Consider the following 47,861-nt stretch of genomic DNA (forward strand, 5'->3'; position numbering starts at 1 on the left):
TTTAACCATTGAGCGTGGCCAGATTGTCTCGTTAATGGGGCCGAGTGGGGCGGGTAAATCTACCCTGCTGGCATTGGTAGCTGGTTTTATTAACCCAGACCAAGGCGATATAAGCGTAGAAGGCGAATCCATTGTTCACAAAGCGCCTTATCAGCGTCCATTCTCCATGTTGTTTCAGGAGCATAATTTGTTTGCGCATCTGTCTGTGCGTGACAACATCAGCCTGGGATTGCATCCGGGCTTAAAGCTTACCGCAGACCAAAAGCATCAGGTTGAGCAAGCCGCGAAGCAGGTTGGGGTTGCACAGTACCTCGACCGATTGCCAGAGCATCTCTCTGGTGGTCAACGCCAACGTGTTGCGTTAGCCCGTTGTTTTGTCCAGCCTCATCCGGTGTGGCTGCTGGATGAACCTTTCTCTGCGCTCGATCCTGTGCTGCGTGAAGAGATGCTTAGCTTAGTGAAAAGGTTGGCTGCAGAGCGGAGAATTACCGTACTTATGGTGACCCATCATCTCAATGATGCAAAAGCCATAGCAAGTCACTTTGCGTTTGTTGCGGGTGGGAAAATAGAGGCGGCAGGTGAGATAGGTCAGCTCTGCGTGACACATTCAAGTGAGGCTTTACAAGCCTTCGTTCGGGCCGCTGGGTAAGCTCTATTGGGTTAGAAAAACAAAAGGTTGATGTAAACATCAACCTTTTTCTTTTGTCTCGATCGATTAGTGACTTTAGCTTTGTGGCTTCACTACCATCACGTTGACGGGAGAATACTCCACCACCTTGCTGGCTACTGAGCCGAGCATCACTTTATTGATTTTCGAACGCTTGTGGCTTGGCATGATGATCAGGTCAATCCCTAAACGCTTAGCGTGTTCAATAATGGTCGTGTACGGCTTACCTTCTGCCACGTGGATACTATAGGTGACGTCTTCCTTGATGTTGTCTTCCGCAAACGTCGTTAACTGCTTTTCGACATCTTGCTTCATTTTAAGAGCTGCATCTTTCGGGAAGTAAGTCGCGACCATCGACATATGAATACCAGGTACAACGGTGAGCAGGTGGATCACCGCATTCGCTTGCTTCGCTTGCCAAACCGCCAGTTCAACCGCACGGTCTGAGAAGCCCTGATCATTAAGATCAACCGGAACAAGAATTTGTTTATACATTCAGTTTCTCTCACTCAGCCTCCAGTCTCCTGGAGGCAAATCGGTTATGCGCTCAACTGTTCTTTGCGCGCACGACGTTTCTGGTTCATAGCTAGTGCCAGCAGAATCAATAAGCAAGGCACAAACACCCACTCTTTCATTGGACGATCAGCATCTTGGATGACCGATTTAATTTCCCAGTCAAAGTCGATACCTGACGACTCGGCAGGGCTACCAAACTCGACCATATCAACGATCATTTTTCCGTCGTTTTCCATCAGCATCAAACCCATCGATGAAATGCGTTCTTCTGCTGTTTTAGCATTGTCGTCAAATGGTAGTTGTACGGTTTTCTCTACATACTCACCTTCAAGGTTTTGACCAGCAACGCGCAGTTCGAGCGATTGTCCCACATCCAGCCCATCGACAATTTGAGCGACTTCAACCCCTGGAGAAAGTTCTTTGGCTGGGAAAACCATGTCCCACCAGAATCCAGGACGGAAGAAGGAGAACGTTAATACTAATAATAGAACCGTTTCCCACCACTTGTTGCGAGTAAACCACCAACCTTGAGTGGCTGCGGAAAATATCAGCATCGCAATGATCGAAGATAGGATGGTCAGGGCTAAATGCCACCATGTGTCGATACCCATCAACAGTAACTGGGTATTGAAGACGAACATGAATGGCAAAATCGCGGTACGGATATCATAGGTAAAGCCCTGAATACCGGTACGAATCGGATCCGATTTCGCAATGGCGGCTGCAGCAAAAGCGGCTAAACCCACTGGAGGAGTATCGTCGGCCAAGATACCGAAGTAGAACACGAACAGGTGTACGGCAATTAGTGGGATGATAAGGCCGTGTGCTGCACCCAGTGTGACAATCACTGGTGCCATCAGTGTTGATACGACGATGTAGTTTGCTGTGGTTGGTAGACCCATCCCTAGAATCAAACTGATTACCGCGGTAAATAGCAACATAAGGAACACACTACCGCCAGAAATGAACTCGACAAAGTCAGTCATAACCAGCCCGATACCAGTCAGTGTAACCACACCGACCACCGTACCAGCGGCAGCCGTCGCTACACCGATACCAATCATGTTTCGCGCACCAGAAACTAAGCTTTCTAAGAGGTCGACAAAACCTTCTTTGGTTTGTTTTCCAATCTCACCTTGTTTTGATAACAAGGCAATCAAAGGGCGTTGTGTTAACAGGATAAATATCATGAACACCGTTGCCCAGAATGCTGATAAACCTGGAGAGAATCGCTCGACAGTCAGACACCAAACCAGTACCACAATTGGCAGTAGGAAATGCAGACCAGATTTGACGGTAGGGCCAGGGTCAGGTACTTCGGTCAATTCTTCATCGATATTAATCGCGCCATCTTTGGTATGGTTAGCGGATACTTTTACCAGAGCAATGTAGGCAATAAGCAGGGCGATCATCACGATGGTTGTCGCGGCATCACCAAAGACATCTTTCGTCCAGCCTACACCGTAGTAGACCAAGGCACTGATGATACATAGCCCTAAAATCGTTCCGGTGAACGACAACATACTGTGCAGCATGGTTGGGTTATGACGACGAGGTAGACCTGTCATACCTGCTTTACAGGCTTCCAGGTGAACGATGTAAATCAATGCAATGTACGAGATAAGCGCTGGCAGTATTGCCGCTTTGATGACTTCAACGTATGAGATCCCGACGTATTCCACCATCAAGAATGCAGCGGCACCCATGATTGGTGGTGTTAACTGGCCGTTGGTTGATGCAGCTACTTCCACCGCACCCGCTTTAGTTCCCGGGAAACCTACGCGTTTCATCAATGGGATAGTAAATGTACCGGTAGTTACTACGTTCGCAATCGAAGAGCCTGATACAAGGCCTGAAAGACCTGACGCCACAACGGCTGCTTTTGCTGGACCGCCTCTCATATGACCGAGCAGTGAGAAGGCTACTTTAATGAAGTAGGCACCAGCGCCTGCACGTTCTAACATTGCGCCAAATAGCACGAACAAGAAGACGAAAGAGGTTGAAACACCCAGAGCAACACCAAACACACCTTCAGTCGTTAGCCATAAGTGAGACATCGCTTTATTTAAGCTCGCGCCTTTATGAGCAATAACGTCTGGCATGTATGGACCCGCGAAGGTATACGTGAGGAATACGGCTGCCACTAACATGAGTGGGGGACCAAGCGCTCGTCGCGTGGCTTCCAGTAGAAGCACCATACCGATTACCGAAACGACAATATCGACGGTTGTTGGTGCTCCGGAGCGTCCGGCGAGTTCAGTGTAAAAAAGATAAATATAAGCGGCTGAAAAGCTACCAGCAAGCGCGAGAATCCAGTCCAAAATCGGGATATGATCGCGTGGAGAGTGTTTCAGTGCTGGGTAAGCGGTGAAAGCCAGGAAGATCGCAAATGTTAAATGAATTGCACGAGCTTCAGTGTCATTAAGTACGCCAAAATTAAAAATAAATGGTAATGGTGATGCATACCATAACTGAAATAGTGACCAACACAGTGGGACAAACCAGAGGATTCGTCCTTGTATGCCAGATGGGCTACGTGCCCCTGTGTCTGCCTGAGCCACCATATCTTGCACATCTTGTGACGGGGCTTTGTTCGTCGCCATGTACTTTTCCTTATTATTGATGGTTCTGCCTGCTTTATATGTCGAAAGCTTACTTCGCCTATATCAGTGTAGTGAACAGGGCGAAGTTTGAGTATTCCGCTGCCTGAAATCTAAATGAGGCTTGTTAGAAGTTCTTAATGAGCGGCGTTAAAGTATTTTCTTGGCTTGAGTGTGAGGTTTAGAAAAACCGACCAGTACCCAGATGATTTCCAGATGCGGTATTACCGCTTGCTTCATGGAGAAGTGATTCCGCCGTAAAACTGACAAATGTCGCGTGACCTACCATAACTTTAGATTGTGACTGGCTATCAAAAGACCAGAACAAACCAGTCATGTTCAACCTGGCATCTTGGAATTGTCTTAGGTATTAAACCAAGTATGCAGGCACAACAGTGACAACCAGCATACTTTATTGGGCAGAAACGACTTGTCTCTGCCCTGGTTTGGAGTTTGTGGGGGCTATTTTAGCAGTCCCACTTCCTTGTAGTATTTAACCGCACCTGGATGAAGCGGAATTGAAAGACCGGCTTTCACCATGTCTTCTTTTTTCAGGTTCGCAAAGGCTGGGTGCAGACGTTTGAATGTGTCGAAGTTTTCAAATACTGCTTTTGCCACATTGTATGCCACGTCATCAGAAACTTCTGTTGACGTCACCATTGTTGCTGCTACACCAAAGCTGTTTACGTCTTGATCTGTACCACGATACATTCCTGCTGGCACAGTGCTGTAGGCGTAGTAAGGGTTCGCTGAAACAATTTTATCGATTTCAGGACCCGTTGCAGAAACTAGCTTCGCATCACATGAAGTGGTTGCTTCTTTGATCGAGCCGTTTGGGTGACCAACCATGTAGATGAATGCGTCAATTTTGTTGTCGCAAAGTGCTTGAGAACGCTCAGAACCTTTAAGCTCTGAAGCTAGTTGGAAGCTGTCTGTTGTCCAACCCATTGCGTCCATCACAACACCCATGGTTGCGCGGTCACCAGAACCTGGGTTACCGATGTTGACACGTTTACCTTTCAGGTCTTTAACGTTTTCGATGCCAGAATCTGCTCGAGCGATAATGTTGAAAGGTTCAGTATGTAGAGAGAACATTGCACGCAGCTTTTTGTACGGGCCTTGTTCTGCAAACTTACTCGTACCGTTGTAGCCATGGTATTGCCAATCTGACTGTACGATACCGAAGTCCAACTCGTTAGCACGGATAGTGTTAACGTTGTAAATCGAACCACCAGTCGACTCAACTGAACAACGAATGTTGTGTTCTTTACGGCCTTTGTTTACCAATTTACAGATAGCACCGCCAGTAGGGTAGTAAACACCTGTCACCGAGCCTGTACCGATAGTAATAAACTCTTGAGCGTTAACCGCGCCTACACCCATAACGGCTGCAGCGATAGCGCCTACTTTGAGTAGTTTGTTAAATGCCATGAAATTCCCTTCCTTATATTTCATTATTTACCCGGAAATAACCATCAATCACTTCTGGAGTTTCCTGTTTGGAAACGGCATCTTTTCCAATCCAATTGTTTGAAAAAGCGAACAAATCATAACAAAAAATTGGCAGAAAATTATCCGACTGTTAAAAGTTATAGCGGATATGTCTGAAGTTTACGTTAATCACTGGTGATTAAGCTGTTATTTTGCCCTTTTATAACAGTAGTTTACGATTGAATATGGGGGAAGGAAGGAAAAATTAATTGCGTGATGAAGATCACAAAAGTTTAGGTTAAAAAATGACCTTGAAACGCAGGGGAGGAAGAAAATGGTGAGCTACAAAACAGGATTTATCTCATAGCTCACAAGCAGTTAGGTGAAGTCAACGACGTGCAGTTAACCCGTGTATTCGAACAGTTCACATACGGATTTAAACAGCTGCTCTGTAGAGACAGGTAATGTTGGAGTAATAAAGATAGTGTCATCTCCAGCAACAACACCTAGGATGCCTTCAGACTTACCCAGAGAGTCCAGCATGCGAGCGATAAGTTGCGCGGCGCCTGGACCGGTGTGGATAACAACTAACGCTGCATTGTGATCGATATCCAGTACCAACTCACGTAAAGAGCTGCTGGTCGTTGGTACGCCGAGTTCTGCCGGAAGGCAGTAAACCATTTCCATTTTTGCATTACGTGTACGAACAGCACCAAACTTAGTCAGCATGCGAGAAACTTTAGATTGGTTAATGCTTTCAAAACCTTGATGTTTTAGAGCATCAACGATCTCGCCCTGTGAGCCAAAGCTTTCTTCCTTTAATAGGGCTTTAAAAGCTCGGACTAAGTTATCTTGTTTTTCAGTATTGCGCATTGTCATTATGAGTCTCTTAATTACGGATCAGCAATTTTGCATATTTTCGCATATATATTCAGACAGTTCCAAAAAGACCCCGGATAATGCTAGTCACATCACTGTAAATTATAAACAGAATGATATCCCATTTACTAAATAGTCAAACATCTGTTTTATTTACAGTAACCTATTGTCATTTCAAATGAATAAAAGAATAATCCAACCTCTTGTGTAGCACGGAAATGCTGATTTGCGCGAGGTCGCAAAGCTGACGTTAATTGATTGTAATCAAGTTGTGATTCCGATAGCTTTACTTAGTTGGTTAAAAACTACCCTACAAATACATTTATAAAAAATACTCTCAAGGAGAACTACATGAAAGTAGCCGTTATTGGTGCCGCTGGCGGTATCGGTCAAGCCCTTGCCCTTTTACTAAAGAACCGTCTTCCTGCAGGTTCTGATTTAGCCCTATATGATATTGCCCCTGTAACTCCGGGCGTTGCCGCTGATCTTAGCCACATTCCAACACCAGTATCGATCAAAGGATACGCTGGTGAGGATCCAACGCCTGCACTGGAAGGCGCAGATGTGGTTCTAATTTCTGCAGGTGTTGCACGTAAGCCGGGTATGGATCGTGCGGATCTATTTAACGTTAATGCTGGTATCGTTAAGGCACTGGCAGAGAAAATCGCGGTAGTTTGTCCTAAAGCATGTGTTGGTATTATCACTAACCCAGTGAATACAACTGTACCAATCGCGGCAGAAGTACTGAAGAAAGCTGGCGTTTACGATAAGCGCAGACTATTCGGTGTTACGACACTTGACGTTATCCGTTCAGAAACGTTTGTTGCTGAGCTGAAAGACAAAGATCCAAGTGATATTCGTGTACCAGTTATCGGTGGTCACTCTGGTGTGACTATTCTTCCTCTGCTTTCTCAGGTAGAAGGCGTTGAGTTTACTGCTGAAGAGGTTGAAGCTCTGACTAAGCGTATCCAGAACGCGGGTACTGAAGTTGTAGAAGCAAAAGCGGGTGGCGGTAGTGCAACGCTATCTATGGGTCAAGCAGCGTGTCGCTTTGGTCTGTCTCTAGTACGTGCTCTTCAGGGTGAAGAAGGCGTTGTTGAGTGTGCTTACGTTGAAGGTGACGGTGAGCACGCACCATACTTTGCTCAGCCAGTGAAGCTAGGTAAAGAAGGTGTTGAGGAAGTTCTAAGCTACGGTGCACTAAGCGACTACGAAAAGTCAGCACTAGATAGCATGCTTGAAACACTAAATGGTGACATCAACATTGGTGTTGAGTTCGCTAAGTAATTTTAAGCGTTCATACCCTTTATATGAAAGCCGATCTTAAGATCGGCTTTTTTGATCCTTCTATTCTGCCTGACGTAAAAGAGTGTGCGGCCAACAATGTCAAACAGGAGTAGGGTATGGAAGCAAGTCGAATCCGTAAAGGCATGGTTGTAGAGTGCCAACAAGGTGTAGGTACCATTCTCGTTGTTGATCGTGAAGCTGAAACCGTTTTACTGGCTAAACAGGGAAGCGACCAGCAAATCGCCGTCACGTTTGACGAGATAGAAGATGACCCGCAGCTACACGGTGGGAGCGACCGCTATTATTAGTGGAGCAAACCGTCACTGGAATGAATAAAAGGAAGAGCATGCTCTTCCTTTTTATTTTCAGCCTTAAACCACCAACTTTTGTTGATGGCAATTATTTATCGTCTTGCTGGTCCAGCTAACTGCCGCTATCGAGTGCGTTTTACCGCCACATGAGCCAGGGTAATCAGCGCGTCTTTATACTCTGATTCTGGCAGTACAGATAGCTCTGCTATCGCCTTGTCGGCTTCATCAAGGGCTTTTTGAGTTGTGTACTCCAAAGAACCAGCTTCTTGCATAACTGCAAGGATATCCTCAAGACGATCCATTCCGTTGGCTTTCTCAATGGCTTCGCGGATCATCTGAGCATTTTCAGGGGTAGTGTTGCGCATCGCATGAAGTAGAGGAAGGGTTGGTTTACCTTCTGCTAAATCATCGCCCACATTTTTACCCATGTCTTCACCGTCTGATGTGTAATCCATGACGTCATCAATAAGCTGGAATGCCGTACCTAAATACTTACCGTAATTCTGTAGTGCGATTTCAACGTTTTCAGGCGCATCATTCAGGATGGCGCCAATTTGTGTCGCAGACTCAAATAAGCGTGCCGTCTTAGAATAGATGACTTGCATGTAGCTCTCTTCTGTCGTGTCAGGATCGTTGCAGTTCATTAACTGCTGTACTTCACCTTCGGCGATCACGTTTACGGCGTTGCTCATTAACTGAAGGATCTTCATGGATCCCAGCTCGGTCATCATCTGGAATGAGCGAGTGTAGATAAAATCCCCAACTAGCACGCTTGCGGCATTGCCAAAGGCGGCATTAGCCGTCGCTTTGCCACGGCGCATATCTGACTCGTCTACCACATCATCGTGCAACAGCGTTGCTGTATGGATGAATTCAATAAACGCAGCTGCCATAGTATGACCGCTGCCTTGATATCCAAGAGCACGAGCCGACAGTATCGCCAATAGCGGTCTTAGGCGTTTGCCTCCACCACTAACGATATAAAACCCGAGCTGGTTGATTAAAGAGACATCAGAATTTAATTGGGCTTGAATTGTTTCATTCACTTTTGCCATGTCACTGGCAGTAAGCGTTTGGATAGCTTTAAAATCCATTGTATATCCGGCTGAAGTTAGACCCTGCAAGGCTTATTCGATTTATATAATTGTCGAATAATACACTAAAAAACGTTGATTAATACATTACTAAAGGGCATGATTGCCGCACTTTTCTTTGGCGATTAGCTTTTCGCCAATTTTTTCAAAATATGGCTTGTCATAGGGACGTCTCTTCTGTAGAATCTGCGCCCTATTGATGATTAGTTTAGCGCACACCCTCACGAAAGGCTGTGCGGAAAAAGCGGAGTAAAATATGTACGCTGTTTTCCAATCTGGTGGTAAACAACACCGTGTAAGCGAAGGTCAAACTCTTCGTTTAGAGAAATTAGACGTTGAAACTGGTGCAACTGTAGAATTTGATAAAGTTCTTCTTGTTGCTAACGGCGAAGACATCAAAGTTGGTGCTCCTCTTGTAGAGGGCGGCAAAATTGTTGCTGAAGTTGTACAACACGGTCGTGGCGATAAAGTTAAAATCGTTAAGTTCCGTCGTCGTAAGCACTCTCGTAAGCAACAGGGTCACCGTCAGTGGTTCACTGAAGTGAAGATCACTGGTATCAACGCTTAATCTATTAGGAGAGTTTAACAATGGCACACAAAAAAGCTGGTGGTTCTACTCGTAACGGCCGCGATTCAGAAAGCAAACGTCTAGGTGTTAAGCGTTTCGGTGGTGAATCTGTTCTTGCAGGTAACATCATCGTGCGTCAACGTGGTACTAAGTTCCACGCTGGTAACAACGTAGGTATCGGTAAAGACCACACTCTATTCGCTCTTACTGAAGGTAAAGTGAAGTTCGAAGTGAAAGGTCCTAAGAACCGTAAGTTTGTTAGCATCGAAGCTGAGTAATTAGTTTTTAACTTAATTACTTAATAGCTTTAAGCTGAATTCAAAAGCCCTGCCGAATCGGCGGGGTTTTTTATTTGTAGCAGTCGACATATCCAAGTTTCTCGGTTAATCCAGAGCGATTTGAATCTGGGAGCTTAGATCTGTCATCTGCTAAAATTGTCAGATGACAAAGTAGATTTAATCCACGCACGAAGTAGTCGGAGTAAAAGATGAAGTTCGTAGATGAAGCTGTAGTAAAAGTTCAGGCAGGCGACGGCGGTAGCGGCGTTGTTAGTTTCTGGCGTGAAAAATTCATCACTAAAGGTGGTCCTGATGGCGGTGATGGTGGTGACGGCGGCGATGTATATATCCAAGCTGACGAAAACCTCAACACCCTAATCGATTACCGTTTCCAACGCTTTTACGAAGCAGAGCGTGGAGAAAATGGCCGCGGTGGTAACTGTACCGGTAAACGTGGTAAAGACACGGTACTACGTGTTCCTGTTGGTACTCGTGCGGTAGATATTCATACCAACGAAATCGTTGCAGAAGTTGCTGAACACGGCAAAAAAGTGATGGTTGCGAAGGGCGGTTGGCACGGTCTAGGTAACACGCGATTTAAGTCTTCTGTAAATCGAGCGCCTCGTCAGAGAACGCTGGGTACCAAAGGTGAAGTTCGTGAAGTTCGTCTAGAGCTATTGCTGCTTGCTGACGTTGGTATGCTTGGCTTACCAAATGCCGGTAAATCAACCTTTATTCGCGCAGTCTCTGCGGCAAAACCAAAGGTAGCGGACTACCCATTTACGACGCTTATCCCAAGCTTAGGTGTGGTTAGTGTTGTACCTGAGAAAAGCTTTGTCGTTGCCGATATCCCTGGTCTGATTGAAGGTGCTGCGGATGGTGCAGGTTTAGGTATTCGATTCCTGAAACACCTAGAACGTTGCCGCGTTTTACTGCACATGATCGATATCATGCCGATTGATCAGTCTGATCCTGTACAAAATGCACTAACGATCATTGATGAGTTGGAACAGTACAGTGAAAAGCTAGCTGATAAGCCTCGTTGGTTGGTGTTCAACAAAGTTGATCTGATGCCGGAAGAAGAAGCGAATGAAAAGATTCAAGAGATCTTAGACGCGTTAGGTTGGGAAGACGAGTACTTTAAGATCTCGGCAATCAACCGCTCTGGTACGAAAGAACTTTGTTACAAGCTGGCTGACTTTATGGAAAACCTACCTCGTGAAGAGGAAGAAGTGGCTGAAGAAGATAAAGTTAACTTCATGTGGGATGATTACCATAAAGATGCAATGGCAGGTAAAGACGTCATTACTGAAGATGATGACGACTGGGATGATTGGGACGATGAAGAAGATGACGGCCACGTTGTCTACGTTCGTGACTAATTTTATCATCCGGTAATCATTACCAAGAAAATTTAATCAAGCCGCAATACCTATTGCGGCTTTTTTTGTATCTAATCATATTTAGACGGTGTGATTTACGGCACAATAATATCAATGCCAGCATCCATGGTTAGAAAGTTGCTGGGATTCGTATCATTTAGACCCTAAAAGGATTTAGACGTATCTATGGCATTGGAAACTATACCTACCGCAGAGGTATCGGTATCAAATCAAAGGGCGATCTCTCGTCTTGTTGCCCAAGCGGGACAGATGTTACTCGCTCATGGCGCTGAAAGTACCTTAGTGAGCGATATTATGCGCCGTATTGGCCTGGCTTGTGGTGTACATGAAGTCGCAGTAGCACTCTCTGCGAATGCACTTGTTGTCACCACTCTTATGGATGGGCATTGTATTACAACGACACGAAGTTGTGCCGATCGTGGTATTAATATGCGTGTCGTTACGCAAATTCAGCGTATTTGTATCATGATGGAACGAGGATTACTCGATGCCGCCATGGCACAGAAAAAGCTCGATCATATCAGTCCTGAACGCTATAACCGTTGGCTGGTGGTCTTTATGATTGGATTGTCATGTGCGGCATTCAGTCATTTAGCTGGTGGGGATATAAGCATATTTTTTATGACCTTTTTAGCCTCTGCAGGAGGTATGATTGTTCGTCAGGAAATTGGTCACCGTCACTTCAACCCTTTACTCAATTTTGCAGCGACGGCATTCGTCACCACCTTAATTTCCGCACAAGCGGAGATCTACCAGATTGGTAACCTGCCAACGATTGCGATGGCATCGTCGGTGTTGATGTTAGTGCCTGGCTTTCCACTGATTAATTCGGTAGCAGACATGCTAAAAGGGCATATCAATATGGGCATTGCCCGCTTTGTGATGGCGAGTTTATTAACGCTTGCTACCTGTCTAGGTATTGTTGCAGCGATGAGTGTGACCGGGATTTGGGGATGGAGCATCAGATGAGTATTGTTGATTTGCTGATTGGCCTATTAAACGACATGTTTTTTGCCGCTATTCCTGCGGTGGGGTTTGCATTGGTCTTCAATGTGCCACATAAAGCATTAATCTACTGTGCGGTAGGCGGTGCGATTGGTCATGGTAGCCGCTATTTAATGATGCAGTTTGGGATTCCTATTGAGTGGGCAACCTTCTTCGCGGCGACCTTAGTTGGGATGATTGGTGTGTATTGGTCTCGTCGATTTTTGGCCCACCCGAAAGTATTCACGGTTGCTGCTCTGATCCCTATGGTTCCTGGTGTGTTTGCCTACAAAGCCATGATAGCGATGGTTGAGATAAACCATTTAGGTTACTCACCAGAGCTGCTTGAGACCTGCATGGAAAATTTTCTAAAAGCCATGTTTATTATTGCAGGTTTAGCTATTGGCCTTGCTGTTCCGGGGCTGTTATTCTACCGCCGCAGACCGATAGTATAAGGACCCGACATGATCATTAGCATGATTGCCGCGATGGCAGACAATCGTATCATTGGTAAAGATAATCAAATGCCGTGGCACTTGCCGGCTGACTTCGTATGGTTTAAGCGTTGCACCATGGGTAAGCCTGTCGTCATGGGGCGCAAAACGTATGAGTCTATCGGGCGTCCATTACCTGGCCGTCTCAATATCGTTATCAGTCGTGATGAATCTCTAAGCATCGAAGGAGTGACGACAGTGACGTCCATTGAGCAAGCACTAGAGGTTGCGGGTGATGTGGAAGAAGTGATGATCATTGGTGGTGGGGCAATTTACGCAGCTTGTCTGCCGATGGCAACTAAGTTGTATGTGACTCATATTGAGGCAGCCATCGAAGGGGATACCCAGTTCCCTGATTGGGGAGATGAGTTTAAAGAAACTTATTCAGAAGCGTACCAAGCGGATGAGAAAAACGCCTACAACATGCGCTTTACCGTTTTAGAGAAGTAATTCGAGACCATAAAAAAGCACCGTTAATACGGTGCTTTTTTGTTTTCGGGCATTATAGACATTTTCCAGTGCTTAATTTAGTGCCTGTTGGGTAAAGATTTGCTTATCTTCCCAACGGATCATCGTCAGCTCTCCACCCCAAACACAACCAGTATCCAGGCCAATCACTTCGTCATCAACATGGCCTTGTAATGCCGCCCAATGTCCGAACAAGACGGTCTTGCCGAGTGCGACTCTTTGTGGAAGATCGAACCATGGGATTAACTCACCTCCGGTCACTTGCAGTGGCGGCAGTTTACAATCCATGTCTAAGCGCCCATCGGGAGAACAAAAGCGCATACGGGTGAATGCATTGATGGTGTAGCGATAGCGATCTAAACCGGTCAGTGACTCTTCCCAGTAATCTGGCTTGTTACTGTACATATTGTGCAGTAGCCACGATAAGTGATCACTTTGCAGGATGCTTTCCACTTCGCGGGCACATTGGCGGGCGGTCGCCAAATTCCATTGTGGTGAAACTCCGGCATGGCACATGACAAACTCAGCATGTTCCGCTAGAAGTGGTTGCTTAGATAGCCAGTGCAATAGCTCTTTACTGTCTGGAGCTGAGAAAATAGGGGCAGTTTTATCTTTCTCTTTCAGTTTCTTAACGCCATGAGCGACAGCAAGTAAATGCAGGTCATGGTTGCCAAGTACCACTTTGGCACTGTCGCCTAATGATTTTACGAAGCGTAAGGTTTCTAAAGACTTAGGTCCTCTGGCTACGAGATCACCGGCAAGCCAGAGTTGATCATTCTTGGGAGAAAAAGATACGTTTTCTAATAGTCGCTGCAGTTCTTCAAAACAGCCTTGAATATCACCAACAATATAGGTAGCCACTGACTCTCCTATCTTACTAATTTAAAACATTTGGAATAGCAAGGCGGAATGGTTCTATCTCGGTGATGAACTCCTGACCCTGCTCGTCGAGCATCTTATAGTGCCCTTGCATCACACCGACGGGTGTTTCTAACGCTGTGCCACTGCTGTATGTGTATTCATCATTGCTTGGAATAAATGGCTGCTGCCCAACCACGCCATCCCCTTCAACCGTCATCTGTTTACCGTTAGAGTCGGTGATTAACCAACGACGGCTAATCAGTTGTACGGTTTGCTGACTGAGGTTTTTAATCGTGATGGTGTAGGCAAAAACGTATCGTTGTAGCTCGGGATTAGACTGTTCTTCGATGTATTTGGTGTGAACTTGAATTTTGATGCAGGGTTGAATGACGTCCATGTACACTCCTTGGAAAAATTAGCAATAAGCCAAACCGACAGGGTTTGGCTTATTGTTTGGTTTACTTAGTGCTGTGGGTTATCCGCCAGCCAGTTCGCCATCGCGACGAATTGCTCTAGCGTCAGGTTCTCTGGACGCATACTTGGGTTGATTCCCAACTCTTCCAGCACTTCTGTACTCAACAGTGATTTGTAGCAGTTACGTACGGTCTTACGGCGTTGGTTAAAGCCTTCACGACATACGCGATCCAGTAAGCGTAAGTCTTTAGCTGGACATGGTAGTACTTCGTAAGGGACCAGACGCACAACAGCTGAATCCACTTTTGGTGGCGGCACGAATGCTGTTGGTGGTACTTCCAGTACTGGCACCACTTTACAGTAGTACTGAGCCATCACTGTCAGACGGCCATAAGCTTTGCTGCCAGGGCCTGCTGCCAAACGGTTAACCACTTCTTTTTGCAGCATAAAGTGCATATCTTGAATGTCTTTATGGAATTCAAAAAGATGAAACATCAATGGGGTAGAGATGTTATAAGGCAAGTTACCGAAGATACGTAGCTTGTTGTTCGGCTTCACGAGCTGAGTGAAGTCGAAACGCATCGCGTCGCCTTCATGAATGGTTAACTTATCACCTAGTTCCGGGTGGTTACGTAAACGCTCAGCCAGATCGCGGTCCAGTTCGATAACGGTGAATTTGTCGACTTCACGGCCGACAGGTTCCGTAATAGCACCAAGGCCCGGACCAATTTCAACCAGATTCTGGCCTGGTTTTGGGTTAATCGCTGAGACGATACCATCAATAATGTATGGATCGTTCAGGAAGTTTTGACCAAAACGTTTACGCGCTTTGTGTCCTAAATGGACATCATTTCTCATTGTTTCTTCTCTACCAATTCTATCGCATGCGTGAGCGCTGTTCGGAAACTCCCTGTATCCGCCTGACCTGTCCCTGCCAGATCTAACGCAGTACCGTGATCCACCGATGTTCTAATAAAAGGTAGACCAAGCGTAATATTTACTGAACGACCAAAGCCTTTGTATTTTAATACTGGCAATACTTGATCGTGGTACATGCCTAAAACAGCATCAGCATCGTTTAAATACTTGTCATTGAAAATGGTATCTGCCGGCAGTGGGCCGAGCAAATTAAACCCTTTTTCTTGTCGAATCTTTTCCAGTGTCGGAGTGATGGTTTCGATTTCTTCACGACCTAAACAGCCATCTTCTCCCGCATGTGGGTTAAGCCCGCAAACGTAGATGTTTGGTTGCTTAATGGCAAATTTTTCTACTAGGTCTTTATGAAGAATATCGATGATTTTCTCTAATCGCTCTTCAGTGACGGCCTTCGACACATACGCCAGAGGAATATGTGTGGTGACAAGCGCAACTCGCAGTCCTTCCGTCGCCAGCATCATCACAACTAACGGGGTATTAGACTTCTCGGCAAAGAATTCAGTATGACCACTGAATGCGACGCCAGAGCGATTGATCACCCCCTTATGTACGGGGCCGGTGACAATAGCATCAAATTCGTCATTCATACAGCCTAAAGCGGCTCTTTCTAACGTTTTTAGTACATAGCGACCATTGGCTTCATTGAGCTGGCCAGCAACCGCGCTTTCTGACATTTCAATATGGTCAACGATAAGCGTGCCGGCTTTCTGTGCTTGTGGCGCTTCTTCTGGATTATAATCAGAGAGTTGGACATCGATACCAAGTAATTTGGCTCGTTCCATTAACATGTTTTTATCTGCGCAGACGACAATTTGGTGCGCCCAGTCTTCTTTTGAGAGCGCCAGCACCAAGTCAGGGCCGATACCCGCAGGTTCCCCTGCGGTCACGACAATTCTGCGGACTAAATCAGTTGTCATTGCTGTCATCCACGATTTCAACAAACGCACTTGCACGAAGTTCTTGCATCCATGCGCCTGCTTCTTCATTAAATTTACGGTTAAATAGAATGCGGTAAGCTTTATTCTTCATTGCAGAGTCCGTGCGGTCAACCTGACGGCGATCCATTACTTCTACAATATGCCAGCCGTGAACCGTCTTGAATGGTTCACTGATAGAACCGACTGGCAGGGTTTCGACCTGATGTTTAAATTCAGGGACGTAAAGGTCTGGTGTTTGGTAACCGAGTTCACCATTCTGCGCGGCCGAGCCTGGATCTTGGCTGTATTGAGACGCTAGCTGAGCAAATGTTGCTTCGCCTGCTTTAATGCGGCGAACGTATTCATTTAATTGCTTTTTCGCGCCTTCATCACTGAGGATAACAGTTGGCTTGATCAGAATATGGCGAGCGTTCACTTCCGTTACCGCGACGGTTTCCAGACCTTGAACATCGTCGATTTTCAGAATATGGAAACCAACGCCACTGCGGAATGGACCGATGATGCTGCCCTTGTTCTGCATGTTGATTTGGTCGGCAAAGATGGTCGGCATTTCTTCTTTACGCATCCAGCCCCAGTCACCACCTTGTAGTGCCTTTGGTCCTTTAGAATAGGTGTAAGCCATTTCAGTGAAATCCGCACCGTCATTCAGTTTTTTGGCCAGTGCTTTTGCTTCTGCTTCGACGGCAGACTTGTCTTGATCATCAGAGAAGCGCAGTTGAATATGGCTAATCTTGTATTGGATTGTTGCGTTGGTTTCTTGTGACAACTGTTCTGAAAGGCTGTCGACTTCTGCCGGCAGAATATTAATACGACGACGAACTAGCGCATTACGTGCTTCCGATGCTGCAATTTCCTTGCGGATTTGCTCGCGGAACTCAGTGTAACTCAATCCTTCACTTGCAATCGATGCTGTCAGTTGCTCGACACTTTGATTGTTGTTGCGTGCGATCTCCGCAATCGCCTGATTGAGACGACTATCGTCGATGCGAACGCCGATGCGCTCAGCCTCCTGGCCTTGCAGCGTATCTAGAATCAGTTTTTCAACGACCTGATCATGTAATACCTGAGCTGATGGTAAGCTCTTACCACTTTGGCGAGCATTGGCTTGTAGCGTTTTTAATGCAGTGTCGATATCACTTTGTAGAATGACACCGTCATTAACGATAACAGCAACCTTATCAAGCTCTACTGGTGCTGCAACCGCTCCACAAGAGAGTAGGGTCGTAAATAAGATTGATTTCCAAATTTTCATTTAAAATTCCGTCAGTATTTTTTCATTAGTGTCTTATTTAGTCTAAGACGCTTAATTTGATTAATTGTTCAGATAGAATGGGCGACCATATTTAATGGTGTTGTCTGAACCGTCCAATTCTTGGGCTGCCGTGCCAGTCGTTTGGTTGGTGGCAAAGCCTTGAATACCAACATTAACACTGAAGTTATTCTCGTACTCAGCAGAAGCGCCAGCGCTGCCGATTGCTTGGTCTTCCCAGCCTAACAGCTGGTTAGAGTAGGTTAAACCGATGTACCAACAATCAGATTGATAACGTAGGCCTGCGAGCCACTCTAGGTCGTTATTTTCATTCAGGTCATAGTAGTACTGACCGCTGGCGGACCAGTTCTGGTTAAATTCATAAGCGGCCACAATACCGGCTTGAGAAATACCTTTACGAGTAATGGTGTCCAGGTTTTCTAGAATGATCGTATCTTCAATATATTCACGAGTGACATAACGGTAGTTACTTTGAATAAAGCCACCGTCGAACTGGTACTCCAACGTGCTGTTGGCAAGTTGCATTGAACCTAGGTCGATGTCGTATTGAATACCGCCATGATAGAACAAGTAATCGTTATAGTTGAAGTCTGCTTCAATCGCCCAAGACGAATAGTTTGTTGTTTCATCTGGATCGGTTGGGTTGTTGCCAAGCTTGGTCTTTTTATCAAAGTAGTAGATTTGACCAAATGAAATATTGAGACGTTCTTTATAATCGTCATCAAAGAAACGTGTACTTGCACCGTAACTTAGCTGATTCGCAGATGCTATCTTATCGATACTACTGTATTTGCGGCTGCGGAACAGACCGTAGTAATCGGTTTGCAGCAAGGTAGTGTCGTAGTTGTAGATATTGGTTTGATCTTCTTTTGGCACGTACAAGTACTGGATCTGTGGTTCCAGTGTTTGAGTGTAACCTTCGAACCAACTGGTATCACGCTCAAGATAAATCTGCGCATTACTACGGAATTCTGGAATCACACGAGACACTTTTTCATCAAGCTGTAGTTCCAGGTCTGAGTCGGTAAGACCATTTAAGTCTTGCGAGTAGTATGTGGCCAGTACACGAGCTTCCGTTGTCCACGACGACCATGAGTTAGACAGCGGCATGGTAAAGCCTGGCTCAATATGAAAGCGAGTAGCATCGGGTCTGGCGCTGTCGCTGGTGTCAAAACGACTCAGCTGGCTCTTAACATCAAAGTTAAGGTAGTTCCCCCACACTGGCGTGTAGTAGTTGACGGCCAACTGAGGCAATAGACGATAAGGTTTGTTCTCTTCTTGCAACAGGATTTGGAAGTCGCGAACGGTCAATGAGGCGTCCCAGAAATCGGAGCGGTATTGGACTTCGCCTTCCTGCATCAGTTGACCATCTTCACGATTACCAATATCAGAGTCGAGATCCAGGAAGTAGTCGATATCACTTACTTCTGAGTAATCGAGATCCACGACCCAGTGCTTGTCGATAATACCGTTATGTTTAAATTGGTAGCCCCAGCGTGTTTCATCGGCATACTTTCTGTCTGAATTTAGATATTCGCCTTTGATTTCCCCTTCTCCCCAACCATCAGTTAGGTAGCGGAAATCCGTATCGAATTTGGTCCCACGCTGCTGCATGTAGAGCGTGGTCAGGGTCATATCGTATTGAGGCGCAATGTTCCAGTAGAACGGTACTTCTACTTCCATACCATCGCTAGAACCATACGACAGGGAAGGGAAAAGCAGACCCGACTTACGTGTATTGCCAATAGGCATGTTCAGGTAAGGCACATACAAGATAGGCACGTCTAGTACTTCAAAGCGCGGGTGATGCAGTGTTGCGGTTTCTTCATCTTGGTCTATGTCAATACCAGACGCAACCAGACGCCATGAGTTGTCGCCCTGAGGACAGGAGGTGATAGAGCCGTCTTCCAGTTCATAAATCGACTGGCCAGTACGCGCAATATAAGCGGCCGTGCCTCGACCTTGTTGGCAAATGAAGTGGTAGTCTGTGTTCTCGAGAGAGAAAGTATCTTGATCAATATCGCTGGTCACACGATCCGAGCGAGCTTCGACCTGGCCGTCATTGAAGGTGACGTTACCTTCCGCGACCACGACGTTGTCTTGTTGGTGCAGCGTTACGCTATCTGCGGTGATTTTCTTTTGACCTTGCGTGACTTGGACGTTACCAGAGTACTGTGCTTTATCGCCACTAATGGCTTGCAGTCTGTCAGCTTCGACTACTACGGGTGCATTTAAAGCGTCCTGCTCACCACTCGTTTCGACCAAACATTGATCTGTGGTGGGCATTTCCTGCACACTATCATGGATATTCGCGTCAGCTTGAGTGGTAGGTACAAACAAGGCGGTGCAGATAGAGGCCGCTAAAAATGTGCGGGAAAAATGTTGCATTGAATCGAACTTTCCTGTGTCACTGTTATACCAATCGTAGTAAATAACTACTCACTTACTTACGGTAATTGATATTACTCGATGGCTATAGGGCTCGTTGTACCCTAGCGTAATAGCCAAATGAATCAACTACTATCGTCGTAAATGTCCCAGCTCATTGACTCGCTGTGGCATAATCGAGATAAAGTAGCTGCAAAGATAAGCAGGCGAATGGCCTAGCCGAAATAAAACTAATTCCATTATCATAAAGGAAATCGTTGCATACGGCACTATAAGACCGCTTTCGTCGATAAAAATTCATTGATAGAGAACACATAATGCATATTTTTGGCAAAATATTAGGTGCCTTTTTTGGTTTGTTACTTGGCGGGCCACTCGGCTTGCTATTTGGCTTATTTGTTGGCCATCAGTTTGATAAAGCACGCCGTTTGAGTCAGGCGGGGTTCTCTACTGGTGGGTTCGGCAAAGGACCGAGTCAGGCGCAACGTCAGGAAGAATTTTTCAAAGCGGCCTTTGCGGTCATGGGACACGTGGCAAAATCGAAAGGCCAGGTCACTAAAGAAGAGATTCAGCTTGCGTCCGCTATGATGGACCGCATGAACCTGCATGGTGAACAGCGCCGTGCAGCGCAAGACGCATTTCGTGACGGTAAGGAAAGTGATTTCCCGCTGGAAGAGGTGCTGCTTAGGGTTAAGATATCAACTGCGGGTCGTTTCGACCTGCTGCAATTCTTCTTGGAGCTGCAAATTTCTGCAGCGTTTGCGGATGGTGAGATTCACCCAAGTGAACGTAATGTACTTCACAAAATTGCCCAAGCATTAGGGTTCTCTTCTGAGCAGCTCGAGCGTCGTCTGCACATGCAAGAAGCCGCATTCCGCTTCCAGCATCAGGGCGGTTTTCACGGTCAGCATCAAGGCCAGTATCAGTCGTCTGGTGCTGGGTGGCAGCAAGCGTCTCAAGCCGATCAGTTAGCGGATGCGTATGAAATCCTCGATGTTTCAGCGGATGCCGACAGCAAAACGGTTAAGCGTGCTTACCGTAAGCTGATGAACGAACATCACCCAGACAAACTGATGGCGAAAGGCCTGCCGCCAGAAATGATGAACGTCGCCAAAGAAAAATCGCAAGAAATTCAAAATGCTTATGATCTGATTAAGAAAGTAAAAGGCTTTAAGTAATCTTTTTAGTTCTATCAGAGATGAAAGTAAAAAGGGCACTTGGTGCCCTTTTTGAGTTTTTGGGTTACAGGTAACTCAAAGCTATTCAAACTGTCCATTCAGTGAAATCAGTTAGCTTGATTCAAACTCCAATCGTAGTCGTATTTCACCCGTCCAGAAAAACTGTTGTATTGTGGGGCGTATTGCCTGATGTGACTAAACACGTTCTTCTCACCTCCAAAGTCCTCTGCAAACCAATCATAAATCGATGAAATTCGCGCCGTATCACCTTGGATCAAAACGCCTTTTGGGCTGTTAATAAATGTTTTCGCTGCGGTGTCTAACAAGGTCTGTGTGTTGTCAGCGGTAAACGCCTGAGCTTGCAAGTTCGGGCAGCCCAGGCTTGCACAGTTAACTGCGTAATGGGTTCTTGGATCTTGCCAGATTGGTCGAAGAATTCGGTGCTCAATGTCATTTAGGGTCAGTTTTTTACTGTTGATAACAACGACGTCTTCATCCCACGGGCCAAAACTAAACAGCCCTCCTAGCTTGGTGATCGATTTTATCGGGTAATTATCCAATATCAGATCGACCGTGATGGCGTTGTACAGGTTTACCCAGTAAGCATATTGCTCAGCTTTGCGGTATTGCAAAGGATCGAGTTTGGCCAGGCGCTGAATGTATTGTTTGAGTTTCGCTTTGTCTGCTGCCGGAACGGCGCGGTAGCGAAATAGCGTGTTTTGCCCCTGAGTGACAAGATAGCGGTCGAGTAATTGTTGCCACTCTTGATGAGAGATCTGTGTTTGGCTGGCCTCATTGGAGTGGTTCCAATATGGCCATAGGTCGGCTTTAGGAGCGGAGAAAACGGAAAAAGAAAATAGGGAGCAAAGCAGCAGTAAGAAACGCATGATAGCGATACCGTTGGTTAGAGTTTGTAGTTAGTGTAGACCGGCTTAGTGTTGGTTTTCTTACTTTTATCGACGCGAAAAAATGAAAAAGGCTGACAATGGTCAGCCTTTTACTTGTTTATTGACTAAAGCGTCTTAGCGCAGGAAGCTTGGAATATTCGCTTCATATTCCGCAATTTTATCTTCGTGCTGTAGTGTCAAGCCGATGTTGTCCAAACCATTCAGTAGACAGTGACGACGGAACTCATCGATTTCAAAATCGTACTCTTTGCCATTGGCACGTACTTTATTCGCTTCCAGATCCACTTCGATCTGTGCACCTTCATTTGCTTCAACGTATTGGAACAGTTCATCAACTTCTTGCTCAGTCAGACGCACTGGCACCATTTGGTTGTTGATTGAGTTGCCGTAGAAGATATCCGCAAAGCTTGGTGCGATCATCGCTTTAATGCCGTAATCGGCTAACGCCCAAGGTGCGTGCTCACGAGAAGAGCCACAACCGAAGTTTTCACGTGCAAGTAGGATGGAAGCACCTTGGTAACGTGGTGCGTTCATCACAAACTCAGGGTTTGGCTGTTCACCTGCGTCATCAAGGAAGCGCCAGTCATGGAATAGGTGTTTACCGAAACCCAGGCGAGACACCTTTTGCAGGAACTGTTTTGGTATGATGGCATCAGTATCAACGTTCGCTGCATCTAGAGGAACAACTAAGCCTTTGTGTTGTTTAAAACCTGACATCTGTTCTTTCCTTAATCTAGTTCACGAATATCAACAAAGTGACCCGCGATAGCCGCCGCTGCAGCCATTGCTGGGCTAACCAAGTGGGTACGACCATCACGGCCTTGACGACCTTCAAAGTTACGGTTTGAAGTCGACGCACAACGCTCCTGAGGGCCTAAGCGGTCGTTGTTCATCGCGAGACACATTGAACAGCCTGGCAGACGCCATTCAAAGCCCGCTTCTTTAAAGATGACATCCAAGCCTTCTGCTTCCGCTTGTGCCTTCACTTGCTCAGAGCCAGGAACAATCAATGCCTGAACGTGTGACGCAACTTTGCGACCTTTAGCAACCGCTGCTGCTGCGCGCATGTCTTCAATACGTGAGTTAGTACAAGAACCAACAAACACTTTATCAACTGGGTAATCTGCCAGTGACTTACCAGCTTCTAGCCCCATGTAAGCCAGCGCTTTTGCGGCCGATGCTTTTTCCACTGGGTCTGAAAAACTTTCTGGTGAAGGAATCGGTTGGTCAACGGCGATAACCTGACCTGGGTTGGTACCCCAAGTTACCTGCGGTTTGATGTCCGCCGCGTCTAGCGTTACTACGGCATCAAATTCAGCATCATCGTCAGTTTTCAGTGTTTTCCAGTATTCAACCGCTGCGTCAAAATCTGCACCTTGTGGTGAGAATTTACGGCCTTTGATGTATTCGAATGTGGTTTCATCCGGTGCTATCAGACCCGCTTTCGCGCCTAATTCGATAGCCATGTTACATACCGTCATACGGCCTTCCATTGAAAGGTCCGAAATCGCTTCACCGCAGAACTCAACCACGTAGCCAGTACCACCCGCCGCTGTCGTTTTGCCGATGATCGCCAGTACGATATCTTTTGCTGTAATGCCTGGAGCGACTTTACCTTTCACTTCGATTTTCATCGTTTTCGCACGTGCTTGTTTTAGCGTTTGAGTCGCTAATACGTGTTCCACTTCAGAAGTACCGATACCGAAAGCCAGTGAACCGAACGCACCGTGTGTTGCTGTGTGAGAGTCACCACAAACAATGGTCATGCCTGGCAGAGTAATGCCTAGCTCAGGGCCCATAACGTGGACAATGCCTTGATACTTGTGGTTTAGGTCGTAAAGGGTGACACCAAATTCTTCGCAGTTTTTCGCTAGCGTTTCCATCTGGATACGTGCCATCTCGCCTGAAGCATTGATGTCTTTGGTCGTGGTCGAAACGTTGTGGTCCATCGTTGCGAACGTTTTGCTTACCTGACGTACTGGACGACCCTTTTCACGTAAGCCATCAAAAGCCTGTGGAGAGGTAACTTCGTGTACCAAGTGACGATCAATATAAAGAATCGGGTTTTCCCCTTCCGCTTCGACAGCAACGTGTGCGTCGTAGACTTTCTCGTAAAGTGTTTTGCCCATTATCACTAATCCTGTGTATTGCACCTGATAACGGCTTATCAGGTGCGAATAATTATTATCAACTTATTTTGAGTTATGAGTTCAAGATGTATTCTGCGATCTTGTCACCCATCTCTGAAGTGGTCAGCGCCGGCTTGTCGCTTGCCAGGTCAGCGGTTAGCTCGCCAGCAGACAGCGCTTTCGATACGGCGGCTTCGATATCTTGTGCCGCGTCTTCTTCACCCAGGCTGTAGCGTAACATAAGTGCAGCAGAAAGAATTTGCGCCACTGGGTTAGCAATGTTTTTACCTGCGATATCAGGTGCACTGCCGCCAGCTGGCTCGTACAGACCAAATTTGCTTTCGTTCAGGCTTGCTGAAGGTAGCATGCCCATTGAGCCTGTGATCATTGCACATTCGTCCGAGATGATATCACCGAAGATGTTTGAGCATAGCATTACGTCGAACTGCGCTGGATCTTTGATTAACTGCATGGTGGCGTTGTCGATGTACATGTGAGAAAGCTCGACATCTGGGTAGTCTTTCGCGATCTCTTCTACCACTTCACGCCATAGGATAGAGCTCTGCAGGACGTTCGCTTTATCGATAGAGCAGACTTTCTTACGACGTAGACGTGCAGATTCAAAGGCAATTTTAGCGATACGCTCGATCTCAAAGCGGTGGTAAACCTCGGTATCAAAGGCTTTCTCTGTTGCGCCTTCGCCTTCACGACCTTTTGGTTGGCCGAAGTAGATACCGCCAGTCAGTTCGCGAACTACCACAATGTCAAAACCACGCTCAGAGATATCAGCACGAAGTGGAGAAAATGCTTCTAAACCATTGTGAATCTGTGCTGGACGCAGGTTACAGAACAATTGGAAGTGTTTACGTAGTGGAAGCAACGCGCCGCGTTCTGGTTGATCGTTTGGTGGTAGGTGTTCCCATTTAGGACCACCTACTGAGCCAAATAGAACTGCATCAGACTCTTCACACGCTTTTACCGTTGTTTCAGGAAGTGGACAGCCATGATTATCAATAGCAATACCGCCTACATCGTGTTCATCACGTTCAAAAGACAGGCCATGCTTTTTCTCGATGGCATCCAGCACTTTATGTGCTTGTGTCATCACCTCAGGGCCAATACCGTCACCAGGTAGAACGGCAATTTTGTATGATTTGTCTGTCATGTTAATCCTTTAAATTTGTAATTTTTAGCTAAATTTTATAACGAAGTTATTCTGTTGTGAGCTCGGAAGCAACGTCAGCGATTAAACAGTAGCGATTTTCTTTTGCTTGATTTCGGCAATCTTGTCTGCACGGTGAATACTGTTGATTACGTGCAATAGTGCCTGACCAGAAGCTTCGACTATATCTGTTGATACACCCGTTCCGTGGTACTTACGACCTTTATAGTTTGCGATGATATCTGCCTGACCTAAGCCATCTTCGCCTTCACCTTTTGCAGTCAGGTCGAACTTGTCTAGCACGATATCGTAACCCGTCACGCGGTAGATACATTGGTATAGCGCATCTACTGGACCATTACCGACTGCCGCTTCACACATTTCTTCATCACCACATTGCATCTTAACGCTGGTGGTTGCCATCACGCTGCCTGATTGTACGCTCAAGTAGTTTAATTTGTAGAAATCGTCTTCTTCACGCAAGTTAGAGAAGTGCATTAATGCTTCTAGATCGTAATCGAAGACCTGGCCTTTGCGGTCAGCCAGTTTCAAGAAGTCTGCGTACAGTGCATCAAGGTTGTACTCATCCTCTTTGTAACCCATGGTATCCATGTGGCTCTTCACTGCGGCACGACCACTGCGGCTGGTCAAGTTAAGCGCTTGGTTCTTAAGACCAATAGACTCAGGGGTCATGATCTCGTAGGTGTTTTTGTTCTTAAGCATGCCATCTTGATGGATACCTGAAGAGTGGCTGAATGCGTTTGCACCCACAATCGCTTTATTGCTCTGGATAGGCATGTTACATAGTTGGCTAACCAACTTACTGGTGCGGTGGATTTCATCGTGTTTGAGACCGGTTCGAACACCCATTAACTCTTCACGCGTTTTGATGATCATCGCGACTTCTTCAAGAGAGCAGTTACCCGCTCGTTCGCCGATGCCATTTATCGTACCTTCGATCTGACGCGCACCAGCCTGAACTGCAGCTATAGAGTTAGCAACGGACATACCTAGGTCATCATGACAGTGAACAGAAATGATGGCTTTATCGATGTTTGGAACACGGTTAAATAGGGTTTCAATAATACCACCAAACTCGCTTGGGATGGTGTAGCCAACAGTATCTGGAATGTTGACCGTCGTTGCACCTGCATTGATTGCTGCTTCAACCATGCGACATAGGTTGTCGATAGGGGTACGACCGGCATCTTCACAAGAAAACTCAACATCGTCTGTGTAGTTACGTGCATGTTTTACCGCATTGACAGCCATTTCTAACACATCGTCATAGCTGCGGCGTAACTTGTCTTCAACGTGAATGGTCGATGTGGCCAAAAATGTGTGAATACGGAACTGATCCGCCACTTTCAACGCTTCTGCAGCAGCATCGATGTCTTTTGCAACGGCACGCGAAAGAGCACAGATTCGGCTGTTTTTAACGTTTTTAGCGATCGTCTGTACAGACTCGAAATCACCCGGAGAAGAGATTGGGAAACCTGCTTCGATGACATCAACGCCCAGCCGTTCCAGCGCATAGGCAATTTGCAGTTTTTCTTTAACCGTCAAGCTTGCTGACAACGCTTGCTCGCCATCACGCAAGGTGGTGTCGAATATAATGACCTGATCGTTCATGTTTGCTTCCTTAATGATTTCTACACATTTGTGTGAGTTAATCGTTTACTTCCGGTATTTAGGTATAAAAAAACCCGCACTTGCATGCGGGTTCTTAGAACTTGGTGTGGTTATTTTTCTTCCACAGCCTACCCGCGCGAACTGGTCACGATCAGGAGGAGGCTAAGCAGGAGAGAAAAATGAGCTGACATAGTTGTTAAGCTTTCCACAAAATTGAGTTAACAAATTAGTACCGCACTCCATTAACTGCGTCAACCCCAAAGTCGATTTTTTATTCATATCGGATGAGTGATTTGCAAAGCGGGGGGCTGATACCAGTAAAAAGTGAGGTGAAAGAGGTTATGGTGACGACTTCAAACTCTCGATAAAGATCACGTGATATTGAGGCTAATAAGGCAATAGAGGGATCAGGCTTACAAGCTATCGAGACAAGGATTGAATTGTTGGCTGAGAATCGATAGATAGAGTTTATAGTCTATCTTGAGTTGGACACGAGGTGTACGCCTCACAGCCTGTTGCAGAATTCGGTTCTTAGTCTCGCTAGGGCTCGCGGGAAGGACACAGATAACATAATTAAGCGATAGGAATTAGTACATCCAGGTTCAGTTTTTTGAGGTAGCACTACACTAGGTGAAAGGAATAAAAGGCAGGGGATTAATGGCTAAAGCAAAACAATTTGGATGTTCAGCACTAGCATTAACATTGATCAGCTTATCTGGTTGTCAGCTGTTTCAATCACACACAAATCAGAGCGTTCCGCTGGTCGTTGCCAATGATCATGCTCAGGTTGTTGCCGTGATCCGTGATCAAATGGATATGTACTTAAGTTATGAAGGACGAGAGTATTTTTTAAACCAGATGTTGGTGGCTCTGGAATCCGATAATCGAGACAAGTTTAAAGGTAAAGATCCTGAAACGTATGCGTGGTGGAAGATTCGGGTGCAACCAAACCAATGGTATCAGGCGGAAGGCGTCAGGCCCATGGAAGAGGGGGTTGAGGTTTACCATAACTTAGAGTTTATGGATGTTCCGTATCGATCAAAGTCGACTCTGCACTTACGCTCCAAGCCCGGTCAGGATGGGGAAGAGCTGAGCCAGATTAATAAAGGTGAAGTGTTTAATGTTGTTGCTAAAGTCGCGGATCGGCCTTGGTATCTCGTCGAGCAACGAGGTGTGATCAAAGGCTATCTCCAGAAAGATTATGCGCGGAGTAATGTCGGAGAGCGTGACATTCTTTCCACGCCACCAAACCCATTACTGGCGTCAGCGAAGCTAACAGACCCAAGCTATGAAACTCATTACAAGCTGCAGGGAAGCTATACCTGTCGTGTGCTCAGTTATGAGTTGAGCAAAGATGATGAATTTACCACTGGCGCTTTACGAGCGTGTCGTAAGAAGAGAAAGGTCTGGTATATCGACTCGCCGCCAGCCTAACGTTCATCACTCTCAAATGCGTCACAGTGATGCTTGTAACAAGGCAGCTAGGTTGTCGCTTTGAGGGTGAGTGCCTCGCATTAATGTAACACCTGTCATTAATTGTCCAACTTCCCGTCATTTGGCTGTCACTAAAAGCGCCTAGTTTGCATACAAGGCGTTGTCAAAGTGAGGGAAGGTCATATGAGAACGATAGAGACAATTATTCAGCCAATCACGGTTATTGCTAAGTTTGACTTAGCACTTTCTAGCGTTTGTCTGCAGCACCGCTTTAATCAGCAAGTAGCAAATATTAGCAAAGGGATTTCACACAGCGGCGATGGCCATCTTTACTTAGTCCTTGGTCTGCTAGCGTGGTATCTGGATAAAGAGCAGGGCTTGTGGTTTCTGCTTGCGGGGTTGCTGGCATTTGCCATCGAACTGCCTATCTATTGGACGCTGAAAAACAGCTTTAAGCGTCGCCGTCCTGAAGAACTGAGTGCTTTGTTACCCGCTTTTATTACCCCTTCTGATCGCTACAGTTTACCTTCTGGACATACCGCAGCCGCTTTTGTGATGGCAACGTTGATTGATCACTTCTACCCACAATTAGGGTTTGCCGCTTTTTTCTGGGCTAGCTTGATCGGATCTGCGCGTATTTTTCTTGGGGTGCACTTTTTTACGGACATCATTATAGGTGCGCTGTTGGGAAGTCTGTGCGGTGGGCTCGCTATTGCAATGATCGGAGTGTAATTGATGAAAATTCTATACGGTGTGCAAGGCACCGGGAATGGGCATATTGCTCGTGCCAGAGCCATGAGCAAAGCATTTGAAATGCGTGATGTGCAGGTTGACTTCCTATTTTCAGGTCGTGATCCAAACAAGTACTTTTCGATGGAAGCGTTTGGCAACTATCAAACGCGTCGAGGGCTCACTTTTGTGACCGAAAAGGGAGCGGTAAACTACGCAAAAACGGCACTTAACAACAATTTGATTCAGTTTTTTAAAGAAGTGAATCAGTTAGACCTCTCTACTTATGATCTGGTGATTAATGATTTTGAACCTGTGACGGCATGGGCTGCCCGTAAGCAGAACAAGCCATGTATCGGCATCAGTCATCAGAACGCCTTCCGTTATCCTGTTCCGCTTAAAGGCGCAAGCTGGCTGGATAAATCAGTGATTGAACACTTTGCACCATCGCAACATCATTTGGGATTACATTGGTACCATTTCGACCAGCCTATACTGCCTCCGATTATTCATACCTTGGACAGCCAACAGCAGAGCGATAATTTTGTTCTGGTTTATCTGCCCTTTGAGTCTATAGAGGATATTGCTGACTTATTGTTCCACTTCAATCAGCAATCATTTATCTGTTATCACCCTGATGTGCTAGAAATTGAAGTTGTTGAGAATATTGAGTTGCGTCCATTGTGCCATACCAATTTTCAGTATCACTTGCATCGTTGTTGTGGCGTGATCGCCAATGGTGGTTTTGAGCTGCCATCTGAGGCACTTTCTCTTGGCAAGAAGTTGCTGTTGAAACCATTAGCGGGGCAATTTGAGCAGCAGAGCAATGTCGCAACGCTTGAAGATTTAGGACTCGCCTCCTCGATGGACAGCTTAGATATCTCGGCGGTACGTCATTGGTTGAAGGAACAACAAGTGGAGAGCGTTAAGTACCCGGATGTGGCACAGGCGATCGTTGATTGGGTGTTGCAAGGTGCCTGGGATTCGCAGGAAACGTTGTCTAAACAATTATGGGAGCAAGTGGACTTCCCGAGTTACGTATCTAATCTCTAATCAGTCAGTACTACGCATTTTTAAGTGCAGCCGTAGAGAAATACGCGCTGCATTTTTAACTGTATTTTTATAATTTTTATTCACTTGTGTTATTATCGCTTTTCGACTGTTCTTCACCTGGTTGCTCAGGTTATTGATTGTGTTTCTCTTAAAAAATTCATTCATATTCTTAGTGAATGAGTTCGCAGCTGATTCTCGTCACCGCTAAAAATATCATTCATGGGCTAAATAGGCGCGTTTTTAGTCGTTTTATATTTTTTTATATTTTCATCAAATGATTGATTATTAATGAATAAATAAGTTCGTGACTAAAATTAACTGATTAATTGTCAATCTAGTTGCGAAACCCTAACCAATTAGTTGATAGTACGGTTCGAGCCGGAACTATACGGACTATAAATATAATAAAAATTAGGTTTTCTATTCGTGACAAGATTCGAATCCAGCCGCCGTCTTTTGTGCGAGATGGGATTCTATTCGCTATGAATTCATTGAACCAAATTGACGATTACAAAAGAGGCGCACTCAATGTTAGATAAGAAAGACGCGATGAGCGCAATTGCTAGCTACCGTATGGAAACTACTTTACGTGGTGTAGATTTAAACCTGTTAACGGTATTTGATGCCGTCATGCAGGAGCAAAATATTACTCGTGCAGCGCACAACTTAGGTATGTCTCAACCTGCGGTAAGTAACGCAGTGGCACGCTTAAAAGTGATGTTTAATGACGAACTTTTTATGCGTCAGGGCCGAGGTATTCAGCCAACCCAACGTGCACGTCAGCTATTTGGTCCTATCCGTCAGGCACTGCAATTAATCCGCAATGAACTGCCAAGTTCAGTATTCCAACCGGAATCTTCAACGCGTTTATTTAAACTGGCTATTTGTAGCCCATGTGATTTACGTTTTGCACCCAAGATTATGTCTAAAGTGGAGCAACAGGCACCAAGCGTTCAGCTTCATTTAGATGCGGAATTTGATCGTCTTCTGTCGGAGCGCATGCGTTACCAAGAGATAGACTTTGTGATCGACTACGCTCGCTTTGATGAGCAAGGCTTTTCAAGTACAGAGATCTTTAAAGATGAACTGGTTGTGATTGCAGCTAAAAGTCATCCACGCATTCAAGGCATGGTATCGGCAGATCAGCTGATTAACGAGAAGCATGCAAAACTATCAAAAGTACATGGTCAACGTAGCTTCTCTGAGCAAGCTTATCGTGAACTTGATTGTCAGGCTGCTTATGAAGGTTCAAGCCTTAGCAACTTGCTTTACGTGGTGAGCCAATCTGAGTTGGTGACGATAGCTCCGCGTTGGATCGCTGAAAATGCGGTCAACAGCGATCAGTTACAAATTCTGGAACTGCCATTTGAAAGCCAAGAAATCAGTGGCTTCCTGAGCTGGCATGAGTCTAGTGAGAAGGACAAAGGCCACATCTGGCTTCGTGATCAACTGATGATGATCTGTGGCGAAGTTATCGCACAAAAATAAATGAGAACATGGCCTACTGGATGACTTTGCTCCTGGTGGTCGCGTTGAGCGGGTGAAAGTTCCCTCAAAAACTCATCAAATTTTACAATTACATGGCCCCGGAAGGTACACTCTTTCGGGGCTTTTTATTTTTGTAATGACGAAGATAAACAGAAGGTTACGTACTTTGCTATCAGCGCATCAAGGGGCTGGTTAATCATCAATAGTGAAGCCGCTCTCTTAATAAAGAGAAGTTTGATGTTCGTCAGTTGCGTTTTGCCATCCTGTGAGTACACTTGCTCGCAAAATTAGCTTACACCTGTAAGCCAAAGGTAAGTAAAAATGGCCAAATTAGATTTTCATATTGTTAAACGTATTCGTGAACAAATTGCGAAAGGTGATACTCGCATCGCTCTTAAACATAAAGTGGGCAGTGAGTGGCAAGGTATTACCTGGCAGCAATTTGGTCAGCAAGTGGATGAACTGTCGCTTGCACTTTTGGCTCAGGGATTGAGAGTTCAAGACAAGATCGGCATTTTCTCAAATAACATGCCGCAATGGACTATCGCGGATATTGCCGCACTGCAAGTACGCAGTGTGACAGTACCTATTTATCCAACCAATACGGCTGCGCAGTCGGCGTATATCCTCGACAATGCAGATGTGAAAGCTCTGTTTGTCGGAGAGCAGCCGCAATTCGATGCAGCAGTGAGTATCTTCGACCAGTGTAGTCAGCTAGAGCTCATTGTTGCCATGTCTGACGATATTGAGCTTGGCGATCATTCATTTGTCATCTCGTGGAAGGACTTTGTCGCTAAAGGCAGTGCCGGATATCAAGAAGAGCTAGACTCCCGTCTTGCACAGGCTCGTGAAGATGATTTACTTACCCTGATTTATACCTCTGGTACCACAGGGCAACCTAAAGGTGTAATGCTGGATTACGCTAACATTGCAGCACAGCTTGAAGGTCACGACCAACGCCTAAGCTTATCGCAAGATGATGTTTCGCTGTGTTTCCTGCCACTGTCTCATGTGTTCGAGAGAGCGTGGACATTCTATGTCCTTTATAAAGGCGCGACTAACTGCTACCTCAAAGATACAGCGCAAGTGCGAGACGCGCTCAGTCAGGTTCGTCCAACGGTGATGTGTGCGGTCCCGCGCTTCTACGAGAAAATCTTTTCTGCGATTCATGAGAAGGTCTCTCGTGCACCAATTCACCGTAAGATCATGTTCACCTGGGCGGTTAACATGGGAGCAAAAATGGCGGTTTGCCATCAGGAAAAGCGCAAGCCTTCTTTAGTCCTGCGCAAGTGTCATGCTCTGGCTGATAAACTGGTACTGAGTAAGCTACGTGCGCTATTAGGTGGACGTATTAACTTCATGCCTTGTGGTGGCGCTAAGTTGGATGAAACCATTGGACGCTTTTTCCATGCGATGGGCATTAACGTTAAGTTAGGTTACGGTATGACAGAAACCACGGCGACCGTATCGTGTTGGAATGATCACTGTTTTGATCCTGATTCTATCGGTTCATCAATGCCGGGTGCACAAGTGAAAATCGGCACAAACAACGAAATTTTGGTTCGTGGCCCTATGGTCATGCGTGGCTACTACAAAATGCCAGAAGAAACCGAGAAGACTTTTGATGAGCATGGTTTCCTGAAAACCGGTGATGCGGGTCATATTGATGAAAACGGCAACCTTTTTATCACCGATCGTATTAAAGAGCTGATGAAAACCTCGGGTGGTAAGTACATTGCGCCGCAGATGATCGAAGGGGCTATTGGTAAAGATCACTTTATTGAGCAGATTGCGGTTATCGCTGATACACGCAAATTCGTTTCAGCATTGATCGTTCCGTGTTTTGATTCGTTGGAAGAGTATGCCAAAGAGCTGAATATTGCTTATCACGATCGTGTTGAGCTGATTAAACATCACCAAGTCGTAGAAATGCTCGAAAAACGAGTCAATGAACTGCAAAAAGAGTTGGCTAAGTTTGAACAAGTGAAGAAATTCAAACTGCTGCCAAAGGCTTTCTCTATGGACGATGGCGAGCTGACACCGACACAAAAACTTCGTCGTAAAGTTATCAATGATAAATACCAGGATGAAATCGAAGAAATGTACAAGGAAAAGCATTAGTTCCACTTACTTGAACTCGTTTAGATTTCAAATTGATCAATAAATCCCCAGAGGTGTCTCAAGCTCGTCTGGGGATTTTTTTGTTTACCATTGTTCCTGCTGCATTTTCGTCAAACAGAGGGAGATTTCTCGATGAATATAGAGTTGCATATGAAATAATATTCTTTTTTTAACTAATACTCTCTTTGATCATGCTGCCTATTTTTGCTTCTGTGGCTGCTCTTCCTTCTATCCATTCATTTCTTAGTATCTTGTTAAAAAGTGGGATCTACCTCTCATTAGACCCGTTGATAATAAAACGTTACATTTGTTGGGTAACCTTGCGGGATGTTATGACGAACGCAAGACATAGCCGAAAACGTGGAAGTATTTCGATTAGGCTACGAATAAGCCCTAAACTATGTAAAACCAGACCTATCCGTTGACCTTACGGTGAGGAAACTGGGTAAGGAGAGCAATTATGACAGCAATGTTGTCAGGTGCAGAGATGGTTGTACAATCTCTGATCGAAGAGAATGTATCGCAGATCTTTGGTTACCCTGGCGGTTCCGTTCTAGATATCTACGACGCACTGCACGCCAAAACCGACCAAATTAAACACGTACTAGTAAGACATGAACAAGCCGCAACGCATATGGCCGATGGCTATGCTCGTGCTACCGGCAAGCCGGGTGTCGTACTGGTATGTTCAGGTCCTGGCGCGACCAATACCATTACCGGTATTGCGACCGCTTACATGGACTCTATCCCAATGATCGTTATCTCTGGTAACGTGCCGAACAGCCTGATTGGTAACGATGCATTCCAGGAATGTGACATTGTTGGTGTCTCTCGCCCAGTGGTAAAGCACAGCTTTTTAGTAAAGAAAGCAGAAGACATCCCTGAAACCATTAAAAAAGCGTTTTACATTTCGACGACAGGTCGCCCTGGTCCTGTTGTGATTGATTTGCCAAAGGATGTAATGAATCCGCAAATCAAATTGCCTTACCAGTACCCAGAAAGCATTTCGATGCGTTCGTACAAGCCAACGACTTCAGGTCATAAAGGCCAAATCAAGAAAGCACTCAAGTCTCTACTTGAAGCGAAAAAACCTGTGCTTTATGTCGGTGGTGGTGCGGTGATTTCCGGCGCACACGAGCATATCTTTGAACTGGCAGACAAGCTGAACCTTCCTGTAGTAAGTACCTTGATGGGCTTGGGCGCATTCCCTGGCACGCACAAAAACTCGCTGGGCATGTTAGGCATGCACGGTACCTACGAAGCCAACATGGCAATGCATGAAGCTGACCTGATATTTGGTATTGGTGTTCGCTTCGATGACCGTACGACGAACAATTTGGAAAAATACTGTCCGAATGCGAAAGTTATGCATATTGATATCGATCCATCATCGATTTCAAAAAATGTGAAAGTAGATTTACCAATCGTTGGTTCGGCAGAAAAAGTTCTGACAACCATGTTAGGTTTGCTGGCAGAGCAAGAAGGTGCAAACGACGAAGAAGCTATCAAAGCGTGGTGGGAAGACATTCAAGTATGGCGCGATCGCCAGTGCTTAGGATATGAAACCTCTTCAGATATTATTAAGCCTCAGCAAGTTATTGAAACGCTGCACAAACTGACTAATGGTAATGCTTATGTCGCTTCAGACGTAGGTCAGCACCAAATGTTTGCTGCGCTTTACTACCCATTTAATAAACCACGACGTTGGATCAACTCAGGTGGTCTGGGCACGATGGGCTTTGGTCTTCCTGCTGGTTTGGGGGTTAAATTTGCCATGCCGGAAGAAGAAGTGGTTGTGGTGACCGGTGATGGCAGTATTCAAATGAACATTCAGGAGTTGTCGACCGCAATGCAGTACGACATCCCGGTGAAGATCATCAACCTGAATAACCGTTTCCTCGGCATGGTAAAACAGTGGCAAGACATTATTTACCAAGGTCGTCACTCTAATTCATACATGAGTTCTGTTCCTGATTTTGCAGCAATTGCAGAAGCTTATGGTCACGTTGGTATTCGTATCGAAACGCCAGATCAGCTCGAAGCTGGTTTGCAAAAAGCACTCGATATGAAAGACCGCCTGGTGTTCGTTGACATTAACGTTGATGAAACTGAGCACGTTTACCCTATGCAGATTAAAGGTGAGGGTATGGACAAAATGTGGCTAAGCAAAACGGAGAGAACTTAATATGAGACACATTATTTCATTGCTATTGGAAAACCAACCTGGTGCTTTGTCTCGCGTTGTAGGCTTGTTCTCTCAACGTGGTTACAACATTGAGTCTTTGACGGTTTCTCCTACAGACGACGAAACGCTTTCTCGTATGAATATCACAACCACATCAAACGAGATGCAACTTGAACAGATCCAGAAGCAGCTACATAAACTAATTGATGTATTAAAAGTTCAGGAAGTGACCGAGCTTGAGCATCTTGAACGTGAATTGATGATGGTAAAAGTGAAAGCGACTGGCTTCGCTCGTGCTGAAGTCAAACGCACAGCAGACATCTTCCGTGGACAGATTGTCGATGTCACTGCTTCGCAATACACAGTGCAGCTGGCGGGAACCAGTGAAAAGCTGGATGCGTTTATTAAAGCAATTTCCGAAGTAACAGAAGTTGTGGAAGTCGCTCGTAGTGGGGTTGTCGGCATTGCGCGTGGAGAACGTGCACTAAAGCCTTAACGTTTAACTGATACGTTATACCAATAAAGCCACCATTAAAATCGGTGGCTTTTCTGTTTTTGGCGCTAATCAATAGGTGAATAAGGCTCGGGAACCAAAAAACAAAAAAGAGGGCCGAAGCCCTCTTTTTACTCATCTTGTCAACGTTACGAATTAAAGAACGTGTACAGATGCTGTGTTTGTTGTACCTGAAGCTACTAGAGCACCAGAAACCATCACAACGATGTCGCCTTTGTTACCAAGACCTGATTCTAGAGCAATTTCTTTACCTTGACGGTAGAAATCATCAGTGCTCTTGTAAGTATCAACAACAACTGGAGTAACACCTTTAGTCAGCACAAGCTGTGCAGCTGTTTTAGGGTTAGTTGTTACTGCAATGATGTTTGCTGTTGGGAAGTATTTACGAACTGAACGAGCAGATTTACCCGCTTCAGTCGCAACAACGATAAGTGGTGCTGCTAGTTTCTCAGCTGTATCTACTGCGCCTTTACATACTGCTTCAGTGATGCGTAGACGTGGGCTGTCTAGACGAGAACCTAGCTCAGCTTTAAGCGCTGAGTCAGTGCGGTTCGCGATTTGAGCCATGATAGTTACGGCTTCAACAGGGTATTTACCTTTCGCTGTTTCACCAGAAAGCATTACTGCATCAGTACCGTCCATTACAGCGTTAGCAACGTCGCCTGCTTCCGCACGAGTAGGACGAGGGTTGTTGATCATAGAATCAAGCATTTGCGTTGCAGTGATAACCATCTTACGTGCACGGTTACATTTCTCGATCATCATTTTCTGAGCGAAGATTACTTCTTCAGCTGGGATTTCAACACCTAGGTCACCACGTGCAACCATGATGCCGTCAGAAAGCTCTAGGATCTCGTCGAAGTTATCAACACCTTCTTGGTTTTCGATCTTAGAAATGATGTGGATGTTCTCGCCGCCATTAGCTGCAAGTACGTCACGGATTTCTTGAACGTCAGAAGCTTTACGGATGAAAGAAGCTGCAACGAAGTCTACGCCTTGCTCACAACCAAATTTAAGGTCGTTCTTATCTTTTTCAGATAGAGCTGGTAGGTTGACAGAAACACCTGGAAGGTTAACACCTTTGTTTTCGCCTAGTGCACCGTTGTTAAGAACTTTACATTTAACTTCAGTATCAGTTGTTGAGATAACTTCCATCTCGATTAGACCGTCGTCTACAAGAATAGTGTTACCAACGCTTAGGTCTGCTGCGAAGCCTGCGTAAGTTACTGCTACAGTGTCTTTGTTACCAACAACTGAAATGTCAGTTGTGAAAGTGAATTCTTGACCAGCAACTAGATCAACGTCGTTACCACCTTCTAGCTTGATAGTACGGATCTCTGGACCTTTAGTATCTAGAAGGATTGCTAGTTGTTGGCCTGTTGCTTCCATTACTTGGCGGAAGTTCGCAATACGAGTGCCGTGCTCTTCATAGTCACCGTGAGAGAAGTTAAGACGCATAACGTTCATGCCTGCGTTTACTAGCTCAGTTAGCTTCTCTACAGATTCAGTTTTAGGGCCAATCGTACAAACGATTTTGGTCTTTTTCATGGAAGATACTCTCCGGTAAGTATAGTTACAATTTGAAAGTCGGTTATTTACTCTGAAGTCAGGGCGTATTTGATGACTATTTATGCCTGTCACCCACCGATTTTTCGCCACATTATTGAACTTCAGATTCTGAAAGTCTTTCACCAAGTTTAGTCATTTTATGACTAAAAGATCGGCGATTTTGGTTACCTTTTTGTGACTAATCCCACTTTATATGCAGAAAGTTGCAAAAAAATAATCGTCATTTCTGTAATTTTTTTTCTTTTAGGTGGCGAATTCTACCACCGAATGAATCCAATATCACTGTTTAAGAATTGTCTTAGGACAAGGTTTTAACGAGAAATATTAATTTTTTGGATCGAAATAAATGGACTTGGAAGTTTCGATTTGACTATAATAAGTTTCGAATCGAAACTTAAAAACAAAACATAAATGTCGAAACGAAACACTCAACTAAGAAGACACGCGATTTCAAACCTGGTTTCCGAGTTAGGGGAAGTTAGTGTCGATGAATTGGCTCACCGATTTGAAACCTCGGAAGTCACGATTAGAAAGGACTTAGCTTCTTTAGAGAAAAATGGACAGCTTTTACGTCGTTATGGTGGCGCGATTGCGATCCCGACGGAAGTTATTCATGAAGAATTGAGCCCAAATGTTTCGACTCGAAAGCTAAACTTAGCCAAAGCCGCCGCATCTCTGATCCGAGACCATAATCGCATTGTGATCGACAGTGGCAGTACAACCGCAGCATTAATTCAGCAGCTAAATGACAAGCGTGGTTTAGTGGTAATGACCAACTCGTTGCATGTGGCAAATGCCCTCAATGAGCTGGAAAGTGAACCTACCTTGTTGATGACAGGCGGGACCTGGGATACACACTCTGAATCTTTTCAGGGCAAAGTCGCGGAATCTGTTTTAAGAGCTTATGACTTTGACCAGCTTTTTATCGGTGCTGATGGTATCGATCTAAAACGAGGCACTACCACATTTAATGAGCTGGTTGGCTTAAGTAATGTAATGGCAGAAGTCTCCCGCGAAGTCATTGTAATGATTGAGTCCGAAAAAATCGGTCGCCGTATTCCGAATCTTGAGCTCGGTTGGCAACAGGTTGATGTGCTGGTGACTGATGCTGATATAACAGCGGAACACAAATTACAGATTGAACAGCAAGGCGTGAAAGTCATTTGCGCCTGACAAGCTTATATTCAAACTAACAATTTCAAATTTCACTTCCCTCATGTACAGGCCTTTGCTTGCTGCCTCTATATGAAATCATGGCTAGGGAAGAACAGAACTAAAAACGGAGAGAAACACATGTGTGGAATCGTCGGTGCAGTGGCACAACGAGATGTTGCAGAAATTTTGGTCGAAGGTCTACGCCGCTTGGAATACCGTGGCTATGATTCTGCAGGCGTAGCAATCGTCGATGCAGAAAATAACCTAACCCGAGTTCGTCGTCTTGGTAAAGTACAAGAATTGGCTGATGCGGTTGATCAAGAAAAAGTGATTGGCGGCACGGGTATCGCGCACACTCGCTGGGCAACACACGGTGAACCATCAGAAATCAACGCACACCCACACATGTCTGGTGATATTGCTGTTGTGCATAACGGCATTATCGAAAACTATGAAGAACTGCGTGAAACGCTACGTGAACGCGGCTACGTATTTGAATCTCAAACTGACACTGAAGTTATCGCACACCTTGTTGAGTGGGAACTACGCACGTCAGAAACGCTGCTTGAAGCGGTACAAAAAACCGCGAAGCAACTGGAAGGTGCGTATGGCACGGTTGCGTTGGATCGTAAAGATCCTTCCCGCATCGTTGTGGCTCGCTCTGGTAGCCCGATTGTTATTGGTTTTGGCGTGGGTGAAAACTTCCTGGCTTCAGACCAATTGGCATTACTTAACGTTACTCGCCGCTTCATGTACCTGGAAGAAGGTGACGTAGCTGAAATCACTCGTCGTGAAGTGACCGTTTACGATGAAACGGGTGAACGTGTAGAACGTGAAATTACTGAGTCTAATGCAGAGCACGATGCGGGCGATAAAGGTCAGTACCGCCACTTCATGCAGAAAGAAATCTACGAGCAGCCAAAAGCGCTAATCAATACAATGGAAGGCCGTATTACGGCTGATTCTGTTGTGACGGATGCGATTGGTGTGCATGCGGCAGACATTTTAAGTAAAGCTGAGCACGTACAAATCGTAGCTTGTGGTACTTCTTATAACGCGGGTATGACAGCTCGTTACTGGTTTGAAGATATTGCTGGCGTAAGCTGTGACGTAGAAATCGCATCTGAGTTCCGTTACCGCAAGTTTGTTACTCGTCCGAACAGCCTTCTGATCACGCTATCTCAGTCAGGTGAAACAGCCGATACACTAGCAGCGCTTCGTCTTGCGAAAGAGAAAGGCTACATGGCGGCAATGACCATCTGTAACGTGGCTGGTTCTTCTCTTGTTCGTGAATCTGATTTTGCCTTTATGACTCGCGCTGGTGTTGAAATCGGTGTGGCTTCTACCAAAGCATTCACGACTCAGCTATCTGCACTGCTCATGCTGGTTACTGCGCTTGGTAAGCAACAGAACCGCATTAGTAAAGAGAAAGAGAAAGAAATCGTAGAAGCACTGCACGCACTACCAGAGCAAATCAACCATGCGCTGTCTTTTGAAAAAGATATCGAAGCGTTGGCAACAGATTTCGCTGATAAGCACCACACGCTATTCCTTGGTCGTGGTGAGTTCTACCCAATCGCGATGGAAGCCTCTCTGAAATTAAAAGAAATCTCTTACATCCACGCAGAAGCTTACGCAGCGGGTGAGCTGAAACACGGTCCGTTAGCACTTATTGATGCTGACATGCCAGTGGTTGTGGTTGCGCCAAGTAATGACCTGCTTGAGAAGCTGAAATCAAACGTTGAAGAAGTTCGTGCACGCGGTGGTCTACTGTACGTATTTGCTGATGCAGATGCGGGCTTTGAAGGTGATGAGACCATGAAGATCATCACTATGCCACACGTAAGCGAAATTACTGCGGCGATTTACTACACTGTCCCAATGCAATTGTTGTCTTACTACATTGCTCTGATCAAAGGGACTGACGTTGACCAACCACGTAACCTGGCAAAAGCAGTTACCGTGGAATAACACTACTCATTACCAAGTGAATTGGTGTGAGAGAGTAATAAAGTCTCATACCAAGTAATAAAGATTCATACTTAGTATTAAAGTATCATACTAAAATGGCAGCGCTCGCAATCGATACGCTGCCATTCCTAAATCGAAAATGCCCCTTTCCTTGCTAGTGAGACTTTCGGCTGATAAATCCCGCCAGAATTTGCCCTAAATTTTCTAATATTGTGCCAGAACAGAGTGATGCTCACTATTGGACATTTCTGAGCATGGGGATTTTAAAGCGATAGTTTGTTCCATGCAGCGATAGTGATAACTTATGCAATGGCACTTATTTTCCATTCAAATTGTGCCAAGCCAGTAGGTATTGCCCCTTAACTTCATTACAGCATCATTTCCAAAAGTTTTTGCTTAACGCAGCGTCTAGTCCAGTAAGAGCAGCTCAATCCATGCTAGGCCTGAACTCCGGGCACACGGTAACAAGTGTCGCCTATCCGACCATAGCGAGACACTTTGATCCTGAGCCGATAAATCTCGTCACTACGTTCTCGGCCATCGTTACCTGAAGGTAAGCCTAAACGCTGTGGAAGGTTTCTCCCAGAAGCCTTCATTATCTTCTACGTTATCAGCAGTCCACGAATGCACAATTATTATTATGGAGTCTGTCTGGAGCAGATCATATTACGCTTTATACCAGTTTTTGTAATGCCTTAAGTAGCCACTGCCCGGCATTACCAAGGCTACTATGTGTGTTTTTTATTAGATAGAGGGGGGAGGCGTGCTCTTTTAGTTCAACATCGAGAGATAAGGGTACAAGATTGAAGTGCTGTTGCTGAATATCCAGTGCACAGACAGGAAAAAAGGCCCAACCTACTTGCTGTGAAACCAGATCGGCGCAGTGGTGATAGCTAGGCGCTAACCAATTTCTTTGGCTGATGTGAGTCACTTCACTGTCTTTGTTCTGCTGGCTGGTAACAATGATCTGCCTAGTTTCTGCAAGGTCGTTCAACGTGACACCTTCTTTTTCCGCCAAACTATGACTGGCTGATACCGCAGCTTGAAAAGGTATATAGGAGAGCAGAGTATAGTCATTAACACTACGTGGAATCCCCGTACTGATTAACAAACCAATATCAGCCTTTCCACTGGCTACATAGTGCTCTACGTCACTAAATACCCCGGATATTAGATCGAGCTCGGTATAAGGGAATCGCTTTTCAAACTCAGTTAACACGGTAGTGATAAATAACGGATAAAGTGCCTCATCTAATACCACTCGGATATGAGTGTCATCGTGTTGATGATAAGACATCGCACGTTCTATCAATCTTTCTCCACCCTTTAATACCACCTTTGCTTCCTGTAACAGCACTTTCCCGGCATCCGTTAACTCGAGATACTTTTTTGAGCGACTAAATAGAGCGACACCCAAGTCAACCTCCAGATTGGCAACGGCAGTACTTACACCGGATTGCGCCTTACCCAATTCTCTTGCCGCTGCCGAAAATGAACCGCTTTCTGCCGCTGAAACGAAGCATTGTAAGTGCATAAAGTTAAGGGTAATCACGCGAAACCTCGACATATAAACGCAATAGGTAAAGGATCCGACTTTATGTTGCCAGACCATGAAGTATCAGAATATCAGATAAGATGTATCTTTATCTTATCATCTTTGATGGGTATGTTATACCAATTCAAATCAAGTGATGCTGTTTCCCCTCTTTAAAGGGTGAGTATGTATCTAAGGAGGAAGATTTGGGTAAATCCCAAAATGGTGGTATCCAACGCCCGGACGGCAGGGTTGCTCTTATTCATACCGATTATCAGGTTGGCCAAGACAATGTATCGATGAAAATTGGTCCAGTCGGTTTCGATTTTCATAACAGAGTCTTTGCGATATCCGGCATTGCTATCGTACTCTTCGTTGTTCTTACAATAATTTTCAATAACCAGGTTGAACCGTTTTTTATCGGCTTAAGAAGCTGGCTGGTGTCTAACCTGGACTGGTTTTTTCTCTCATCAGGTAATGTATTTGCTCTGCTTTGTCTAGCAGTCATCGTCTCTCCGCTTGGCAGGGTTCGCATCGGCGGCACTGAAGCCACCCCCGATTACTCATATACTGCTTGGTTTGCCATGTTGTTCGCTGCTGGCATGGGGATTGGTTTGGTCTTTTTTGGTGTTTCTGAGCCAATGACTCACTTTCAGGCATCATTGCAGGGCATCAATATTGAACATGGTATTCGTGTTGACTCCGCTCCCTTAGCTGGTGCGAAGGACGATGTTTCCGGTGCGGTCTCCCTCGCCATGGCTGCAACCATTTTTCACTGGGCATTACACCCGTGGTCCATCTATGCGTTGCTAGCATTGGGCCTTGCTATATTTTCCTTCAACAAGGGGCTACCGTTAACCATTCGCTCCATCTTTTATCCTCTTTTTGGTGATCGCGTTTGGGGCTGGATTGGTCACATTATCGACATCTTAGCCATTATTTCCACTGTATTTGGTCTGGCGACCTCGCTTGGCTATGGTGCTGCTCAGGCAGCAACCGGACTTAACTTCTTGTTTGGTATTCCCATGACGGAAACCACTCAGGTGGTGCTTATCCTGGTAATTACATGCTTGGCACTGATATCGGTAGGTGCTGGCCTTAATGGGGGGGTAAAACTGCTATCTGAGATCAATATGGGCCTTGCTGCACTGCTGTTGCTATTCATTATCACTGTTGGCCCAACCCTGGCGATCTTTACCGGATACTTTGAGAATATTTTTGCATATTTAACCCACCTTCCAGCTCTCTCTATGCCCTTTGGCCGGGAAGACTTGCAATATGAACAGGGCTGGACAGCAATCTACTGGTCATGGTGGATCTCCTGGTCGCCATTTGTCGGAATGTTTATCGCCCGTGTGTCACGCGGCCGAACCGTACGTGAGTTCCTGACCTGCGTCATCTTGATTCCATCCGCTGTGTGCGTGCTCTGGATGACGGCTTTCGGTGGCACCGCGATCAGCCAGTATGTTAATGATGGTTATCAGGCCGTCATCAATGCCGACTTACCACTGAAGTTATTTGAGATGTTAAACATACTGCCTTTTGCCCAGATCACATCGGTTGTTGGCATTATCCTGGTGGTTGTTTTCTTTATTACCTCGGCTGACTCCGGATCCCTGGTTATCGATGCCATTTCCGCCGGAGGGAAGGTCGATGCACCAATACCTCAGCGTATCTTCTGGTGTACCTTCAGTGGGCTGGTCGCTGTTGCGTTGATGATTGGCGGTGGGTTAGCAGCGGCTCAGGCCATGGCGGTGACAACCGGACTACCTTTCACCTTAGTGTTGTTAGTCGCCGTTATCTCCTTGATAAAAGGCCTGTTAGACGAACCACGTTCAAAAATAAAACCCCGGTGAGTAACTAACATAATTTAACCACCGCGCCGCCTGGCAACAGGACCTTTTTCCATCGAGACAGGCTGCGCTCTAACTTTAATTCCAGCACAAAAAATACCGGAGAAATAACATGATTCTAATGGAACGACACACGCGGGACGAAGACATGAGTTGGGCTGACCTCATCGAACTTGCGCCAGAAAGTGCAGGCATCGATCTTAAAGCAGTGCGAGCCTATCGACTTGAGCGCGTCCGTGAGCAGATGAGGCGATACAACTTAAACGTACTTATTCTTTCTGATGCTGTAAATATCCGCTATACCACTGGTGCGCGAAACATGCAGGTGTTCTGCTCTCGCAACTCTCCGTCGCGCTACCTGGTACTAACAGAGCACAAAAGTATCCTGTTTGAGTTTACCGGATGTGAGCACCTGGCAGACGGGCTTGAAACCATCGACGAAGTGCGTCCCGCAGAAACAGCTAGTTTTGTCGCTGCCGGCCCACATATCCGGGATCGTGAGGCGCAATGGACACACAAGATGATTGCCTTGATGAAAGAACTGGTTGGCTCTGATATTCGCCTAGGCATCGAAAGGATGAATGCTGGCGTTGCTATCGAATTTGCCAAGCAAGGCATTACTGTTTCTGACGCACAAGAGCCGGTGGAGATGGCAAGAAGCATCAAGTCAGGGGAAGAAGTCAAATGCATGGTCGCCTCATTGCGAGCCACAGAGCAAGCAACAGGTAAACTGCGTGAAGCTATTCGCCCAGGGATAACTGAAAGCGAACTGTGGGCCGTCTTGCACAAAGAAGTTATCGCCAGAAACGGCGATTATGTGGAGACCCGGCTACTTAGCTCGGGCAGTAGAACCAATCCCTGGTTCCAGGAGTCAGCCAATCGGGTAATTGGAAAAAATGAACTGATCGGCCTGGATACCGATGTGGTAGGTTGCCATGGTTACTATTCCGACTTTTCCCGTACGTTTCATTCTGGCCCAGACGCACCTAGTGATGTACAGCGTACGCTGTATAAAGTGGCGTATGAGCAGATCCAGCACAACATAGGGATCATCAAGCCCGGCATGTCGTTCAGAGAATACGCTGACAAGGCGTGGAATATTCCTGAAAAATACCATACAAACCGCTATTACCTTTCCGCTCACGGTGTCGGCATGTCCGGGGAGTACCCGTATCTTTACCACAGAGCCGACTTTCCAGACGCAGGTTATGATGGCATTATCAAACCCAATATGACGCTGTGTGTTGAGTCCTACATTGGTGAGCACGGTGGCCGCGAAGGAGTCAAACTTGAAGAGCAACTTCTAGTCACTGAAACAGGAATAGAAATCCTCACACAATTTCCGTTTGAAGATGAACTACTAAGATAACCCTATACGGACACAGTAATGATTCACTCAGCGTTACACACCGCTCAGTACCAGGACAAGTCCATCCGTATCACGTTAAACAAACACGGACAGAGCGATTACATCAAGCAGCGAAGTCCAATTACCTATGGGCTTTACACCGAGGTTGAAACTAAGTCGATGTTGCTACGTTTTAACCTATGTAACGAGATAATTCAGGCACAGGGGCGGGATGATACCTGGCCTTGCGACCAGGAGTATCTTAAACGCACAGCGGGTAATGACTGGGTATATTACTCAACCAGTGGCTACGCAGGCAGATGGGAAACTATCACAGATGCGGCATTTTCTGCCAACGTGAGATTCAGGGTTCCCGACCCCTATCAGGAAATACAGAGTACCACCGGAGAATACTATCGCGCTAATCTGCCCTACGCATCAAATGGTATCACTGGAGATGATCCATTTAGTTTGCCGTCTGTACAGCATATCATCACCGGTTGGCACCGTGAGTTACGCCGCATCTACAACACCGCTCCTGGCATGCCCAAACCGTTTCAAAATTTTCTGGCCTCAGCAATTAAGAACTCTCCGGAGCAACTAGCACATAATTCACGCCAACTGTTTTCTGCCACTGGTGGACGCACCTCTGTACTGCCTCCTGATACCCGTCACGTCGATTACAATGTCATCCCCCTCAATATTTCTCGTGGATGCCTGTACAAATGCCGCTTCTGCAGCGTGAAGAATGAGATGAAATACGTAGCTCTTAGTCGTGACGCTATCTCCGAGCAGATCAAGCAGCTCACCGCTGTTTATGGTGTAAACCTATATAACTACAATGCAATTTTTCTTGGTGACCACGACGCACTTAATGTAACCGCCGATGTCATTCTCTCCACCATTACTGAGGCTAAGCAAGCATTTCAGCTACATCGCTCATTCATGAGGGGGGGGATATGTTTTCCTCTTTGGCAGCGTCTTCTCACTACAAAAAAAGGATAACGATTTTTTCGAAAAGCTAAACAACCTTGGAATAAAGGTCTTCATCAACATCGGCCTTGAGTCGAACGATCAGGAAACGCTGGACTACATAGGTAAACCGCTAAAAAGCACCCGTGTAGCTAAGTGCTTTGCACGGATGCAGAGCTTAAATGAGCGCTTTGACAATATAGAGCTAACGGCTAATTTTCTATTTGATGAGCAGCTTCCAGCTAAACATATACCGTCGTTTATAGAGCTGACAGGAGATATCTACACACCCCAAAAACGTAAGGGAACACTTTACCTGTCTCCACTGTATAACACACAGCCGAACGCAAAAACCCTCTGTGATTTTAAACTGCTTAAGTCACTGAGCAATTTCCCTACTTATCTCTATCTGATACAACGATTGTAGAGCTGGATAGAAATTCTTTAAGAGCGTAGAAATATTGAATTTTTTTCAATAAATTTTGCATAACGTAAATTTCATTGCGAAGCCCGAAGGTGAAAGCTTTTTGTCCAAAAACTATCAGAATTGGTACCTCACAAAGTGGTTGCCATTCTGTATTTTGGGATGCGAAAAATTATCTGAAGGGTAGAAACCGCCTGAAACTTGTAACAAGGTTCTGTCCATCTTGGTTTCAGTCAGTGCTGGCTGAAACAGTTTTGCCCCATTCGAAGTTACGCCTGATTAATGCACTAATTCAGAAAGCTGCTTTTTGGATTAGTTTTTTTGATTGAAATAAGAAACAAGTAAAAATTAGCCCTTCTTAACTCTCAATAACCTAAGTTCGAATCAGTTAAAACGTGGCAAAGCAAGAGTGAGTGGGTAACTCACTCTACTTCAAAGGGGTACCCAATACCTAAAAACGATTAGCTAGATAGTAAAGGTAAAGTGAGTTGAGCAATTATCAATGTGTTTCGATAATATCACTATTTAGTGTTTTCTTCCGTAGACCGACATTCGACAGTTGCATAGGCACAAAGCCTGATAGCCCTTCTACTCGTTTGAGCCAAGTTTCCAAAACAGGGTAGTCAGCTAAACTTATCCCACCTTCTGGCGCTAACTTGATATAACTGTAGAGGGCTAAGTCCGCAATAGTAGGCTTTGTTCCGACCAACCATTG

42 protein-coding genes (1 of these 42 only partly in view) are annotated in these 47,861 nt (G+C 45.6%); 22 read left to right on the top strand and 20 right to left on the bottom strand.

The genetic code is table 11. From position 1 onward, the window contains the following. Positions 1–649, top strand: partial view of a thiamine ABC transporter ATP-binding protein gene (gene thiQ / locus RXX31_RS19130; protein ID WP_317591292.1) — the 3' portion only. It extends 56 nt beyond the left edge of the window; only the last 649 of its 705 coding nucleotides appear in the window; its start codon lies off the left edge, out of view; its stop codon occupies positions 647–649. 75 nt (positions 650–724) lie between these two features. On the opposite strand, the gene RXX31_RS19135 is transcribed toward thiQ, so the two are convergent. From RXX31_RS19135 to argR, 5 genes are all read right to left on the bottom strand, one after another. Then, complete coding sequence (locus RXX31_RS19135; RefSeq protein WP_317591293.1) at positions 725–1,162, bottom strand: universal stress protein; 438 nt, start codon at positions 1,160–1,162, stop codon at positions 725–727. 44 nt (positions 1,163–1,206) lie between these two features. Beyond that, entirely contained in the window at positions 1,207–3,786 is a 2,580-nt protein-coding gene (locus tag RXX31_RS19140; protein ID WP_317591295.1) for a TRAP transporter permease, read from the bottom strand. A gap of 178 nt (positions 3,787–3,964) precedes the next feature. Next, positions 3,965–4,120 (bottom strand): hypothetical protein, encoded by a 156-nt coding sequence (locus tag RXX31_RS19145; RefSeq protein WP_317591296.1) that lies wholly within the window; start codon positions 4,118–4,120, stop codon positions 3,965–3,967. 125 nt (positions 4,121–4,245) lie between these two features. Continuing rightward, positions 4,246–5,214 carry a TAXI family TRAP transporter solute-binding subunit gene (locus RXX31_RS19150; protein ID WP_317591297.1) on the bottom strand — a complete coding sequence of 323 codons (969 nt, stop codon included), beginning with the start codon at positions 5,212–5,214 and terminating at the stop codon, positions 4,246–4,248. Between the two features lie 402 nt (positions 5,215–5,616). Next, positions 5,617–6,087 carry a transcriptional regulator ArgR gene (gene argR / locus RXX31_RS19155; RefSeq protein WP_317591337.1) on the bottom strand — a complete coding sequence of 157 codons (471 nt, stop codon included), beginning with the start codon at positions 6,085–6,087 and terminating at the stop codon, positions 5,617–5,619. A 357-nt stretch (positions 6,088–6,444) separates the two neighbouring features. Between argR and mdh the strand changes: the two genes are divergently transcribed. Further along, the gene (gene mdh, locus RXX31_RS19160) at positions 6,445–7,380 is read left to right on the top strand and encodes a malate dehydrogenase (RefSeq protein WP_317591298.1); all 936 of its coding nucleotides are present in this window, start codon (positions 6,445–6,447) and stop codon (positions 7,378–7,380) included. A gap of 116 nt (positions 7,381–7,496) precedes the next feature. Further along, complete coding sequence (locus tag RXX31_RS19165; protein ID WP_317591299.1) at positions 7,497–7,688, top strand: hypothetical protein; 192 nt, start codon at positions 7,497–7,499, stop codon at positions 7,686–7,688. A 125-nt stretch (positions 7,689–7,813) separates the two neighbouring features. Here the strand turns inward: RXX31_RS19165 and ispB are convergent, their stop codons facing one another. Continuing rightward, positions 7,814–8,785, bottom strand: coding sequence for an octaprenyl diphosphate synthase (gene ispB / locus RXX31_RS19170; RefSeq protein ID WP_317591300.1), 972 nt, complete (start codon positions 8,783–8,785; stop codon positions 7,814–7,816). Positions 8,786–9,041: 256 nt separating this feature from the next. On the opposite strand from ispB, the gene rplU reads away from it, so the two are divergent. The 6 genes from rplU (at position 9,042) to folA (ending at position 12,962) form a co-directional block, all read left to right on the top strand. After that, entirely contained in the window at positions 9,042–9,353 is a 312-nt protein-coding gene (rplU, locus tag RXX31_RS19175; protein WP_005383096.1) for a 50S ribosomal protein L21, read from the top strand. 20 nt (positions 9,354–9,373) lie between these two features. Then, the gene (rpmA, locus tag RXX31_RS19180; protein ID WP_005383095.1) at positions 9,374–9,631 is read left to right on the top strand and encodes a 50S ribosomal protein L27; all 258 of its coding nucleotides are present in this window, start codon (positions 9,374–9,376) and stop codon (positions 9,629–9,631) included. 209 nt (positions 9,632–9,840) lie between these two features. Further along, entirely contained in the window at positions 9,841–11,013 is a 1,173-nt protein-coding gene (gene cgtA / locus RXX31_RS19185; protein ID WP_317591301.1) for an Obg family GTPase CgtA, read from the top strand. A gap of 186 nt (positions 11,014–11,199) precedes the next feature. Further along, positions 11,200–12,003, top strand: coding sequence for a threonine/serine exporter family protein (locus tag RXX31_RS19190; protein WP_317591302.1), 804 nt, complete (start codon positions 11,200–11,202; stop codon positions 12,001–12,003). Continuing rightward, a complete protein-coding gene (locus RXX31_RS19195; RefSeq protein ID WP_317591303.1) occupies positions 12,000–12,473 on the top strand; it encodes a threonine/serine exporter family protein in 474 nt (157 codons plus the stop codon). The genes RXX31_RS19190 and RXX31_RS19195 overlap by 4 nt, the downstream gene beginning before the upstream one ends. A 9-nt stretch (positions 12,474–12,482) precedes the next feature. Then, entirely contained in the window at positions 12,483–12,962 is a 480-nt protein-coding gene (gene folA / locus RXX31_RS19200; protein ID WP_317591304.1) for a type 3 dihydrofolate reductase, read from the top strand. Between the two features lie 72 nt (positions 12,963–13,034). Here the strand turns inward: folA and RXX31_RS19205 are convergent, their stop codons facing one another. The 6 genes from RXX31_RS19205 to lptD form a co-directional block, all read right to left on the bottom strand. Further along, the gene (locus RXX31_RS19205; RefSeq protein ID WP_317591305.1) at positions 13,035–13,841 is read right to left on the bottom strand and encodes a symmetrical bis(5'-nucleosyl)-tetraphosphatase; all 807 of its coding nucleotides are present in this window, start codon (positions 13,839–13,841) and stop codon (positions 13,035–13,037) included. Positions 13,842–13,857: 16 nt separating this feature from the next. Continuing rightward, positions 13,858–14,238 carry a Co2+/Mg2+ efflux protein ApaG gene (gene apaG / locus RXX31_RS19210; protein WP_317591306.1) on the bottom strand — a complete coding sequence of 127 codons (381 nt, stop codon included), beginning with the start codon at positions 14,236–14,238 and terminating at the stop codon, positions 13,858–13,860. A gap of 65 nt (positions 14,239–14,303) precedes the next feature. Then, a complete protein-coding gene (gene rsmA / locus RXX31_RS19215; RefSeq protein WP_317591307.1) occupies positions 14,304–15,113 on the bottom strand; it encodes a 16S rRNA (adenine(1518)-N(6)/adenine(1519)-N(6))-dimethyltransferase RsmA in 810 nt (269 codons plus the stop codon). After that, positions 15,110–16,108 carry a 4-hydroxythreonine-4-phosphate dehydrogenase PdxA gene (pdxA, locus tag RXX31_RS19220; RefSeq protein ID WP_317591308.1) on the bottom strand — a complete coding sequence of 333 codons (999 nt, stop codon included), beginning with the start codon at positions 16,106–16,108 and terminating at the stop codon, positions 15,110–15,112. The genes rsmA and pdxA overlap by 4 nt, the downstream gene beginning before the upstream one ends. Continuing rightward, entirely contained in the window at positions 16,098–17,381 is a 1,284-nt protein-coding gene (surA, locus tag RXX31_RS19225; protein WP_317591309.1) for a peptidylprolyl isomerase SurA, read from the bottom strand. The genes pdxA and surA overlap by 11 nt, the downstream gene beginning before the upstream one ends. Before the next feature lie 60 nt (positions 17,382–17,441). Further along, entirely contained in the window at positions 17,442–19,787 is a 2,346-nt protein-coding gene (lptD, locus tag RXX31_RS19230; protein WP_317591310.1) for an LPS assembly protein LptD, read from the bottom strand. A 317-nt stretch (positions 19,788–20,104) separates the two neighbouring features. Here lptD and djlA point away from each other — a divergent pair, with 317 nt between their 5' ends. Then, on the top strand, positions 20,105–20,965 hold the full coding sequence (gene djlA / locus RXX31_RS19235; RefSeq protein ID WP_317591311.1) for a co-chaperone DjlA: 861 nt from the start codon (positions 20,105–20,107) through the stop codon (positions 20,963–20,965). Positions 20,966–21,072: 107 nt separating this feature from the next. Here the strand turns inward: djlA and RXX31_RS19240 are convergent, their stop codons facing one another. From RXX31_RS19240 to leuA, 5 genes are all read right to left on the bottom strand, one after another. Further along, positions 21,073–21,855, bottom strand: coding sequence for a DUF547 domain-containing protein (locus RXX31_RS19240; protein WP_317591338.1), 783 nt, complete (start codon positions 21,853–21,855; stop codon positions 21,073–21,075). 132 nt (positions 21,856–21,987) lie between these two features. Continuing rightward, a complete protein-coding gene (gene leuD, locus RXX31_RS19245) occupies positions 21,988–22,590 on the bottom strand; it encodes a 3-isopropylmalate dehydratase small subunit (RefSeq protein ID WP_014230723.1) in 603 nt (200 codons plus the stop codon). 11 nt (positions 22,591–22,601) lie between these two features. Then, positions 22,602–24,002, bottom strand: coding sequence for a 3-isopropylmalate dehydratase large subunit (leuC, locus tag RXX31_RS19250; protein WP_317591312.1), 1,401 nt, complete (start codon positions 24,000–24,002; stop codon positions 22,602–22,604). Positions 24,003–24,075: 73 nt separating this feature from the next. After that, the gene (gene leuB, locus RXX31_RS19255; RefSeq protein WP_317591313.1) at positions 24,076–25,167 is read right to left on the bottom strand and encodes a 3-isopropylmalate dehydrogenase; all 1,092 of its coding nucleotides are present in this window, start codon (positions 25,165–25,167) and stop codon (positions 24,076–24,078) included. A gap of 81 nt (positions 25,168–25,248) precedes the next feature. Next, positions 25,249–26,796, bottom strand: coding sequence for a 2-isopropylmalate synthase (gene leuA / locus RXX31_RS19260; protein ID WP_317591314.1), 1,548 nt, complete (start codon positions 26,794–26,796; stop codon positions 25,249–25,251). A gap of 657 nt (positions 26,797–27,453) precedes the next feature. Between leuA and RXX31_RS19265 the strand changes: the two genes are divergently transcribed. From RXX31_RS19265 to ilvN, 7 genes are all read left to right on the top strand, one after another. Next, on the top strand, positions 27,454–28,230 hold the full coding sequence (locus RXX31_RS19265) for an SH3 domain-containing protein (protein ID WP_317591315.1): 777 nt from the start codon (positions 27,454–27,456) through the stop codon (positions 28,228–28,230). A 183-nt stretch (positions 28,231–28,413) separates the two neighbouring features. Beyond that, on the top strand, positions 28,414–28,962 hold the full coding sequence (locus RXX31_RS19270) for a phosphatase PAP2 family protein (protein ID WP_317591316.1): 549 nt from the start codon (positions 28,414–28,416) through the stop codon (positions 28,960–28,962). A 3-nt stretch (positions 28,963–28,965) separates the two neighbouring features. Then, positions 28,966–30,012 carry an MJ1255/VC2487 family glycosyltransferase gene (locus tag RXX31_RS19275; RefSeq protein ID WP_317591317.1) on the top strand — a complete coding sequence of 349 codons (1,047 nt, stop codon included), beginning with the start codon at positions 28,966–28,968 and terminating at the stop codon, positions 30,010–30,012. Between the two features lie 528 nt (positions 30,013–30,540). Beyond that, positions 30,541–31,500: a transcriptional regulator LeuO gene (leuO, locus tag RXX31_RS19280; protein WP_317591318.1), complete on the top strand. Its 960-nt coding sequence runs from the start codon at positions 30,541–30,543 to the stop codon at positions 31,498–31,500. A 321-nt stretch (positions 31,501–31,821) separates the two neighbouring features. After that, a complete protein-coding gene (locus tag RXX31_RS19285) occupies positions 31,822–33,621 on the top strand; it encodes a long-chain fatty acid--CoA ligase (RefSeq protein ID WP_317591319.1) in 1,800 nt (599 codons plus the stop codon). Positions 33,622–34,081: 460 nt separating this feature from the next. After that, positions 34,082–35,806, top strand: a complete 1,725-nt coding sequence (locus RXX31_RS19290) for an acetolactate synthase 3 large subunit (protein WP_317591321.1) — start codon at positions 34,082–34,084, stop codon at positions 35,804–35,806. A 1-nt stretch (position 35,807) separates the two neighbouring features. After that, positions 35,808–36,302, top strand: coding sequence for an acetolactate synthase small subunit (ilvN, locus tag RXX31_RS19295; protein WP_317591322.1), 495 nt, complete (start codon positions 35,808–35,810; stop codon positions 36,300–36,302). Between the two features lie 153 nt (positions 36,303–36,455). Here the strand turns inward: ilvN and pykF are convergent, their stop codons facing one another. Then, a complete protein-coding gene (gene pykF, locus RXX31_RS19300) occupies positions 36,456–37,868 on the bottom strand; it encodes a pyruvate kinase PykF (RefSeq protein WP_317591323.1) in 1,413 nt (470 codons plus the stop codon). Positions 37,869–38,300: 432 nt separating this feature from the next. Between pykF and RXX31_RS19305 the strand changes: the two genes are divergently transcribed. Together RXX31_RS19305 and glmS are read left to right on the top strand one after the other, a co-directional pair. Beyond that, the gene (locus RXX31_RS19305; protein ID WP_317591324.1) at positions 38,301–39,062 is read left to right on the top strand and encodes a DeoR/GlpR family DNA-binding transcription regulator; all 762 of its coding nucleotides are present in this window, start codon (positions 38,301–38,303) and stop codon (positions 39,060–39,062) included. A 120-nt stretch (positions 39,063–39,182) separates the two neighbouring features. After that, positions 39,183–41,015: a glutamine--fructose-6-phosphate transaminase (isomerizing) gene (gene glmS / locus RXX31_RS19310; RefSeq protein ID WP_317591326.1), complete on the top strand. Its 1,833-nt coding sequence runs from the start codon at positions 39,183–39,185 to the stop codon at positions 41,013–41,015. A gap of 673 nt (positions 41,016–41,688) precedes the next feature. Here glmS and RXX31_RS19315 read toward each other — a convergent pair. Beyond that, positions 41,689–42,567: a LysR family transcriptional regulator gene (locus RXX31_RS19315; RefSeq protein WP_317591328.1), complete on the bottom strand. Its 879-nt coding sequence runs from the start codon at positions 42,565–42,567 to the stop codon at positions 41,689–41,691. 188 nt (positions 42,568–42,755) lie between these two features. On the opposite strand from RXX31_RS19315, the gene RXX31_RS19320 reads away from it, so the two are divergent. The 3 genes from RXX31_RS19320 to RXX31_RS19330 all read left to right on the top strand — a co-directional run bounded on the left by RXX31_RS19320 (position 42,756) and on the right by RXX31_RS19330 (position 46,755). Next, entirely contained in the window at positions 42,756–44,405 is a 1,650-nt protein-coding gene (locus tag RXX31_RS19320) for a BCCT family transporter (protein ID WP_317591329.1), read from the top strand. A 109-nt stretch (positions 44,406–44,514) separates the two neighbouring features. After that, a complete protein-coding gene (locus RXX31_RS19325) occupies positions 44,515–45,771 on the top strand; it encodes a Xaa-Pro peptidase family protein (protein ID WP_317591330.1) in 1,257 nt (418 codons plus the stop codon). An 18-nt stretch (positions 45,772–45,789) separates the two neighbouring features. Beyond that, complete coding sequence (locus RXX31_RS19330) at positions 45,790–46,755, top strand: hypothetical protein (protein WP_317591331.1); 966 nt, start codon at positions 45,790–45,792, stop codon at positions 46,753–46,755. An 890-nt stretch (positions 46,756–47,645) separates the two neighbouring features. Here RXX31_RS19330 and RXX31_RS19335 read toward each other — a convergent pair. Further along, positions 47,646–47,861: glutathione binding-like protein (locus RXX31_RS19335; protein WP_317591333.1), on the bottom strand; the 216-nt coding region annotated here is incomplete at its 5' end.

The organism is Vibrio sp. EA2, from assembly GCF_033042495.1.
Taxonomy (GTDB): Bacteria; Pseudomonadota; Gammaproteobacteria; order Enterobacterales; family Vibrionaceae; genus Vibrio.

Excerpts from the sequence above, each read along its gene's own strand:
- mdh (WP_317591298.1), top strand. The coding sequence starts at position 6,445 with ATGAAAGTAGCCGTTATTGGTGCCGCTGGCGGTATCGGTCAAGCCCTT.
- RXX31_RS19330 (WP_317591331.1), top strand. The coding sequence starts at position 45,790 with ATGATTCACTCAGCGTTACACACCGCTCAGTACCAGGACAAGTCCATC.
- RXX31_RS19265 (WP_317591315.1), top strand. The coding sequence starts at position 27,454 with ATGGCTAAAGCAAAACAATTTGGATGTTCAGCACTAGCATTAACATTG.
- RXX31_RS19305 (WP_317591324.1), top strand. The coding sequence starts at position 38,301 with ATGTCGAAACGAAACACTCAACTAAGAAGACACGCGATTTCAAACCTG.
- argR (WP_317591337.1), bottom strand. The coding sequence starts at position 6,087 with ATGCGCAATACTGAAAAACAAGATAACTTAGTCCGAGCTTTTAAAGCC.
- leuC (WP_317591312.1), bottom strand. The coding sequence starts at position 24,002 with ATGGGCAAAACACTTTACGAGAAAGTCTACGACGCACACGTTGCTGTC.
- rpmA (WP_005383095.1), top strand. The coding sequence starts at position 9,374 with ATGGCACACAAAAAAGCTGGTGGTTCTACTCGTAACGGCCGCGATTCA.
- RXX31_RS19140 (WP_317591295.1), bottom strand. The coding sequence starts at position 3,786 with ATGGCGACGAACAAAGCCCCGTCACAAGATGTGCAAGATATGGTGGCT.
- pykF (WP_317591323.1), bottom strand. The coding sequence starts at position 37,868 with ATGAAAAAGACCAAAATCGTTTGTACGATTGGCCCTAAAACTGAATCT.
- RXX31_RS19285 (WP_317591319.1), top strand. The coding sequence starts at position 31,822 with ATGGCCAAATTAGATTTTCATATTGTTAAACGTATTCGTGAACAAATT.
- RXX31_RS19165 (WP_317591299.1), top strand. The coding sequence starts at position 7,497 with ATGGAAGCAAGTCGAATCCGTAAAGGCATGGTTGTAGAGTGCCAACAA.
- leuB (WP_317591313.1), bottom strand. The coding sequence starts at position 25,167 with ATGACAGACAAATCATACAAAATTGCCGTTCTACCTGGTGACGGTATT.
- lptD (WP_317591310.1), bottom strand. The coding sequence starts at position 19,787 with ATGCAACATTTTTCCCGCACATTTTTAGCGGCCTCTATCTGCACCGCC.
- djlA (WP_317591311.1), top strand. The coding sequence starts at position 20,105 with ATGCATATTTTTGGCAAAATATTAGGTGCCTTTTTTGGTTTGTTACTT.
- rsmA (WP_317591307.1), bottom strand. The coding sequence starts at position 15,113 with ATGAGAAATGATGTCCATTTAGGACACAAAGCGCGTAAACGTTTTGGT.
- leuA (WP_317591314.1), bottom strand. The coding sequence starts at position 26,796 with ATGAACGATCAGGTCATTATATTCGACACCACCTTGCGTGATGGCGAG.
- ilvN (WP_317591322.1), top strand. The coding sequence starts at position 35,808 with ATGAGACACATTATTTCATTGCTATTGGAAAACCAACCTGGTGCTTTG.
- RXX31_RS19195 (WP_317591303.1), top strand. The coding sequence starts at position 12,000 with ATGAGTATTGTTGATTTGCTGATTGGCCTATTAAACGACATGTTTTTT.
- cgtA (WP_317591301.1), top strand. The coding sequence starts at position 9,841 with ATGAAGTTCGTAGATGAAGCTGTAGTAAAAGTTCAGGCAGGCGACGGC.
- leuD (WP_014230723.1), bottom strand. The coding sequence starts at position 22,590 with ATGTCAGGTTTTAAACAACACAAAGGCTTAGTTGTTCCTCTAGATGCA.
- RXX31_RS19190 (WP_317591302.1), top strand. The coding sequence starts at position 11,200 with ATGGCATTGGAAACTATACCTACCGCAGAGGTATCGGTATCAAATCAA.
- RXX31_RS19290 (WP_317591321.1), top strand. The coding sequence starts at position 34,082 with ATGACAGCAATGTTGTCAGGTGCAGAGATGGTTGTACAATCTCTGATC.
- RXX31_RS19270 (WP_317591316.1), top strand. The coding sequence starts at position 28,414 with ATGAGAACGATAGAGACAATTATTCAGCCAATCACGGTTATTGCTAAG.
- ispB (WP_317591300.1), bottom strand. The coding sequence starts at position 8,785 with ATGGATTTTAAAGCTATCCAAACGCTTACTGCCAGTGACATGGCAAAA.
- rplU (WP_005383096.1), top strand. The coding sequence starts at position 9,042 with ATGTACGCTGTTTTCCAATCTGGTGGTAAACAACACCGTGTAAGCGAA.
- RXX31_RS19275 (WP_317591317.1), top strand. The coding sequence starts at position 28,966 with ATGAAAATTCTATACGGTGTGCAAGGCACCGGGAATGGGCATATTGCT.
- RXX31_RS19145 (WP_317591296.1), bottom strand. The coding sequence starts at position 4,120 with ATGACTGGTTTGTTCTGGTCTTTTGATAGCCAGTCACAATCTAAAGTT.
- leuO (WP_317591318.1), top strand. The coding sequence starts at position 30,541 with ATGTTAGATAAGAAAGACGCGATGAGCGCAATTGCTAGCTACCGTATG.
- surA (WP_317591309.1), bottom strand. The coding sequence starts at position 17,381 with ATGAAAATTTGGAAATCAATCTTATTTACGACCCTACTCTCTTGTGGA.
- apaG (WP_317591306.1), bottom strand. The coding sequence starts at position 14,238 with ATGGACGTCATTCAACCCTGCATCAAAATTCAAGTTCACACCAAATAC.
- pdxA (WP_317591308.1), bottom strand. The coding sequence starts at position 16,108 with ATGACAACTGATTTAGTCCGCAGAATTGTCGTGACCGCAGGGGAACCT.
- RXX31_RS19135 (WP_317591293.1), bottom strand. The coding sequence starts at position 1,162 with ATGTATAAACAAATTCTTGTTCCGGTTGATCTTAATGATCAGGGCTTC.
- glmS (WP_317591326.1), top strand. The coding sequence starts at position 39,183 with ATGTGTGGAATCGTCGGTGCAGTGGCACAACGAGATGTTGCAGAAATT.
- folA (WP_317591304.1), top strand. The coding sequence starts at position 12,483 with ATGATCATTAGCATGATTGCCGCGATGGCAGACAATCGTATCATTGGT.
- RXX31_RS19325 (WP_317591330.1), top strand. The coding sequence starts at position 44,515 with ATGATTCTAATGGAACGACACACGCGGGACGAAGACATGAGTTGGGCT.
- RXX31_RS19150 (WP_317591297.1), bottom strand. The coding sequence starts at position 5,214 with ATGGCATTTAACAAACTACTCAAAGTAGGCGCTATCGCTGCAGCCGTT.